The following is a 56,673-nucleotide window of genomic DNA, read 5'->3' as shown; positions in this document are numbered from 1 at the left end:
CGAGACCTCCTGGGTGCTGTCCGCCGTGCCGCCGCCCTCGCGCAGCCACTGCACCAGCGACCTCGCGCCCGCCTGGGCCACCAGCATCACCCAGGAACGCTGGTCGGCCGGCAACGCCCGGAACCAGGGCAGCGTCTCGTCCATCCGGGCCACGCTGGAGGTGGCCAACGCCCCCGCCGATCGTTCGATCCGACGCAGCGTGGCCGACAGTTCCCCACCGCCCGGCGTGCTCACCGCCCTAGCCTGACACGTCGTGAGCAGGCCAACCACGCCGGCACCGGTCAGCGGGCCGCCGCAAGGACGGTTCGACCGGCGCCCTTGACCGACGCGTTGAGCACCCGATCGGTGCTGTGGAGGAAACACCACACGCTGAGCGTGCCCGCCTGCCACTCCGGCTCGCCCTCGGGCGCGAGCGCCAACGGCTCGAAACGGCGCCCCAGAGTCCTCTCCGACAGTCCGACATGACTGGCGATGGTCGACAGGCACCCCGCGTCCACGATCTCGTCGGTCACCTTCTCGACGTCCGGCCCGGCCCGCCAGATGCCGACGAACTCGGTGGTGTGCGGTCCGACGCACGAGGCTGGCGGCAGATTGACAAGGCCATCGGAGGTTTCCTCCGGCTCGGTGAAGCAGCTCAGCCGCAGCGGCGAGTCACCGGTCAGGGCGCCGCTCAGGCTGTTTGCCCGGGGATTCGGGAACCACCGGTCCACCGCATGCATCTCCAGCAGGTCGCAGCGGTACCACCGTTCGCCCGCCTCCCAGCGCGCCGTCGACGGGATCAGCACCCGCATCGCCAGCCGTGACTCGCGCCATTCGCCACCCAGGAAGAAGTCGGCCTCGGCGTCGCACGACTCGTACACCCGCCCGCTGCCCTCGGTGCCGGCCGCCGGTGGCGCCGACGCGGCGGCGTCCGCGCCGCCGAACCGGCCGACCAGGAAGGTCTCCGTCTCGTGCTTCGAAGAGCAGGGGATCGGCGTGTACGCCTCAGGGCTGCGCTCGTCGGAGGCGGCGGCGTGACAAACCCCTGCCTCAGGTGTGAACAACGGTGCCGACTCGTCGGCGAGGATGACGTCACAACCGCCCGTCCCGACGATCAGCGCCGTCAGGATCGTCGTCCCCCACCACCGTCGCACGGTTTCCCCATTCTGAGCGGCCGGCATCGACGCCGGTGGCGCGCAGCGTACGGCAGCGGGGCGGCACCCTCCTGTCCGGAGTGGACTGAAACCGGTTCACGGTTGTGGGGGAGCGGGCAGCCCCAGCTCCTGGGCCAGGATCGCGGCCTGCACCCGGCTACGCAGGCTCAGCTTCGCCAGGATCCGGCTCACATGTGTCTTGGTGGTGCTCTCCGCCAGCACCAGCCGATCGGCGATCTGCTGGTTGGACAGGCCCAGGCCGAGGCAGGCCAGCACGTCGCGCTCGCGTGGGGTGAGGGTGTCCAGCGCGGCCCGGGTGGCCGCGGACGCGCCCGGCGTGGTGGCCGCGAAGGCGGTGATCAACCGGCGGGTCACCGCGGGGGCGATGAAGCCGTCGCCACGCGCCACCGTCCGCACCGCCGCCACCAGGCCGTCGGCGTCGGTGTCCTTCAGCAGGAAACCGGCCGCACCGGCACGCAACGCGCCGAAGACGTACTCGTCGAGGTCGAAGGTGGTGAGCACCAGCACGTCGGCGAGCCCGTCGGCGACGATGGCCCGGGTCGCGGAGATCCCGTCCCGGCGGGGCATCCGGACGTCCAGGACCGCCACGTCCGGGCGCGACTCCCGACACAACCGCACCGCCTCGTCGCCGTCGGCCGCCTCGCCGACCACCTCGATGCCCGGCGAGCCACCCAGGATCAGGGCCAGCCCCGCCCGTACCGCTGGCTGGTCGTCCGCGAGCACCACCCGTACCGTCGCCGTGCCCGCGTGGCCTGACGGCCCGGTCACCCGACCTCCCCGGTGGGCAGGGCGGCCCGGACCAGCCACCGACCATCCTGCGGCCCCGCGGTGATCCGACCGGCCAGCAGCGTGGTCCGCTCCCGCATGCCGATCAGCCCGGCCCCGGCGCCCGGCAGACCGACCCCGTGCCGACGCACCGGGTTCTCCACAGTCAGCACCACCTCCGCCGACCCGTACGCGATCGTCAGGTCGGCCTCACCCGTGCCGTGCTTGAGCGCGTTGGTCAACGACTCCTGCACGATCCGGTACGCGGCCAGGTCCACCGCCACCGGCAGCGGCCCCGGCGTGCCGTCGGTGCGGACCCGCACCGCCAAGCCGGCGGCCCGGATCCGGTCGACCAGCCCGTCCGCCTCGGCCAGCCGGGCGCTGATCACCTCCGGCACGGTCGGGTCGTCACCCGATGGCGCCGATCCACCGGTGGCGCCCGGCTCGCGCAGCACCTCGATCATCTGACGCATCTCCGCCAGCCCCTGCACGCTGCTCTCCCGGATCACCCGCAACGCCGACTCGACCTGGCCGCGATCCAACCCGGGCACGGACAGCACGGCGGTGGCGTGGATGGCCACCGCGCTGAGGTGGTTCGCGACCACGTCGTGCAGCTCCCGGGCCATCCTGGCCCGTTCGGCGCTGACCGCCTGCCGACGGTCCAACTCGACCAACCGGGCGGTCTGCTCGGCCCGCGCCCGCTCGGCGGCGGCCTGGTCGCGGTACTGCCGCACACTGATGCCGGTCAGGACCGGCAGCACCCCGGCGAGCACCACCAGCACCCCGAGCGCCGCTCCGCGCCACTGGCCGTACCCGAGCACGCCGACGACCACCCCGACCAGGCTCAGCGCCACGGTGATCCGCAGCAACCACCGCCACAGCCGGGGCGGGCCGTACACGCAGGCGTCGTAGAGCACCTGCGTGTAGACCAGGACCGTGCCCAGCGAACTGCCCAGCGCCGTGTCGACCACCAGCGCGCCGGTCCCCACGGCCAGGCTGGCGCGTGGTGCGACCCGCCGTAGGCCGACGGCGACGCAGACCGCCACCAGCGGCGGCAGGAACAGCGCCGACGGCACGTTCCCGTCCGGACGGACCTGCGGTTGCCAACCCAGGGCGTGCAGCACCAGGCCACCGGCCAGTGACGCTCCGGCCAGCACGAGGTCGCGGCCGAGGGTGCCGGAGTCGAGCCACGGTGGCGCACGCATGCCCCGATCCCACCACAGCCGTCGTCCGCCGAACTCCCACCGGGGGAGGACCTCGACCGCACCGCCATGCGCCGAAAGGGGTACGCGGACCCTTACCGACCGCCGGTGGGCCCTCGACCGTGACTCGCCGGGTGAACTGCGCGAAAAGAAGGTGTGAACTGCGTAACCGGCCCCCGCGCTCAGCGGCCTCTTCGAGGACCGACCGGTCCGGACCCCGGGTACGCTGCGCGCGGCCCGTCGGTCCCGGCCAGTACGGTGACAGGGCACCTCGGGGAGAGCACCCGGGGGCGAGGCGAGCGTGAGGAGACCGGGGATGGCGCACGGGGAGGCCGAACACGGCTGCGCCCAGGGCGAGCCCTGCCGGCCGGGGCACCACGACCCGCAGGCGGCTGGCAAGCACCGCCGGCCGGTCGGCGGCGCACCAGCGCACCCGGTCGAGCCACTGCACGGGCGCGTCGATGACGAACCCGTGCTGCCGCGTCAGCGCTCTGCCGAGCCCGCCGGTCTCGCCGAGCCCGACGCGGACGTTCCCGCTGGTTGCCTCAGCGAACTTCCCGGCTGGGCCGGGGCGCACCGGCACGGCGCGGTCCGACCGCGGCCGCGGGCCACCCGCCGGGAGCGCCCACCGCGCCGCTGGTGCTGAGCACCACCGACGCACCCGCTGATCAGCGAGTGCGTCGGCTCAGCGCGTGCGTCGGCTCAGCGACTGCGTCGGCTCAGCGACTGCGTGGGCTCAGCGCGTGCGTGGGCTCAGCGCGTGCGTGGGCTCAGCGCGTGCGCCGACGGATCAGCAGGGCGATCCCGGCGAGGCCGACCGTGATGGTCAGCATCACGCCGACGTTGAGCAGCAGCAGGTGTTGCAGGTCGCCGAGCGCCTCGTCGAGGTCCTTCGCCGGGTCGAGCGTGTCCTCCGGGAGAACTCGCTCGCCGCCGCCCGCGCCGCCACTGACCGTGTCGAACTGCCGCTCCAGCGGCACACCGGCGGCGCGCAGGGTCTCGGACATGCTGAGCCGACCCAGGAACCAGCCGGCGCTGGTCTTGCGGCCGTCCGGCTGCTTCGCCGGCCGGAAGACGCGAGGGCCGCCGATCGCCTTGGGATAGAGGTCGTAGGTCTGCTTCGGCGTCTCGCCGGCGAGCACCACGACAGTGTATTTCGGACCGAGGTTGGCTGCCTTCGGACCGGTCGGCATGCCGGTGCGAGCGAGGAAGTTGACCTGGTCGATGACCGCGCCCACGAGGGCGGGCTCCGTGTCCGCGTGCAACCGCAGCGGCGCGGACAGCCCCGTGCCGGTGATGTCCACTCCGGCGGGTGCCGGCTTCGGCGCCGCCGAGGCCGAGCTGGCGGTGCCTAGCGACAGCAGTGCCACCGCCAGCGTGCCCGCCAACACGGCGGCTAACCGCCTCATGTGTCGGACCATCCCGCCTCCTCGCCCCGTTCGATGGATGGCTTCGTCGTGACGTCTGGACCGATCTGCCGGTGCGGCATCGACCGGATGGTCGCGTCCACTCCTACAGACTCCGCAGAACGTCGATGAGTTGCAGCTTTCGGAACAGTAATTGGAACTATCTGCGATCTCTGCTCGACTAATGAGGAGCCGTTTGATCAGCGGGCGGATCGTACCCTTACGGAGGGGTTCATGGGGGGCAGGGTTACACGTACGGTGCGGGTCATGCCAGTGGTGCTCGGCGTGGCGTTCGGTGTGTCGTTTCTGGTGCCGGCGACTCCGGCCGCCGCCCACAACCAGCTGACCGGCAGCAACCCGCGCGACGGCGCCCGCGTGGCGTCGGCGCCCGCCCGGGTCGAGCTGCGGTTCCTCGCCAAGCCGTCACCAACTACGACGAAGATCACAATAACCGGACCGGACAATGTGGTCGCTGGCGGGACTCCCGCCTTCGACGGCAGTCGAGTGCGGGTGCCGTTCAAGCCGGCCGCCGCCGGGCTCTACATCGTCGGCTACCAGCTCGCCTCGTCCGACGGGCACCCGGTGAAGGGCGAGGTGCGGTTCACCCTCACCACCGGTACCGCCGCCGATCCGTCCGCCTCGCCGTCGGCCGCCGCCAGCACCAACCCGGCCGGCTCGCCCTCGGCCGCCGCGTCGGCTGTCGGCGTACCCTCCGCCGGGCCCGCGTCGGCGACCCCCGGCGGTTCGACGGCCTCCACGGTGCCGGCGGCGTCGGAGCGGTCCGACTCCGGCGGTCGCTGGTGGATCTGGGCGCTCGGTGGCCTGTTGCTGCTCGCCGCACTCGGGGCCGGCCTCGTGTTCCGCCGCCAGCGACGAGCTCGGTAACCCTCTGATCCTCGCCGCTCCCGGTGGGCAGCGTGCGCATCATCCTTTGCTCTGCACCCGCGGATGCGACGGCGGCGGTCGGCGACGAACGGCGGCGGTCGGCGGCGGTCGGCGACCGGTGCAAATTGGGGTGCAGAGCAAAGGCAGGGCGAAGCGGAGCTAGGCCGGCGACGTCTTCTTGACGAGCTGACGAGCTGACGAGCTGACGGGCGACAGTCAGACCAGGCGCAGGCGGGCGGCGCGCATCCGGGTCAGGGTGCGCTCGCGACCGAGCACCTCCAGCGACTCGAACAGCGGCAGACCGACGGTGCGGCCGGTGACAGCGACCCGTACCGGTGCCTGCGTCTTGCCGAGCTTGAGGCCCCGCTCGGCGCCGACCGCCTCCAGCGTCGACTTCAACGACTCGGCGTCCCAGGACTCCAGCGCCTCGAACGCCGCGACGGCGTCGTCCAGCAGCTCGGCGGAACCGTCCTTCATCGTCTTGGTCCAGGCGGCCTCGTCGATCAGCGGCGAGGCCAGGAAGAGGAAGTCGACGTTCGGCACGATCTCGCTGAGAACCGCGATCCGCGTCTGGGCCAGCGGCGCCACGGCGGCGAACGCGTCGGCGTCGAACTCCTCCGGCTGCCAGGGCGGCGGCGCGATGGTTCCGGTACCGGTCAGCCACGGCTGGCAGGCGTCGACGAACTCGGCCACCGGCAGCGCGCGAATGTACTCGCCGTTGAACGCCCGCAGCTTCTTCTCGTCGAAGAACGCCGAGGAGAGGTTGACCTCGTCCAGCCGGAACTCGTCCTCGATGACCGACCAGGGAACGATCTCCCGGTCGCCGGAGGGGGCCCAGCCGAGCAGCATGAGGTAGTTGCGCATCGCGCCGGCGAGGTAACCCTCGTCGCGGTACGCCTCCAGGGCGACCTTGTCCCGGCGCTTGGAGAGCTTCTGCCGCTTCTCGTTGACCACCACCGGCACGTGCGCCCAGATCGGCGGCTTGACCCCGAGGGCTTCCCAGAGCAACTGCTGCTTGGGGGTGTTGGGCAGGTGCTCCTCGGCCCGAATCACGTGAGTGATGCCCATCGTCATGTCGTCGACGACGTTGGCCAGCAGGAAGACCGGCGAGCCGTCGCCCCGGGCGATGACGAAGTCCTCGATGAGCTTGTTCTCGAAGGTGGGCTCACCACGGATCAGGTCGACCACAACCGTCGCGCCCTCGTCGGGCGTACGGAAGCGCAGGGCGTGTCCGGGGCCGGGGCCGAGGCCACGGTCGCGGTGGTAGCCGTCGTAGCCCTGGTACTGCGAGCCGGTGCGGGCCTGCACGTCCTCGCGGGTGCAGTCGCAGTAGTAGGCGCGGCCCGACTCGTGCAGGCGCGCTGCGGCGGCCCGGTGCTCGCCGGCGTTCGCCGACTGGAAGTACGGGCCCTCGTAGCTGCCCCGGGAAATCCCGATCCAGTCCAGCGCGGAGAGGATGCCCTCGGTCCACTCGGGCTTGTTGCGCGCCGCGTCGGTGTCCTCGATGCGCAGCACGAACACGCCGCCCTGCTGCTTGGCGTAGATCCAGTTCTGCAGCGCCGAGCGGGCGCCGCCGACGTGGAACATACCGGTCGGGGAAGGGGCGAAGCGCACACGTACTGTCACGTCCCCCAGCCTACGGCGGTACGCGACTGCTTTCCGCCACCGCCCCCTTGCTCAGGGGACGGAGCGGATCTTGACGACCAGCGCGCTGCCGAGCAGGGTGACCACTGCGGTGACCGCGTAGAGCGTGGGATAGCCGCCCAGGTACACCACGAGCGGGGCGGAGAGCGCCGGGCCGAGCACCTGGGGTGCCGAGTTGGCGATGTTGATGACCCCCAGGTCCTTGGCCCGGTCGGTGGCCCGGGGCAGCACCTGGGTGATCAACGCGGCGTCCACCGAGAGGTAGACGCCGTAGCCGGCGCCGAGCAGCAGCGCGGCGACGATCGCCATCGGCCAGACCGGCGCGACAGCGAGCAGCAGCGCCGCCACCGCCATGATCAGCCCGGAGACGATCACGTAGATCTTGCGGCGGCCGGAACGGTCGGACATCCGGCCGGCGATCACAGCGGTCAGCATCATGCCGAGCGTGTAGAGCAGGATCAGGATCAGCAGGCCGCCCTCGGGGTCGGGGTGGCGCACCCCGTCGCTGAGGAAGTACAGCAGGTAGAGGGTGCCCAGGGCGTTTCCCAGCTGGACCAGGAACCGGGTGATCCAGGCCCAGGCGAAATCCGGGTGTCGGCGGGGGCTGATCCACATCGAGGCGAGCAGCGCCCGCGTCCGGATCGCCGGGCGATGGGTACGCGGCAGTGGTTCGTCGGGGGTGAACAGCGCGAACGGCAGTGACAGCAGCAGGATGGCCACGGCGATGGCCAGGTAGCCGGCGGCGTTGCCGGTGACCACGGCGGTGACCAGCACCGCGCCGAGCACCAACCCGAGCGCCTGCGGGATGCCCACCCACCCCGAGACGCCACCGCGCTGCCGCACCGGGACCCGGTCCGGGATGGCGGCGGTGAGGCTGGCCAGCATCGCGTTGAAGCAGACCTGCGCGGCGACCCAGCCGAGGGCGACGCCGAGGATGGTCCGTTGCTGGGCCAGCAGCACCAGGGCGGCCGCGCCGAGCACGGCCCCGCCCGCCGTCCAGACGTGCCGACGGCCGAACTCGCGGCCGGCGATCCGCAGGCAGGTCCGGTCGGAGAACGCGCCGGCCAGGGGGTTGGCCAGCACCGCTGCCAGCGCACCGAGGCCGGTGACCACTGCCAGCATGTTCTCCTTGTCGCCGGGCGCGATCTGCTCGATCTGCTGCGGCAGCAGCACCTGGATGGGCGTGAAGAACGCCATCCACACGCCGAGGTTGGCCGCGAAGATCAGACCGATCCAGCCGCGCCGCACCGGCACCGTCGGCTCGGCGAGCGCCGCCGGCAGCGACGCCGGCGTCGGGTCGAGGGTGGTCACCGCGCCGACCCCGGCCGGCTGGCCGCGATCACGTCGCGCAACCAGGTGTACGACGACTTCGGCGTACGGGTCTGGGTGGCGTAGTCGACGTGCACCAGACCGAAGCGCTTGGTGAAGCCCTCGGCCCACTCCCAGTTGTCCAGCAGCGACCAGACGAAGTACCCGCGGACGTCCACCCCGTCGTCGACGGCGGCCCGGACCGCCCGCAGGTGCCCGTCGAGGTAGGCGATCCGCTCCGGGTCGGCCACCTGCCCGTCGGCGTCGGGCGCGTCGTCGTACGCGCAGCCGCTCTCGGTGATCTCGATGGGTGGCAGCGCGTCGCCGTAGGTGTCGCGCAGCCAGCCGAGCAGCTCGCGTAGCCCGTCGGGGGCCACCGGCCAGTCGAAGGCGGTGCGTGGGTAGCCGTCCAGCGGCACGAGGTCGAACGGCAGTGGTGAACCCTCCTCGGCAGCCCGTACCCCGGTGGGGTTGTAGTAGTTGACTCCGAGCACGTCGATCGGCGCGCCGATCGTGTCGAGGTCGCCGGGGTGGATGACGCTCGGGTCGAATCCGGGCAGATCCGGGTAGCCGCGGCCGAGCAGCGGGTCGGTGAAGAGCCGGTTGTGCAGCGCCTCGTACGTCGCCCCGGCGGCCCGGTCGGCGTCGCGGTCACCGAGCACCCGCACCGGCGAGTAGTTGTTGGCGATCGCCACCGGGCTGGCGCTGTGGGCCCGCAGCGCGGCGACCGCGAGCCCGTGCCCGAGCAGTTGGTGGTGGGCGACCGGGAAGGCGTCGAACAGCAGCGCCCGGCCGGGGGCGTGTTCGCCCATGCCGTAGCCGAGGCTCATGTGGATGAACGGCTCGTTGAGGGTGATCCAGAGCCGGACCCGGTCGCCGAGCCGGGCGGCGGTCTTCTCGGCGTACTCGGCGAAGCGGGCGGCGGTGTCGCGGTGCAGCCAGCCGCCGGCGTCTTCGAGGGGTTGCGGCAGGTCCCAGTGATAGAGGGTGGCCACCGGGTCGACGCCGGCGGCCAACAACTCGTCCACCAGGCGGTCGTAGAAGTCCAGGCCGACCGGGTTGGCCGGACCGGATCCGGTGGGCTGGACCCGGGGCCAGGCGATGGAGAACCGGTACGCGGAGACGCCCAGGCCGGCCAGCAACGCGACGTCCTCGGTATGCCGGTGGTAGTGGTCGCAGGCCACCTCGCCGCTGCTGCCGTCGCTGATCCGCCCGGGGGAGTGCGCGAACGTGTCCCAGATGGACGGACCGCGCCCGTCGGCGGTGGTGGCGCCCTCGATCTGGTGGGCCGATGTGGAGACGCCCCAGCGGAAGCCGGTGGGGAACTGGGGCATCGGTGCTGTCGACATGCGCCCTCCCGGTCAACGTGAAACGTGTTCGGGACTTTAGAGCGCTCTCGATGAATGCGCCATAGGCCGGCCTGACGCATTCCGCAATGGTTGATCGGCGTGTCTTTTTCCGAACCCGTCCAGGTAAGTCCGATTTAGCGCATAGAGTGCCGATATCGTGGGATGTCCTCACCGGAGGAAAGACGGAAATGATCCTCGTGGAACGCAGTGCGCACGTGGCGGCGCCAATTGAAGTGGTCTGGGATGTCGTGCAGCGGGCCGAGCAGTTGCCGGCCTGGCTGGCCGGGGTCCGAGCGGCCGAAGTGCTCTCGGGAGAGGGCTTCGGGCGGCGACAACTCGTCCAGGCAGGGCGCGGCTCGGCGCATGAGGCCGAGGTGATCGCCTACCAGGAGCCGACGCTGATCGGCTGGCGGGAACGGGCCAAGGGTGCTGGATCTCGGGCGGAGGCGCGCACCGAGATCTACGTCCAGCTCACCGGAGACGAGGAGGAGGGCGGGACGATCGTGCGCCTCATCGTGGTCCGCTGGCCGGCCGGCCCGGTCAAGGCGGCCATGCTGCGCCTCGGACTGCGTCGGGTCGGCGCCGACCTGGAGGACTCGCTGGCCCGGCTCACCGACCTGGCCGCCGTCGGCTGACGAGCGCCCATCCTCCCGGCGTCACCCGCGACGGCGGTGGTCCGGATCCCCGCCAGGGCTCCCGGACCACCGCCGCTCCGTACACCGAAAAGGGCCCGGCGCGGATGCGCCGGGCCCTGCTCAGTGGTGCTGGATCAGCTGTCGCCGCCGGTCTCGCCGACCGGTGCGGCGTTGACATCGTCGATCGCGTACTTCTTGGCGGCCTCGGCCGGCACCGTGGTCGCCACCGCGCCGCTGCGGGCGAGCTGCCGCAGCGTGGCCACCACGATCGACTCCGCGTCGACGTGGAAGTGCCGGCGCAGCGCGTGCCGGGTGTCCGACATGCCGAAACCGTCGGTGCCGAGCGACGTGTAGTCGCCGGGTACCCAGCGGGCGATCAGATCCGGTACCGCGCGCATGAAGTCGCTGACCGCGATCTTCGGCCCGTCCGCCTCGGCCAGCTTCTGCTGGATGTACGGAACCTTCGCCTCGGCGCCCGGGTTGAGGAGGTTGTACTCCTCGGTCTCCACCGCGTCGCGGCGCAGCTCGGTCCAGGAGGTCACCGACCAGACATCGGCGCCCACCCCCCAGTCCTGGGCGAGGAGCTGCTGGGCCTTGAGCGCCCACTGCATCCCGGTGCCCGAGGCGAGCAGGTTGGCCTTCGGACCGTCGACCTGCGGTGCCGGCGAGTAGCGGTAGATGCCCTTGAGCAGGCCCTCCACGTCCACGTCGGCCGGCTCGGCCGGCTGCAGCGTCGGCTCGTTGTAGACCGTCAGGTAGTAGAAGACGTTCTCCTGCGCGTCCCCGTACATCCGGTGCAGACCCTGCTCCAGGATGTGCGCGATCTCGTACGCGAACGCCGGGTCGTACGCCACCACGGCCGGGTTGGTGGCGGCGATCAGCAGCGAGTGCCCGTCTTCGTGCTGAAGGCCCTCACCGTTGAGCGTGGTCCGACCCGCCGTGGCGCCGAGCAGGAAGCCCCTGGCCATCTGGTCGGCCGCTGCCCACAGCCCGTCGGCGGTCCGCTGGAACCCGAACATCGAGTAGAAGATGTACATCGGGATCATCGGCTCGTCGTGCGTGGCGTACGCCGAGCCGGCCGCGGTGAACGAGGCCACCGAACCGGCCTCGTTGATCCCCTCGTGCAGGATCTGCCCGGAGGTCGACTCCTTGTACGACAGGAACAGCTCGCGGTCGACCGAGGTGTAGCGCTGGCCGTGCGGCGAGTAGATCTTCGCGGTCGGGAAGATCGAGTCGAGACCGAAGGTGCGGGCCTCGTCCGGGATGATCGGCACCCAACGCTTGCCGAACTCCTTGTCCTTCATCACGTCCTTGAGCAGACGGACGAAGGCCTGCGTGGTGGCCACCTTCTGCTTGCCCGAGCCGCGCTTGATGTCGGCGAACCGCTCCGGGCCGGGGATGGCCAGCCGCTTCGTGCTGGTGCGCCGGGACGGCAGGTACCCGCCGAGCTGCTCGCGCCGCTCCTTGAGGTACGCCAGCTCCTCGGACTTCTCGCCCGGGTGGAAGTACGGCGGCAGGTAGGGGTTGTCCTCCAGCGCCGAGTCCGGGATGTCCAGGTAGAGCCGGTCGCGGAAGGTCTTCAGGTCCTCCAGCGTCAGCTTCTTCATCTGGTGGGTCGCGTTGCGGCCCTCGAAGTGCGAACCGAGGGTCCAACCCTTGATCGTCTTCGCCAGGATGACAGTGGGCTGACCGGTGTGCTCGGTGGCCGCCTTGTAGGCCGCGTAGAGCTTGCGGTAGTCGTGCCCACCCCGCTTGAGGTTCCAGATCTCGTCGTCGCTGAGCGGCTCGACCATCTTGCGGGTCCGTGCGTCACGGCCGAAGAAGTGCTCCCGCACGTACGCGCCGGACTCCGCCTTGTAGGTCTGGTAGTCGCCGTCGGTCGTGGTGTTCATCAGGTTGACCAACGCGCCGTCGGTGTCCGCGGCGAGCAGCGGGTCCCACTCACGGCCCCAGACGACCTTGATCACGTTCCAGCCGGCACCCCGGAAGAACGCCTCCAGCTCCTGCATGACCTTGCCGTTGCCCCGGACCGGGCCGTCCAGCCGCTGCAGGTTGCAGTTGATCACGAAGGTGAGGTTGTCCAGTTCCTCGCGGGCGGCGACGCCGATCGCGCCGAGCGTCTCCGGCTCGTCCATCTCGCCGTCGCCGAGGAACGCCCAGACGTGCTGCTGGGAGGTGTCCTTGATGCCGCGGTGCTGCAGGTACCTGTTGAAGCGGGCCTGGTAGATCGCGTTCAGACCGCCGAGGCCCATCGAGACGGTGGGGAACTCCCAGAAGTCCGGCATCAGCCGAGGGTGCGGGTACGAGGGCAGCCCACCACCGGGGTGCGACAGCTCCTGGCGGAACCCGTCGAGCTGGTGCTCGCTGAGCCGCCCCTCCAGGAACGCCCTCGCGTACATGCCGGGGGAGGCGTGGCCCTGGTAGAAGATCTGGTCGCCACCGCCCGGGTGGTTCTTGCCCCGGAAGAAGTGGTTGAAGCCCACCTCGTAGAGCGAGGCCGAGCTGGCGAAGGTGGAGATGTGCCCGCCGACGCCGATCTCCGGGCGTTGCGCCCGGTGCACCAGCATGGCGGCGTTCCACCGGACGTACGCCCGGATTCGCCGCTCGACGTGCTCGTCACCCGGGAACCAGGGCTCGCGCTCCGACGGGATGGTGTTGATGTAATCGGTGGTGGTCAGGGGCGGAACCCCGACCTGGCGCTCACGGGCCCGCTCCAGCAGGCGCAGCATGACGTAGCGGGCGCGTTTGGCCCCGCGTTCGTCGATGACACCGTCAAGCGACTCGACCCATTCGCTGGTCTCTTCAGGGTCGATGTCCGGAAGCTGGCTCGGTAGGCCGTCGCTGATCACCGGGCGCTTGCGTTCCGTAGCCACAGGCGTTCCCTCGGTTGTGTGTGGGATAGGTCTCTAGCGCCATCCTGCCCCCTGGTGGCACCCGTCGTCACGTCTAGGTGCCCCCGACGCGATGCTGAACACAGGTACTCGCCGGTAACTTAGCGCGACGACCGTGTGGAACCTGAGCGGTTTGACCGCCGGTCCTACCGTTACCGCCATGAACGGACGCCGTGTCGCGGTCGCCGCGATCATGATCGTTGTCGGGGTGGTCGGCCTGGTCATCGGCGCGGTCGCCCTCGCCTCCGGCAACCTGCCGATGGTCGGACTGGTGGCCCTCGGCGCCCTGGTGGCGGTGCTCGGCGCGGGCCTGCTGCGGGACGCGATCCGCGCTGCCCGCCGGAGCGGCCAGTCCGGACGTCGTCGCCCTCGTTCGGACTCGGACGGCGGCGGGTACGGCTTCTACCCGATGCCCGCCGGGGATGCCGGCAGCGGGCACGTCGGCCGTCAGCGTGACGGTGACCACGACAGCTCCGACGGTACGGAGCCGGCCGGCGGCAGCGGCGACTCCGGGGGAGGCTGGTCCGGATGGGGCTGGTCCGGCGGTGACTCCGGTGGCGGCTGGTCCGGTGGCGGCGACTCGGGTGGCGGTGGCGGCAGTTCCTGACCGCGCACTGCGGCAGAATGCGACGTATGCGCAGCGACGTGATCACCGTCCAGACCGGGTCCCGGCCGACCGTCCGGGACATCACCGCCGAGGCCCAGCAGTTCGTCTCGGGCGAGGGCGACGGCCTGCTGCACGTCTTCGTGCCGCACGCCACCGCCGGCCTGGCGATCATCGAGACCGGGTCGGGGTCCGACGACGACCTGCTCAGCGCCGTGGACGACCTGCTCCCCACCGAGGACCGCTGGCGGCACCGACATGGCTCGCCCGGCCACGGCCGCGACCACGTGCTGCCGGCGTTCATCCCGCCGTACGCCACGCTGCCGGTGCTCGGCGGTCGACTGGCGCTGGGCACCTGGCAGTCGATCTGCCTCGTCGACACCAACGGCGACAACCCGACCCGCCAAGTCCGCTTCTCCTTCCTCCCCGCCTAACCCCGCCCCTGTCCCGGCGATCTTGCACTTACTGTCCCGACACAAGGGACATCCCACTCATCTGGACAACCGAAACTGCAAGATCGGCGCAGCGGGTGCGCGGGTTGGCCCGTCCTGGCCTGATCGGTGAGCTGGCAGTGACGGGCTGTTGCGTACGATGTGGTCGTGACGCGGCAGGTGGGTTCAGCGGTGGGCGGTCCGGTGGATCGGGCCGGTCTCGCCGTCGATGTGGTGCGGCGGATGGCGCACGTCACCGCCGCGTTGCGACACCGGCAGGATTCCGCGTTCGCCGATGTGGGGCTCACCCCGGCGGCGGCCCGGGCGCTGCGGGAGTTGGACCCGGACCACCCGCTGCCGGCCCGGGATCTCGCCGGTCAGTTGGGTTGTGACCGGTCGAACGTGACGGTGTTGGTCGACAAGTTGGAGCAGGCCGGGCTGGTCGAGCGCCGCACCGACCCGACGGACCGGCGGCAGAAGACGCTGGTGGTGACCGAGGAGGGTCGCGTCGTGCGAGCCCGGGTGATCGAGGTGATGTCCGACTCCCGACTCCTGTCCGGGCTGAGCGACCAGGAGCTGAGCACCCTTCGTGACCTGGTCTGGAAGGTGTCCGACGGCGGCTGTCCGGAGTCCCTCGGGCCGGAGTGAGCGCACCCCTGCCGGCCGTGTCCCACTGGGCGAGCAGGCCTTCCGTCGGTAATGCTGTCCGACGTGACCACCCCGCAAGATCTCGACGACCGGTTCCGGGAGACGCTGGCGGCGCTGCCTGCCGCCGAGCGGCGGCGTGACCCCGCCGACCCGGTCACCGACGACGCCCCGCTGACCGGCGCGCAGGTGCTCGACCTGTTCGACGCCCAGGTGACCAGCCGGCAGCTCGACCTGGCCGGCCGCTGGTTGCGCAGCTTCGGGGAGGGTTTCTACACCATCGGCTCGGCCGGGCACGAGGGCAACGCCGCTGTCGCTGCCGCGCTGCGTCCCACCGATCCGGCTCTGCTGCACTACCGCTCGGGCGCCTTCTACTGTCTGCGCGCCGCCCAGGTCGCCGCCGACCCGACGCTGGCCACCGACACCCAGCCGTCCGCCGATCCGACGCGGACCGCCGAGCCCGACCAGGACGCCGGCCGGACGCGGACCGCCGACCCCGACCAGGACGCCGGCCGGACGCGGACCGCCGACCCCGACCAGGACGCCGAGCGAGCGCGGACCGTTGGCTCCGAGCGGTCCTCCGACAGTGAGTCGACAGACGGCGACGCATCGACCCGCGAACCCGAGCCGACCGCCGCTCCGCAGGGGTCCGAATCGGAGTCAGCCGGTACCGAACCGAACGGGGTCGTCAACGGGTTCGCGGCGTACGCCGACGCGGCCCGGGACGTGCTGCGCGGGATGGTCGCGTCCAGCCTCGAACCGATCGCCGGGGGGCGGCACAAGGTGTTCGGCCGGGCCGACCTGGCCATCGTGCCGACCACCTCCACCATCGCCTCGCACCTGCCCCGCGCGGTCGGAATGGGACTGGCAGTGGAGCGGCTGCGCCGGCTGGACAGCGCCGGACGGCGTACCGGGGCCGGGGTGCGGGTCGGTAGCGGAGCGGGGGCCACGCACGCCCCCTGGCCACCCGACGCCATAGTGGTCTGCTCCTTCGGCGACGCCTCGGTCAACCACGCCAGCGCCACAGCAGCCTTCAACACCGCCGGGTGGTACGACCACGCGGGTCTGCGGATCCCGGTGCTCTTCGTCTGCGAGGACAACGGGCTGGGCATCAGCGTCCGCTCGCCGGAGGGCTGGGTCGAGGCGACCCTGCGGGCCAAGCCGGGCATCCGCTACTTCAGCGCGGACGGAGCCGACCCGGTGCGGACGTACGAGGTGGCGGCGGAGGCCGCGGCCTGGGTACGCCGCAACCGCCGGCCGGCGGCGCTGCACCTGCGCACCGTACGGCTGATGGGGCACGCCGGGGCGGACGCGGAGTCGGCGTACCGGAGTTCGGCCGAGCTGGCCGAGGACCTGGACCGGGACCCGGTCGCCGCCACCGCGCGGCTGCTTGTCGACGCGGGCGTGGCGACCGGCGAGGAGTTGCTGGCCCGGTACGACGAGACCGGCTGGCAGGTGCGCCGACTGGCCGAGGAGGTGCTGGGCGAGCCGAAGCTGACCTCCGCTGCCGACGTGGTGTCGGCGCTGGCCCCACGTCGTCCGGTGCGGGTGGCGCGGGCGGTGGCCGACGCCGCGGCGCGGGCCAGCGGGCCGGGCGCGGGCGCCCGGGCGGAGGCGTTCGGCGGCAAGCCGCCGGAGCTGGCCGGGCCGATGACCCTGGCGCAGAGCATCAACGCCGCGCTCGCCGACGGGATGCTCGACCATCCGCAGATGGCGCTCTTCGGTGAGGACGTGGCCGCCAAGGGCGGCGTGTACGGGGTGACGAAGGGGCTGCGCGACCGGTTCGGGGCGGCCCGGGTCTTCGACACCCTGCTCGACGAGACGTCGGTGCTCGGGCTGGGCCTCGGCGCCGGGCTGGCCGGGATGCTGCCGGTGCCGGAGATCCAGTACCTGGCGTACCTGCACAACGCCGAGGACCAGCTGCGCGGTGAGGCGGCCACCATGCGGTTCTTCTCGCAGGGGGCGTTCCGCAACCCGATGGTGGTGCGGGTGGCGGGCCTGGCGTACCAGGAGGGGTTCGGCGGGCACTTCCACAACGACAACTCGGTGGCCGTACTCCGGGATGTGCCCGGTCTGGTGGTCGCGGTGCCGGCGCGGCCGGACGATGCCGCGCCCATGCTGCGGACCTGTCTGGCCAGCGCGGCGGTGGACGGCAGTGTCTGCGTGTTCCTGGAACCGATCGCGCTCTATCACACCCGCGACCTGTACACGGAGGGTGACGGGGAGTGGTTGGCCGGATATCCGGAGCCGGGCGGCTGGGTGGCCGGGCACGTGCCGATCGGGCGGGCCCGGGTCTACCGGGTCGGCTCGGCGGACGACCTCACCATCATCACCTTCGGTAACGGGGTACGAATGTCGCTGCGGGCCGCCGCAGTCCTCGCCGAGGAGGGCGTGGGTACCCGCGTGGTGGATCTGCGGTGGCTGGCTCCGCTGCCGGTGGCCGACATCATCAGGGAGTCCTCGGCGACCGGTCGGGTGCTGGTGGTGGACGAGACGCGCCGCTCCGGCGGGGTCGGCGAGGGCGTGATCGCCGCCCTGGTCGACGCCGGATATGTCGGTGCCGCACGTCGAGTGGCGGGAGTTGACTCGTTTGTACCATTAGGTCCGGCAGCGCGTCACGTACTGGTCTCCGCTGAAGCCATTACCGACGGTGCCCGTACGCTGCTGGCACGGTAAATTCCGTTCCACCCGGTGCGCCACTTGCGCGAAGACCAACAACTGTGTGGACTTTGCCTGACGGCGTCGCACCGACGCCGCGAGCAGGGACGAGATGAGGAGGCACGCGACAGTGAGCGCGACCGCTGGTCAGGCCGCCGACGGGGTACGCAGCCTGGCGGACCGGTTCGGAATCGAACCGGGGATGGTCGTCATGGAGATGGGGTACGACGACGACGTCGACCAGGATCTCCGAGACGCCCTGACCGACCGCTGTGGAGATCTGGTCGACGAGGACACCGACGAGGTGGTCGACGCGGTGCTGGTCTGGTACCGGGACGGCGACGGTGACCTTTTCGAGCTGCTCGTCGATGCCCTCGGCCCGCTGGCCGACAACGGCGTCGTGTGGCTGCTCACCCCGAAGGCGGGGCGTGAGGGGCACGTCGAGCCGAGCGAGGTCGCGGAGTCCGCGCCCACCGCCGGCCTCCAGCAGACCTCGACCGTCAACGCCGGCCGGGACTGGAGCGGCGCCCGTCTGGTGCTGCGTCGAGGGGCCAAGGCCAAGAAGTAGCCAGCGCCGCTCCGCTCGCCCGACGGTCCGCCCACCGCCGGGTAGCAGGCTGACGCCGTCACCCGACTCGACGCGAGGGGAGTTCGCATGCCCATCGAGGTTGGTGCCGAAGCACCCGACTTCGTGCTCAAGGACCAGAACAACCAGGAGGTCCGCCTCTCGGACTTCCGGGGCAGGCGCGCCGTGCTGCTGGTCTTCTACCCGCTCGCCTTCACCGGCACCTGCCAGGGCGAGTTGGGCGAGGTGCGCGACAACCTCGGCGAGTACGTGAACGACGACGTCCAGGTGCTGACCGTCAGCGTCGACTCGGCCTACAGCCACAAGATCTGGGCCGACCGTGAGGGCTACCAGTTCCCGATGCTCGCCGACTTCTGGCCGCACGGTGCCGTCGCCCAGGCGTACGGGGTCTTCAACGACGTGGCCGGCTTCGCCAACCGGGGCACCTTCGTCATCGACAAGACCGGCGTGGTCCGCTTCGCCGAGATGAACGGCCCGGGCGAGGCCCGCGACCAGCAGGGCTGGCGCAAGGCCATCGCCGAAGCGACAAACTGACCGGGTACGCCGTGCGCCCGGGTCGGTGGCGGGCAGGTAAGCTTGCCAGCCACCGGCCCGCCACGGGCGATCCGGGCGCGTAGCTCAGTGGGAGAGCACTCGCCTTACAAGCGAGGGGTCGCAGGTTCGAAACCTGCCGCGCCCACCCTTCAGCACGACGTCGCCGCCCACGAGGACCCGCCCCGGCACGAGCAGCCAGGCGAGGGTCGACGGGTCAGCTGGTGAAGCCGCCGTCCACGTTTACCACCGCACCGGTCACGTAGCCGGCTTCGGGGCTGGCCAGGTGCGCGACGGTGGCCGCGATATCCGCGGGGCGCGCGTACCGGCCGACGGCGGTGAACCCGGTGATCGCCGCCGCGTTCGGTCCGTCCGCCGGGTTGGCGTCGGTGTCCGTCGGCCCGGGGTTGACCAGGTTGACGGTGATGGCCCGTGGGCCCAGTTCACGGGCCAGGCCCCGGGTCAGCCCGACCAGAGCGGTCTTGCTCATCGCGTACAGCGTCAGCCCGGGAAAGACCGCCCGTTCACCGACGTTGCTGCCGATGCTGATGATCCGTCCGCCGTCGCCCAGGTGCCGCAGTGCCGCCCGCGCGGCGACATACGGTGCCCGGATGTTGACCGCGATGGTCTGTTCCACCTCTGCCGAGCCGAGCTCGTCCAGGGCGCCGACCAGGAACACCGCGGCGTTGTTCACCAGGATGTCCAACCGGCCCAGTTCGGCGGCCACCCGGTCGACCGCACCCCGCACGGCGGCCGGGTCGGCGCCGTCCGCCTGGATCGCCAGCGCTCTGCGGCCCAGCGCCTCGATCTGCTTCACCACTATCGCGGCCCGCGCGGCGTCCTGCCGGTAGGTCAGCGCCACGTCGGCCCCGTCCTGTGCCAGGCGCAGCGCGATGCCGGCACCGATGCCCCGGGAACCCCCGGTCACCAGGGCGACCTTCTCGTTGAGTGTCGTCGTCATGCGAACGATCATCTGTCCGCGCCGCCCTCCCGTCTGGCGGCCATCGGACGTCTCGCTCCGACCTCAAGGTCCGATTCCCGCGATCCTCGACGGCCTGCCGACCCGGCGGGCCGCCATGATCCGCGCAACGTCACCGCTCCTGCTGCCTCCCGAGGCGACGAGACAGCAGGATCACCGAAGTTGCGCGGATCTTGCGAGGTGGGGGAGGGTGGGGCGAGCGATTCGGGGAGCGTGTGTGGTGGAACTGGCGGGCATTGGCGCGGTGCTGTTCGACATGGACGGCACCCTTGTCGACTCCGACGCCGCAGTGGAGCGGGCCTGGGAACGGTGGGCCGCCGAGTACGCCGTCGACCCTGCTGCGGCGCTGGCGATCGCGCACGGCAGCCCGGCCGAGCGGACCATCCGCCGGCTGCTGCCCACGCTCGACGACAGCGCGGTAGCCGTGGCTGCGGCGCGACAGCTCGCGTTGCAGTACGACGACCTGTCCGACGTGACGGCCACCCCCGGGGCGCACGAGCTGCTGAACACGCTGGCCCGGCTGGGGTTGCCCTGGGCGGTGGTGACCAGCGCCGACGCACGGCTCGCCGAGGCCCGGCTCGGTGCCGCCGGCATCAAGGCGCCGGTGCTCGTCACTGTGGAGGACGTCAGCGTCGGCAAGCCGGACCCGGAGGGCTACCTGCGGGGCGCGGCGCTGCTGGGCGTACCCGTGGGGCGGTGCCTGGTCGTCGAGGACGCCGAGGTCGGCCTGCGGGCCGGTCGGGCGGCCGGGGCGATGACCGCCGCGCTGAAGGGCCTCGACGGCGACCTGCGTCTACGCGACCTGGCCCAACTGGCGCACCACCTGGAGTCGACGCCGTCGGCACCCTGACCACTGTCAACCAGTGCGCCCTTGAGTCAGGCGAACCGCGGTCAGGGCGATCAGCAGCAGTGTGACGCCGAAGAGCAGGGCGTTGAGGGCGACGGTGGGGTATCCGAGTCGGGGTACGTCGAGGAACGGGTAGAGGTAGCGGCCCTCGGCCCCGCCGACGGCGCCCCGAACCAGGATCACCGTCAGCCACAGCAGCGGGTAGCCGAGCAGGCTGACCGCGTACGCCGGGCGCAGCGCGGCCCGAGGTCGGTGGTTGAGCCACTCGACGGCGGCCAGCGGCGGCACCACGGCGTGCAGCAGCAGGTTGGCGGCGTCGGAGACCAGCCCCCTAGCCTCGGGGGTCGCCACCATGGCGTAGCCGCTCCACGGGTTGGCCAGTACGAGGACGAAGACCACCGCGGTGCCGACGAGGTAGACGGTGAGCGCGGTGCGTACCCGGTCACCGCACCCGACCAGCAGCACCACCAGGTAGGCCAGGTCGACCTGCACAGTGAAGTAGAAGAGCAGCTCGACGGGCTCCTCGCGGGCGGCGATTCCGGCGAGCACCAGCCCGACGGCGAGCACGAGCGCGGTGCTCACCCGCAGGACCCGGTCGCCACCGGCGGACGCTATCACCGCCGCATCGATGGACGCCACGACGAGAAGCGACGCGCAATTCACGGCGCCGGGTCGACTGGTCGTTCCGGCCTGGCCCCCGCCTCACCTCGCCGTGCCTTGGGGATGGCACCTCCCGCCGGGCCGACGGGGGGCAGCGAGGCGTACAGCTTGACCAACTCGGCCAGGTAGCGCTCCGCGGACCAGTCCGTCGCCGCCGCCCGGCCGTCCCGGATCACGGCCCCGCGCAACTCCCGTTCGGTCAGCAGCCGGCTGAGCAGCGCCCCGAACGCTGCCGGACTGGGATCGGCGACCGGTCGGGTGGTGCCGGTGCCGGGCCGTTCGGCGAGCAGAGTGTCCACCATGGCCACCGGCAGTCCGTACGCCTCGGCCTCGGCGAGCACCAGGCCCTGCGTGTCGGTGGTGGAGGTGAACGCGAGCACATCCGCCGCCCGGTAGTGGGCGCCGACCCGGTGGCGTGGCACCGGACGGAGCAGGTGCAGCGCGCCGCTGACGCCGTACCGGCGGGCCATCCGGCGGACCGTGAGCCGGTGCCGCCGGGCCCCGAGCAGCACCAGTCGGGCGGCCGGCAGCTCGCGGCGGACCTGGGCGAACGCGGCCAGCAACAACTCCGGGTTCTTCTCCGGTGTGGCCCGTCCCACAGCGAGCAGCACCGGCGCGTCCGCCGGGATGCCGAGCCGGGCCCGCAGCCGCCGCCGATCGTCGGCGTCGGCGTGCGGTGCGGCGGCCGGGGTCGGCAGGACCACGATCGGGGTACGCCCCGCCATCGTCGCCATCATCGCCGCGGTCTTCGCCGACGGAGCGATCAGGACAGTGGTGTGGGCCAGGAGGGTTCGCCCGAGCGCCGCCAGCCGGGCCTGTCGACCCGGTCCGGGATGGGCGAGCGCCCACAGGTCGAACGCCCGCCAGCGCAGACCCAACCGCAGGCCGGCGTACGCGGCCCCGATCGGGATCTCCGGGTAGTGCGCGGCGTACGCGACGAGGTCGGTGTGCCAGGTCAGTACGGTCGGTACGCCCCGGGTGGCGGCCCAGCGCAGCCCGGCGACGCCGAGTGGGCCGGTGGTGTGCACGTGCACCACGTCGACCGGTGTGCTGGGCGGCCGGGGCAGCGCCAACCGGTACGGCCGGGTCGGCACCGACAGCGAGGGCACCTCACCCGGTCGGCGGCGACACCGGGACAGTGGGCCGGGGCAGTGCAGCACGACCCGGTGCCCGGCGGCGCGCAGCAGCGCCACTGTGGTGCCGACCGAGGTGGCCACCCCCTCCGGGTTGGTGAGGTGGCTGTCGCTGACGTGGGCGATCCGCACGCTGCCATCGTCGCCCGCCCGCGCACCCCCGGCCGTCGCGTCCGCCCCGGGCCGGGCCGGGAAACAGTTGGCGTGGCCGGACGGGTTCTGCTGCACTACCCGCTCGCGACGATGAACGGGGAGACGCTGTGGAGTTGACGTTGACGCCGATGACGGCACAGGAGTTGGCCCGCCTGCTCGAATCACTGGAGCAGGGGTACGCCGAGGACCTGGTGGCGCATCGGGGGCTGACCCCGGAGGCGGCCCTCGACCGGTCGGTCACCCAGATCCGGGAGTCTCTGCCGGCGGGCGCGGCCACCGAGGGCGCCCTGCTGCGGGTGGGCCGGGTCGGTGACACCGAGGTCGGCTGGATCTGGGTGACACTGCCGACGGCCGCCGCCCCGAACCAGGCCTGGATCCACAACATCGAGGTGCACGAGGAGCACCGGGGACACGGGCACGCGCGGCGGATGATCCAGCTCATCGAGGCGGAACTCGCCCACCTCGGCGTGGCCGAGCTGGGTCTGAACGTCTTCGGCACGAACACCGTGGCGATCGGCCTCTACCGCAGTCTGGGCTTCGAGGTCACCTCGCAGCAGATGGCGAAGCGCCTCACCCCGGCGGGCTGAGCTGCCGGCGGCCCCGGGGACGGGTCCCTTCGGCAGGACTGTTCACCTGCCCAGCGGGAACCCGGCGCGGACCGCACCTGGGGAGGAGCGACGGATGACGCACGGCGCCGGACTGACCATCGGTGTGCTCGGCTCGTACGGTGGGCGAAACCTCGGCGACGAGGCGATCCTCACCGGCCTGCTCACCGATCTGCGTACGCAGGAACCGAACGCCCGGATCATCGTCTTCTCTCGGAATCCGGAGCACACCCGGGCCGCCCATCCGGACGTCGAAGCGGTGCCCTGGGAGGGCGTGAGCCGTACCGACTCGGCCCTGGTCCTGGCCCAGCTCGACCTGCTCATCCTGGGCGGCGGCGGCATCCTGTACGACAGGGAGGCCCGCCGTTACCTGCGGGTGGTCCGGGTGGCCCAGGAACGCGGCCTGCCGCTGATCACGTACGCGGTGGGGGTCGGGCCGCTCAGCGACGGGGTGGACACCGGCATGGTCCGGGAGACGCTCTCCAGCGCGACCCAGGTGACCGTCCGGGACCAGGAGTCCCGGATGGTGCTGGAGGAGGCCGGCCTGCTCAATCCGATCACTGTCACCGCGGATCCGGCGTTCCTTCTGCAACCGGAGGAGTTTCCGGCCCACCTGCTGGCCGAGGAGGGTGTGCCGGTCGGCAAGCGCCTCGTCGGGATCAGCGTGCGGGAGCCGGGCCGGGCCGCCGAACGCCTCGACGTGGACGGCTACCACCGGCTGCTGGCCCAGATCGGTGACTTTCTGGTACACCGGATCGACGCGTACGTGCTGTTCGTGCCGATGGAGCGCGACGACATCCGGCACTCCCACGGGGTGCTGTCGCACATGGTCGCCGCCGAGCGAGGTCGCATCCTGCACGGCACCTACTCTCCGCAGCAGGTGCTGGGGCTGATGCGCCACTTCGACCTGGCCGTCGGCATGCGCCTGCACTTCCTGATCTTCGCGGCGATGGTCGGTACGCCGTTCCTGCCCCTGCCGTACGCCGGCAAGGTCTTCGACCTGGCCCAACGGCTCGGCGTGCCGGCGCTACGCGGCGTGGAGCGGGAGGTCGAGGGCCCGCTGCTGGCCGAGGTCGACCGACTCTGGGACGAGCGGGAGCAACGCGCCGAGGCCACCGCACGACGGGTGGCGGAGGTGTGCGACCAGGCGCGGGGCACCTCGGAGGTCACCCGCGGCGTGTTGGAGAGCCTGCGAAGCCAGGCGCTCACCCGCGTCTGAGCGGGCGGTCACACCGCCGGGCCGGTCCACCGGTAGCACCACTCGCGGGCCTCCTCGCGGGCGGTCTCCAACTCGTAGATCTGCGCGTCGGCCAGCCCACCGGAGCCGAGGTGATGGTGGGTCAGCGGCGGACGGCCGTTGCTGTCCAGTTCGACGGTGATGGTCTGCCCGTCCGCCGTGCCGCCGACGAGAAGGATCTGCACGGATGAAGCCATGCGCCCATCCTGCCCGGCCCAGCGCCAGCCCGCAGCGGATAGCGGGGCAGCGGGGCGCCCGGCCCGTGGCTAGGGTCGGCGGATGGAGCAGACGATCGATCCCACGCTCGGTCCGGTGCTCGCCCGCACCGGCGACGAACGCGCCGTCCTGACCTCGTTCCTCGACTTCCACAGGGCCGTTGTGCTGCGCAAACTGCGCGGTCTCTCCGACGCCGACGCCCGACGCCGGCTGGTGCCGTCGGCGACCACGCTCGCCGGGCTGGTCAAGCACCTGACGCTGGTCGAGCGGAACTGGTTCCCGACCCTGTTGGCTCCCGAGCCCGACGACGTCTACCTGACCTCCGAGGAGGACGCGGTCGCCAGCTTCACGCTGGGCGACCAGGAAAGCACCGTCATGCTCACCGAGGCATACGAGCGCGCCTGTGCCCGCTCCCGGGCGGTCGCCGCGAGCATCGACCTCGACCACGTGGTGCCGCACCCGCAGCTCGGTGAGGTGTCGCTGCGCTGGATTCTGGTGCACATGATCGAGGAGACGGCCCGGCACGCGGGCCACGCCGACATCCTGCGCGAGCTGACCGACGGCGAGGCCGGCGCGCTCTGAGCCCCCTGGTCGCCGCACGCCGCCGGTCGTCAACCGGTGGGCAACAGGCCCGGCGGGTACTCCATCCCGTCGTGCGTACAGGCCGCGGCGGCAACCCGCGCCGCGTACCGGGCGGCACGCGTCAGTGGCTCAGCGCGTAACCGGGCGGCGATCAGGCCGGCCGCGAAGGCGTCGCCCGCCCCGTTGCTGTCGACCACCGGCTTTTCCGGGGCGGCGGGTGGCACGGGCACCGCGGTGCCGTCACCCGGGTACAGCTCGGCGCCGTCCGCGCCGCGGGTCACCACCACCGTCCGGGGCGCCAGCCTGCCGGCGAGCGACGGGGCCCGGCCGCCCAACCGCACCCCGCTCAGCAGAACCAGGTCGGCGACCTGCGCGAACGGCTGGTGGTAGGTGTTCTCGCCGTCCCAGTCGTGCAGGTCGGTGGAGAGCACCACGCCCGCCGGAACGGCAGCCCGCACGGCGGACAGCAACGGCACTGTCCAGTCCATGATCGAGAGGTGGACGTGCCGGGCGTCACGGACCAGTGCGGCCAACTCGGCGGCGGAAAATGGTGGACCACCCTGCCACGGGCGCGGGTCGTACAGCGACGTGCGCCGCCCGCCCGGATCCACCAGGTTCACCGACCGGCGGGTGCCGCCCGGGTGCTCGGCCAGCAGCGCCGGCACCTCGGCCCGGGTCAACGCCGCCCGGACCAGCTCACCGGCCGGATCGGCACCGATGGTGTCGACAACCAGTACGCGCAGGCCGAGCGCCCGGGCGGCCAAGGCCACCCCGGCACCGGTGTTGCCGATCCGCAGCTCGATCGGCTCGACGGTGTGGGAATCGGCAGCCGGGAGGGGCAGCGCGGGCACCCGAACCCGTACGTCCACCCCAAGCCCGCCAAGAACCAGCAGATCGATCACGAAGCCGACGCTAGCCCGTCACCCCTCCCACCTCCAGCCCTCCGCGATCTTGCGTTTTCTGTGGCGACAAAAGGTGCACAGTTCGCAGAACGACGACACAAACTGCAAGATCGCGCAGGTGGGCCGGTGGGTGCGGACGCCTGGTCGGGCGGGCCGCCTATTCTGGGGGCGGGCGGCGACTAGGGGGAGCAGGTGCTGGTCATCCACGGGCTGTGGTTGCCCGGCGGCAGCTCGACCGGCGGCCTCGCCGTCTGGGCCGAGGACAGCGCCGCACCGATTCCCGCTGCGCGTTCGGGCCGGCCAGCCCGGGAACGCCCGCATCCGTTCGCCGCCGGGCACACCGACCTGGCCGCCGTCCTCGCCGACGCCGCCGAGCCGAGCCGGCCGGACACCGCGCTCATCACCCTGCCCACGCTGGCGGGCGCGCCGACCGACTCACCCGAGCTGATCAGGACCACCGTCGCACCTGCGGCCCGTGGTCGGCTCACGCTGGCCGGGTGGCGGGTGCCCACACTGGTGTACGCCCCGGACGACGCCCTGTCGCTGCTGCGAGCCCTGGACGACATCCCGGCGGTGTCCGGGGCCACAGTGCGGCACCTCGCCGAGCTGGCCGACTTCGCCGCCGACCTGGTGAGCCGTGGCCGCGTCCTCCCCGGCGTGCGCACGACGACGGTCGACCAGACGCGCGTTGCTGGCGCGACGGCGGGTGACTGGATGCCCGGCGCTGGCGCGACGGCGGCGTCGGGCGGTGCCGGGCAGGTGCCAGCGCAGGCGGTCTGGCGTCCGCTGCTGACCGGCACCGACGCCGCCTGGGCGCGCTCGCTGGCGCTGGCCCTGCCACCCGCCGCCCGAGCCGCCGTCCTGCCGCAGCCCGCTGCCGCGCTGCCGTCCACCGCCGCCGCGCTGCCGTCCTCCGCCGCCGCTGCTCAGGGGTCTACCGGGAGCGCCGTCACCTCCGCTGCGGGGACCGTCGGCTCGGGCGGGCCTGAGCTGACCGCTGCCGCCCTGGTCGCGGATGCGCTGGACGCGTTGACCGACGCCGCCGCGCGGGCCGCGCTGGCGACCACCACGCTGGCCCGGGGGCTGCGCCCGGGTGGTCCGGCGCCGGCCTGGCTGGCCGCCCTCGCCGGCCCGCAGCGGGACTTCACCATCGACCCGGCCGGGCTGTCCACTCTCTCCGCCGAACTGGACGCCTGGCAGCGCGACGCCGCCGGTGGCCCGGTGCGGGCCAGTTTCCGCCTTGTGGAACCGGCCCCCGACGAGGTCACCGAACCGATCCTGGCCACCCGAGCGGTGCCCGCCGACGGCGCGCCGGTGCCGGTGTCCGCCGATGGTGCGTCGGTGCCCGCCGATGGTGCGTCGGTGTCCGCCGATGGTGCGTCGGTGTCCGCCGACGGTGCGTCCGTGCCGGTGCTCGCCGACAGCGCGCCGGTGTCGGTCGGGTCGATCGGTGCCGGGCGCTGGCGGTTGGAGTTCGGGTTGCAGGCCGCGGACGAACCCGGCCTGCACGTCGACGCCGGGGACATCTGGCGAGCGCCGCAGACCCTCGGCGGCCTGGTCGGTCGGACGACCAGCCCGCAGGAGACGCTCCTCGCCGAGCTGGGCCGGGCCAGCCGGCTCTGGCCGGACCTGGACGCCGCGCTGCGCACCGCCGCCCCGGAGGCGATGGAACTCGACGTCGAGGGGGCGCACCGTTTCCTCAGTGCGGGCGCACCGGTGCTGCACGCAGCGGGTTTCGGAGTGCTGCTGCCGTCCTGGTGGCAGCGGCCGTCGGCGCGACTGGGCGCCCGGTTGCGAGCGCGCAGCCGCACCGCGCCGGGCACTGTGGGTGGCGCCGACGCCGGTGTCGGCCTGGACGCCCTGGTCGACTACCGCTGGGAGATCGCGCTCGGTGACCACCCGCTCTCCGCCGAGGAGTTGGCGGCGCTGGCCGAGACGAAGACCCCGCTGGTGCGGCTCCGCGGCCGGTGGGTGGAACTGGACCCGGGGCGGCTCGCGGCCGGGCTGCGTCTGCTCCGCTCCGCGGGTGAGCTGACCGTCGCCGACCTGCTCCGCCTCGGGCTGGCCGACGGCGAGGCCACCGGCGAGCTGCCGGTGCTGGAGGTGATCGCCGACGGGGCGCTGGGCGACCTGCTCGCCGGCGCGGTCGAGCGGCGGCTCACCCCGCTGGACCCGCCACCGGGCTTTCGGGGGACGCTGCGGCCGTACCAGCAGCGAGGGCTGGCCTGGCTGGCCTTCCTGCGCTCACTCGGTCTGGGTGGTGTGCTCGCCGACGACATGGGGCTGGGCAAGACTGTGCAACTGCTCGCGCTGCTCGCCGGGGACCCACCGGAGGCCGGGCCGACGCTGCTGGTCTGTCCGATGTCGCTGGTCGGCAACTGGCAGCGGGAGGCGGCCCGGTTCACCCCGGAGTTGCGGGTCCACGTACACCATGGCGCCGAGCGGGCGCGGGGGGCGGAGTTCATAGCGGCCGCGCACGGCGCGGACCTGGTCCTCACCACCTACTCGGTGGCTGCCCGCGACGCCGCCGACCTGGCCGGCATCGACTGGCACCGGGTGGTGGTGGACGAGGCGCAGGCGATCAAGAACGCGTCGACCCGGCAGGCCGAGGCGGTTCGCGCCCTGCCCGCCCGGCAGCGGGTGGCGGTGACCGGTACACCGGTGGAGAACCGCCTCGCCGACCTCTGGTCGATCATGCAGTTCGCCAATCCGGGTCTGCTCGGGCCGGCCGCGACGTTCCGCAAACGGTTCGCCGAGCCGATCGAGCGGCACGGCGACGCCGAGGCCGCCGAGCGGCTCCGCCGGATCACCGGCCCGTTCGTGTTGCGCCGGCTCAAGACCGACTCGTCGATCATCTCCGACCTGCCGGAGAAGCTGGAGATGGAGGTGCTCTGCAACCTCACCGCTGAGCAGGCAGCCCTGTACCAGGTGGTGGTCGACGACATGCTCGCCCGGATCGAGACCAGCGACGGCATCGAACGACGCGGCCTGGTGCTGGCCACCATGACCCGACTCAAGCAGGTGTGCAACCACCCCGCCCAGTTGCTGCGTGACGGCTCACCGCTGGAGGGCCGCTCCGGCAAGCTGGCTCGGCTCACCGAGATCCTGGAGGAGGTGCTGGCGGCGGGGGAGCGGGCACTGCTCTTCACCCAGTACGCCGAGTTCGGTGCGATGTTGCGGGGTCACCTGTCGGCACGGTTCGGCCGGGAGGTGCTGTTCCTGCACGGTGGCCTCGGCAAGGCCGAGCGGGACGCCCTGGTGCAGCGTTTCCAGTCGGCGGAGGGCCCGCCGCTGTTCGTCCTCTCCCTCAAGGCCGGCGGCACCGGGCTGACCCTGACCGCGGCGAACCACGTGGTGCATGTGGACCGGTGGTGGAACCCGGCGGTCGAGGACCAGGCCACCGACCGGGCGTTCCGGATCGGGCAGCGCCGACGGGTGCAGGTGCGCAAGTTCGTGTGCGCCGGCACTGTCGAGGAGAAGGTGGCCGCGATGATCGCCGACAAGCGGAGCCTCGCCCAACGGGTGGTCGGCACCGGCGAGCAGTGGATCACCGAGTTGTCCACCGGCCAGTTGCGGGACCTGTTCGCCCTGGAAGCCGGCGCGGTGGTCGAGTGACGGATTTCGCCGACTACGGGCGCCCACGTCGGGTCGACGGGGGCCTGCGGGCACGCAGTGCCCGGGGCGCGATCGGCCGGTCCTGGTGGTCGCGGCGTTTCCTGGAGGTGCTGGAGTCGTTCGCGCTCGGCACCCGGCTGACCCGGGGCCGGTCGTACGCGCGGGCCGGTCAGGTGCTCACGCTCGACATCACACCCGGGCGGGTCAACGCGGTGGTGCAGGGCTCCCGGCCGCAGCCTTACCAGGTGTCGATCGCGCTGAAGCCGTTCCCGGCGGCGCTCTGGTCCCGAATCGAGGACGAGCTGGCCGGGCAGGCGTTCTTCAGCGCCCGGCTGCTCGCCGGGGACCTCCCCGAGGAGTTGGAGGAGCTGTTCACCGCCGCCGGCGCGCCGCTCTTCCCGGCGGCCGTGGACGAGTTGACCCAGCGCTGCAACTGCCCCGACTTCGCGGTGCCGTGCAAGCACCTCGCGGCGACGTTCTACCTGCTGGCCGAGGCGTTCGACGCGGACCCGTTCGAGCTGCTGCACTGGCGAGGTCGGTCCCGGGCGGAGTTGCTCGACGCGCTCCGTGCCCGGCGGGCCGCGACCACCGGTGTCACCCCACCGTCCGCACCGGTCGGCTCACCGTCCGGACCGGACGGTGCGGTGTCGACAGTGGACGTCGTCGCCCCGGTCGGTGCCGCTCGGGCGCTCGCCGGGCTGTCGGCGACGCCGCTGGCGGATACGGCGGACCGGTTCTGGTCAGCGCCGGTGCCGCTGCCGGATCGTCCGCCCCGACTGGTGACCGGCACCGACCTGCTGCTGCGCCAGCTCGGAGCGCCGGCCCCGGCCATCGGTGGGCCGGGACTGCTCGAACGGTTGCGCCGCGCGTACCGGGCGTTCGGTCCGGCCGACAGGTGAGCTGTCACGTCCACCGGTGGGGCCGTCCCGTTGAGCGGTTGGACAGTCACGTCCAGCGGCGGCGGAACCGCCACATGATCGCGGCGTTGGCCACCAGCACCACCGCGCAGATCGCGCCGGTGAGTCGACCGGCGAACACGGCTATCGCCGGCAGCGACGCCCACAGCACGATGGTCAACAACATCAGGTAGCGGCCCCTGCGGGCTCGGGCCCTGTGGTCCAGTCGGTTGAAGAAGGCCGGGTCACTTTCCCGGAGCTGACGGGTGATCTGGTCGAATCTGCGCTGATCCTCTTTGCTGAGCATGGCGCTGCCTTCCCCTCACGCGTTCAGCGGTTCGGCGGCATACCCGCTGCGGTGGCGGCTCACGCTCACCCGCTGCTGCTACTTTTCCTCCACGCGAGCGCGCTTCATGTCCGGCTTACCTGAACCTTAAGTTTGCCTTTGGTGGTGAACGACGCCGAAACTGTCGCGTACGGCGGCGTGGTCCGATCCGTGCTCGGCTGCCGCGCGTACGCCCTGCTGGGAAGGTCTGCGGGCAGGTCCATCCCATCGCCCACCGCCGAGGTCGCGCTGAGCGCTGTCTTAAGTGCCCCCACGAGTGGGTTCCGGCCACCTTGAAGGGCCCTGGGGCCTTGGTTACCTTGCCGTAGCAACCCCCTCAGGCAACAGTCGCCGCACCTGCCGCACCTGCCCGGTAGCAGCTTCCGGCGCTCATCAGAAATCGGGATTGGTACATGGCCGACCAGAATGTGCCACCACGTCGACCGCGGGACGACCGCGGTTGGGACGGACATCAGCACCCCAGCGCTGACGGCTACGGCGACCCCCACACGCCCGCGCCCTACGGCTACGACTCGCCCCACCCCTACCAGGGCGGCTACGCCGCGCCGGCCGACCCGCGTGAGCAGTACGCCGGGCAGCCCGCGCCCGCCCCGCGCGGTCCGCAGTGGGTCGGACCGGAGGGCCTCGGCCGTCCGGCCCCGGCACGACCGGCCGGCACCGGACTGCCCACCCTCGACGATGACAACGAGCCGGGTCGCAAGGTCGGCCGACGGAAGGCGATGGTGGCCCTCGGCGGCACCGCCGCCGTCGTCGCCGGTGGCGCGGCACTCGCCATGACCCCGCAGATCCGTGGCCTCTTCGGCGACGAGGCGGCGGCCGGCGACGCGACCGGCAGCACGGTGACCGACGGCACCGCGGCGCGGCCCAGCGGCCAGCAGCCCAGCACCGTGCGTACCTACACCGAGCAGAACGAAAGCTACATGGGTTCGCGGGCCGGTGAGGCGCTGAAGAAGAACGCGCCGGCCGGTGGTCGCACCTTCTCCGGCCCGGCAGCGGCCGCGGCGGCGACCAAGGTGACAGTGAAGACCGTGCTGGCCAAGGACCCGATCCTGCACCTGGCCCGGCGCGCCACCTTCGGCGCGACGCCGGCTGTGGTCGCCGACATCAAGCGCGACGGCATGGACGCCTGGATCCGCGCCCAGCTGGACCCGGAGAAGTTGGAGCCGAGCAAGGGTGAGCTGAAGCTCGCCGAGCTGCCGACCCAGAAGCTCTCCGTGCAGCAGCTGCGTGACCAGCGGGACAAGCTCAACGAGCAGGACGCGCACCCGGAGCGGGAGATGGTCGACGCCACCATCGCCCGGCAGATCTGGTCCAAGCGCCAACTGTTCGAGGTGATGGTCGACTTCTGGAACGACTTCCTGCACGTCGCCGCGGACTTCGACGGCGGCGAGGTGTACCGCAGCTCGTTCGACCAGGACGTCGTGCGCAAGCACGCGCTGGGCAGCTACCCGGAGATGCTGGTCGCCGCGAACAAGCACCCGGCGCTGCTGATCTACCTGAACCAGAAGGACTCCCGCAAGGACGCGATCAACGAGAACCTCGCCCGGGAGAACCTCGAGCTCTACTCGGTCGGCGTCGACGGCGGCTACAAGGAGCCGGACGTCCGGCAGGCCGCCATGTTGCAGACCGGCCGCGGTGTGGACGACAAGGGCAAGTACGTCTTCCGCCCCGAACAGCACTACGTCGGCAAGGTGAAGATCCTCGGCTTCACCCACGCGAACAACTCGGCCGACCCGAAGAAGGCCGAAGCGGCGATCGACGCGTACATCACCTACATCGCGACGCACCCGTCGACAGCGAAGTACGTGGCGCAGAGCCTGGCCACCCGGTTCGTCTCGGACACCCCGCCGAAGTCCCTCGTGGACCGGCTGGCCAAGACGTACACCACGAACAAGGGCATGATCAAGCCGGTCCTGATGACGCTGTTCTGCTCGTCGGAGTTCTGGGCCGGCGTGGGTCAGAAGGTGCGCCGGCCGATGGAGTACCTGGTCGCCACGTACCGCACGCTGGGTGTCTCGCCGGAGGCGTCGCCGAAGCACAACAACGGCGACAGCAAGCGCACCGCGTACGCCCGCGGGCTGCGCCAGATCCACGACAAGATGCGCGAGTTGGGTCAGTCCCCGATGGGTCATCCGACCCCGGACGGCTACCCGGACGTCTACGTCGCGTGGACCTCGGCCGGCACGATGGTCAACGGCTGGAACGAGGCGGGCGAGATCCTCGGCGGCTACCGCACCACCTTCACGTACACGGCGCCGGAGAAGCTGGTCGCCAAGCCACCGGCGACGGCCGGGGCGTACGTGGACGCGCTCTCCCTGCGGCTGGTGGGCCAGAAGTTGAGCACGCGGGAGAAGAACCTCATCCTCGGCGTGGCCGGTGTGGCGGCGACCACCAAGGTCGACGCCACGTTCAACGGGGCCATCACCGCCGTCGCGCGGGCGATCCTCGCTTCCCCCCAGCACCACCTCCGGTGAGGCACCCGATGGAGAAGACTGTGTACAACTCTTTCCCCCTGCACCCCGAATGCCCCGACGTGCGACGGCTGGCCGACAACCCGGCCGAGGCGTTGCTGCGCGCCGAGGCGGACATCGTCGCCGCCGAGAACGCCGCCGAGTTCGACAGGTACCGCACCCTGGAGGACCTGGAGGAGGCCCAGCAGGACGGTCGCGGCGTGACCCGGCGGACCTTCGTCGCCGGTGCCGCCGCCACCGCCACCGCGCTGGCCACCGCCCAGTTCGTCACCACCTCGGCGTCGTTCGCGGCGACCAAGACCGGCACCCTGATCCACGTCTTCCTCTACGGCGGGCTGGACGGCCTGAGCCTGATCGCGCCGGACAACGACGCGGTGCTCAACAAGGCCCGGCCCGACCTGCTGCTCGGCAACGACTCGCTGTCCCTGGGCCGCGGCTTCAAGCTGACCAGCGCGTTCAAGCCGTTGGAGAAGTGGCTCACGGCCGGTCAGTTGGGCTTCATCCCGGCGGTCTCCGACGAGCGGCTGTCCCGCAGCCACTTCCAGGCCGCCGACGCCTGCAACCTGGGTGGGCTGCCCAACGAGACCGGCGGCCGGGGTTGGCTCGACGGTCTGGTCGACAACCTGGGCAAGGGCACCGCGTTCCGCAGCGTCGGCATCGGCAGCACGCTGCCGCGTTCGCTGGTCGGCAACAACGGCGCGCTCTCGCTGAACAACGTCGGCTCCCTGCGGCTCAACGGTGACGAGCGGTTCCGGGCCGCCACCGAGAAGGCCATCAAGGGCCTCTTCACCGGGATCAACCACCCGGTCGAGGAAGCCGTGCAGGAGGGCATGGGAGCGCTGGCCACCGCCCAGAAGCTCGCCGCCAAGCCGTACCAGCCCGCCGAGGGCGTCAAGTACGAGGGCGTCGGCAACGCGTTCCAGCAGCTCGCCCAGTTGATCAAGGGCGGCGCCAACGTCCGGGTCGCCACCGTCGGCATGGGCGGCTACGACACCCACGAGAACCAGGGCACCCGCGAGGGTGGCCAACTGCACCGCCGGCTCAACGAGCTGGCCAGCGCGATGGCCGCCTTCTTCACCGACCTCGGCCCGAAGGCCGCCGACGTGACGATCATGGTGTCCAGCGAGTTCGGCCGTCGGGTCGGCTCCAACAACAACGGCACCGACCACGGACACGGCGGTGTGGTCACCCTGCTGTCCGGCAAGAAGCTGGCCGGTTCGCTGCTGGGCACCTGGAACGGTCTGGACAAGCTGGACTCCGGTGACGTGCCCGAGTACAACAACATGTTCAACGTCTACGGCGCCGTGGCGCAGGGCCGGTTCGGGCTCACCAACGCGGAGGTCGACAAGGTCTTCCCCCGCCAGAAGTACGCCCCGATGAAGCTGTACGCGTGACGCATTCGCACACCCACGCCGCCGGCCGTCGTACCGGGACCTCGTCCCGGCACGGCGGCCGGTCGGCTGCACCCGTACCCCCGCAGATCCCGGACCGGCGCGGACCCGGCGGCCGACGGCTGCTGGGTGTGCTGCTCCTGGTCGGCCTGCTCGCCAGCGTGCTGCCCTGGTGGCTGGGCACCCCGGCCGGATCGCTGCGGACCACCGCGGCAACAGTCACCTCGGCCGGCCGGATCACCGGCCTGGTCGCCGGCTACCTGCTGTTGGTGCAGGTGCTGATGATGAGCCGACTGCCGGTGCTGGAACGGTGGATCGGCGGCGAGCACATGGCCCGCTGGCACCGGGACATCGGCGCCACCCTGCTGGTCACCGTGCTGGCACACATGTCGCTGATCCTGGTCGGCTACGCCGACCTGCGTAAGCAGTCGATCCTCGCCGAGGTCGGCACGTTGCTCGGCGACTACGAGGACATGGTCTCGGCGTTCGTCGCCACCGGCATCATGATGCTCGTCGGGTTCAGCAGCATCCGGGCGATCCGGCGGGCGTTGCCCTACGAGATGTGGCACCTGCTGCACCTGTCCAGCTACCTGATCCTGCTGCTCGGCTTCGGCCACCAGTTCGCCCACGGCGCGCAGCTCTACCGGCCCGGCCCGGTGCGCACCGGCTGGATCGCGCTCTACGTGCTGGTGGTCGCCGCCCTGCTCTGGGGCCGCGTGATCGCGCCGCTGGCGTTCAACCTGCGCTACAAGCTGCGGGTCGCCGACGTGGTCGCCGAGAGCCCCGACACCATCTCCATCTACCTCACCGGGGAGCGGCTCGGCCGGCTGGCGATGCTCGGCGGCCAACACTTCCGCTGGCGGTTCCTCACCCGGGGCTGCTGGTGGCAGTCGCACCCGTTCTCCGTCTCCGCCGCCGCCAACGGCCGCTGGCTGCGGGTCACCGTCAAGGTGGTCGGCACCCACACCGCCGACCTGCGCGACCTGGAACCGGGCACCCGGGTCTGGGCCGAAGGCCCGTCGGGCACCTTCACCGCCGCGCACCGGCTCGGTGAGCGGGCGCTGCTGATCGCCGGCGGCAGCGGCATCACCCCGATCCGGGCCATGCTGGAAGAGCTGCCGCCGGGCGCCGCGCTGATCTACCGCGCCCGCACACCGGCCGACGTGCTGCTCAGCCGCGAGTTGGACTGGCTGGCCCAGGAACGCCACACCTCCGTCTGGTACGTCATCGGCTCCCGCGACGACCCCGGCCCCCGCCAGTTGATGAGCCCGGACGGGCTGCGGCAACTGGTGCCCGACGTGGCCCGCCGCGACGTCTACCTGTGCGGGCCACCCGGTCTGGTGGAACAGTCGGTGCGGGCGCTGCGGCGGGCCGGCGTGCCCCGACGGCAGATCCACCTGGCCACGTTCGAGCTGTAGGAAGGGCATCCCCATGCGTCGCGCGCTCCTCGCGATCACCGGCCTGGCCGCCAGCACCACCGCGCTCGTGGTGTTCAAGGGCTCGCCAGGCACCAGCCAGGTCGCCCAGAACCTGCCGACAGCGCAGCCGGTCAACCCCTCCGGGGCGGGCACCGACCCCGGTGCCCTCGCGGATGCGCCGGGCACCGACCCGGCCGGCGGCACGCCGACGTCATCGGCAAGCGCCAAGCCGTCGACGTCGCCCAAGCCCGGCAAGACCACCGCGCGCCCGTCGGGCACCAAGACGACGAAGGCACCCAGCGCTCCGCGGACCACCACCAAGGCACCCCAGTCGACCACCCGGCGGATCGACGGAAACGGCTTCGACGCGGTTGAGGGCAGCCAGAAGTACGGGTACGTGCTGGTGCAGATCGTCGTCTCGGGTAACCGGATCGTCGACGCCGTCGCGCTGTCGCTGCCCAGCGGGGGTGAATCCGACATCCACAGTGGCGACGTTCGTACCGCCTACGACGGCAGCGGCGCCGAGGTGGTGCAGAAGCAGAGCGCCAACCTCAACACCGTCTCCGGTGCCACAGCCACCAGCGACGCCTACAAGCAGTCGCTGCGGTCCGCCATCGAGCAGGCCTTCTGACGTGCGGGCCACGCTGACCCGACCCGGGCTGTGCCGGGTCGAACAGATCATGGGTACGACGATCACCCTGGACCTCGCCGACGATCTGCCACCGGCGACAGCGCGCGAGCTGGCGGACGAGGTCTTCGCCTGGATGCACGAGGTGGACACGCGGTTCAGCACCTACAAGCCGGACAGCGAGGTGTGCCGCTTCGACAGGGGTGAGGTGCTGCTCTCCGAGGCGTCAGCGGACCTGCGGTACGTGCTGGAGACCTGCGCCGACCTGTGGGGCGCCACCGACGGGTTCTTCGACGCGTACGCCACCGGTCGGCTCGACCCGTCCGGCTACGTCAAGGGCTGGGCCGCTCAGGTCGCCTCGGACCGCCTCGTCGCGGCCGGGGCCGTCAACCACTGCGTGAACGCCGGCGGCGACGTACGGGTGCGGGGCCTGTCGCCGTCCGGGGAGCCGTGGCGTATCGGCATCCGGCACCCGTGGGACGCGATGGCGGCCTGCCTGGTGCTCAGCGGGACCGACCTGGCAGTGGCCACGTCCGGCGTGTACGAGCGGGGCCGGCACGTGCTGGACCCGCGCCGGGGCGCACCGGCCAGTGGGCTGCGCTCGGTGACGGTGGTCGGCACCGACCTCGGGGTGGCCGACGCGTACGCCACCGCAGCCCTCGCCATGGGCACCCCCGGCCTCAACTGGCTGGCCCGCCTGGACGACCACACCCACGCGGCGATAACCGACAACGCCCGCCAATACCACTCCGCCAACCTCCCCCTAATCGACTAGCCCCCGCACCCCCCGCCCCCCGCGCGCCCCCCGCGCGCCCCTCCGCTCCCCGCGATCTTGCAGTTTCGGTTGCTGGCTTGTCCCGTTATGTAGAGATTGTCGGGACAGAAAGTGCAAGATCGACGGGAGTTTGGGGTGGGGGTCGCGGTGACCGACTAGCGGAGGGGGCGGTGGGTGCCGGCTGGGCGGGAGCCGGTGGGGCGTGGGCGGCCGGGGCGGGACCCGGACGGGCGGGTGCCGGCCCAGCGGCGCCCCGGGTGGCTGCGCCGGGGCGGCTCGGTGCCGCCGGGATGAGGCGCTCTGTCGTTTGTGGACATCGTTCCCCCGTTCGTGGCGCGCGTTCGCACCGTCCCCCTGTCAACGAGGACCGACGCCTCGGCGACGCTGTCGGGCACCGGATCGAATCGTCGACCGGGCCGGTTCACATGCCTCGTCGGGGCAGCGGCAGGTGACCGGGGAGCAGGTCGGGGGCGAGCGTCACCCCGGCGGCGCGTAGCGCCCCGATCAACGTGTTCTGCACGAGGTACGAATCCGGAAGCTGCCAGCGTGCCTGCTCCGGGGCGACCGCCCAGCGGACAGTGCCCTCCGGCAGCCGGGTGGGCGGCGCGGGGATCCACGAGCCCGGCCCGTGCCGGACCACGTGGAAGCAGTGCTCCAACTCCGGCCGGAGCGGGTCGCCGGGGCGGACCAGGAACATCCACCGCCCGGTGGGCGTGACCAGCACCGGTCCGCGTACGCCGGTGCCGGCCGGGTGGATCTGGACCGCGTCGAGCACGTGTCGGCCGAGGTGGGCGGGCACCTCCAGCACGTCGAAGGCTCGGCCGGTGGGCAGCAGCACCCCGTGTGGTCGGCTCCGCCACCAGGTCGCCACCCGGGCCGGGTCGGCGCTGGCGGCCAGTTCCCAGTTCTCCAGGGCGGGGTGGCAGCCCACTGTGGGACAGCCGGCCCGCCCGCAGACGAAGCGGCTGCGGGCCAGACAGGCGCCCGGCGTGACTTCCCAGCCGTGTACCGCGTACCGGATGGCGACCCGGCGCAGCCGGACCCGTTCCAGCGGCGACAGTTCGGCAACGCGCGGTACGACATTCCCCCACATGTGTGCCAACTCCTCTCGTCGGGCCCGGCGTTCGCCAGGTCGCATGTCGAGCACCGTCACTGCCGTAACCCACGATCGTTGAGGTTGACGAACGGCTCGTGCAACTTGCACGAAAAGTACGAGGACCAGCTGTACGGCTGACGTACATCCTGTGCGACCAGCGAAAACCTGAAAATGAACGGCAGTCGCCGCACCCGCGGACATCGCCCCGATTCGATTGATCGTCGGTGGCAGGGGAGGATGGGGAGATGGACGAGCTACCCATAGGACGGCGAGTGGCCTACTGGCGGGGGCGACGCAAGATGTCGCAGCAGGTCTTCGCGGACCGGCTGGGCAAGTCCAAGAGCTGGGTGGACAAGGTCGAACGCGGCGTCCGACGGCTGGACAAGTTCTCCGTCCTCTACGAGATCGCCGACATCCTCCAGATGGACGTGCAGCTGCTCATGGGCAAGGACCCGGAGCGGCGCGCCGACGCCCTCAACTGCATCGACCAGGTCGAGGTGCAGGAGATCCGGGCGGCGCTGGAACGCTACGACTCGATGAGCGCGTACTTCGACGCGGCGCCGTACCCGCCGCCGATGGACGACATGCGCAAGGCCGTCAACCACGCCTGGCTCACCTACCAGTACGGCCGCTACGGAATGCTCACCCGGGCGCTGCCGAAGCTGCTGCGCGACGCCCAGGCGGCCGACGCCGCCTACGGCGGTGAGCAGGCCGCCGAGGCGGCCCACCTGCTCGGCCAGGTCTACCAGATCGCCTCCTCGGTGCTGCGCAAGCTCGGCGAGTGTGAGCTCGCCTGGTTGGCCGCGGACCGGTCGATGGCGGTGGCCCAGCGGGCCGACGATCCGCTGCTCGCCGGGATCGCCACCACCCGGGTGTGCAACGCCCTGGTCGCGATGGGCCGGGCCCGCCCCGCGCTGGAGCTGAACGTCCAGATCGCCAACCGGTTGGCACCGGGTGGCAGCAACGAGGTCTCGCCGGCCCGCCTCTCCGTCTACGGGATGCTGCTGCTCCAGGGGGCGATGGCCGCGTCCCGCATCGGTGACTCGGCCAGCGTCGACGACCTGATCAACTGCGCGCAGGAGGCCGCCACCCTGCTCGGCGGCGACCACAACCACTACTGGACGTCGTTCGGCCCGACGAACGTCGAACTGCACCGGGCCGCCGCCGCTGTGGAGCTGGGCGACGGGGGGCGGGCCGTGGAGGTGCACCAGCTGCGCATCGCGGAGCCCTCCTTCAACGCGCTGCTGCCCGAGCGTCGCGCCCACCACCTGCTCGACATCGCCCGCGGGTACGCCCAGATAGGTGACGTGGCGAACGCGGGCGAGATGCTGCTGCTCGGTGATCGGCTCGCCCCGTCGGAGATCCGCTGCCGGCCGATCGCGCACGAGGTGATGTCCGACATCCTCCGTCGCACACGTGGTGCGCCGCCTTCTCCGGTAGCGGAGTTGGCTGAGCACATGGGAGTAGGGGTATGAGCGCGGAGCCGGTCTGATGGCCGGCGCAGCGCACAACAACGGGCACCGCGAGGTGCTCTACGTCATCGCCTGCGGTTCGCCGCTGGCCCGGCACGTCGGCCGTCTGGTCGACCTCGCCCAACAGGACGGTTGGGACGTCTGCGTGGTCACCACGCCGGACGGCGCGAAGTTCGTCGACCAGTCGGCCCTGATTCGGCAGACCGGCCACCCGGTGCGGACGCACTACAAGAACCCCGGTGACCCGGACGTGCTGCCACCCGCCGACGCCATGATCGTCTGCCCGGCCACCGTCAACACCGTCAACAAGTGGGCGGCCGGGATCACCGACACGCTGGCGCTCGGGCTGTTGGTCGAGGCGCAGGGCAAGGGCGTCCCCATCGTGGCGGTGCCGTACACCAACGCGGCGATGGCCTGCCACCCGGCGTTTCGTGCCGGGGTGGCCCGGTTGGCCGAGTGGGGTGTCACAGTGCTGTTCGGCGACGATGTGATCGCTCTGCATCCGCCCGGAACGGGGGAACAGCACCTGCACGCCTTCCCCTGGGCGATGCCGCTGGCCGCGTTGCAGACCGTTTCCTGGAGCGCCGCCTAGCGCATCCGGCAGATCTTCCACACGACGCGGCCGGGCCAGGTGTCACCGCCCGGCGGCCCCGACGCCGGTAAGCTGGCCCGCCGTGAGCACAAGCGGATCCGCCCCCACAGTCAGCGACGTGGTGGCCGCGCTGGAACGGCGCTTTCCGCCGGTCTGGGCGGAGGAGTGGGATCGGGTGGGCCTGGTGCTCGGTGAGCCGGCAACCCCGGTCCGCCGGGTGCTCTGCGTGGTCGACGTGGTGCCCGAGACTGTCGACGAAGCCCTCGCCGCCGACGCGGACATGATCGTCGCGCATCACCCGCTGCTGCTGCGCGGGGTGTCGTCGGTCGCCGCGACCACCTTCAAGGGGCGGATCATCCACCGGTTGATCCGGGCCGGGGTGGCGCTCTACGCGGCGCACACCAACGCCGACGTGGCCTCCCCGGGCGTCTCCGACGCCCTCGCCGCCCGCTTCGGGCTCACCGGTCTGCGCCCACTTCAACGACCCGCGCCCGGCTCGCCCGCCCACGGCGACGACAGGGGTTTCGGCCGGATCGGCGAACTGCCCGAGCCGATGACCCTCGCCGAGCTGACCCGGCACGCGGCAGCGGTGCTCCCCGTCACGTCCTGGGGAGTTCGCGCGGCGGGGGATCCCGGGCGTATGGTTCGTACCCTCGCCGTCAGCGGCGGGTCGGGGGACAGCTTCCTCGGCGCCGCGACCGCCGCCGGGGTGGACGCGTTCCTCACCGCCGACCTGCGGCACCACCCGGCCGGCGAGCACCTCGCCGCCGATGGTCCCGCCCTGATCGACGCCGCCCACTGGGCGACCGAACGACCGTGGCTGGACGACCTGGCCGCCTTCCTCCGGGAGGCGCTGGACGTCGAGACGCTGGTGTCCGACCTGGACACCGACCCGTGGACCGTGCACGCCGCCGCACCCGCTGTGGACGACAAGGAGCCCGACCGTGAAGGCTGACCCCAAGGTGCAGCGCCGCCTGCTCGACCTCCAGGCGATCGACACCAACCTCGCCCAGCTCGCCCACCGCAGGCGAACGCTTGCCGAGCGGGCCGAGCTGGAGTCGCTGGCTCGGGAGCTGTCGTCGATGGAGGACGAGCGGGTTCGCGCCCAGGTGGCCGTGGACGACCTGGACCGGGACATCGCCCGCTTGGAGAAGGACGTCGAGCAGGTCCGGGCCCGCAAGGAGAAGGACGAGAACCGGCTTGCCGCCGGCACCGGCCCGGCCCGCGAGCTGGAGGCGCTCCAGCACGAGCTGGTCTCGCTCAAGCGCCGCCAGGGCGACCTGGAGGACGCCGAGCTGGAGCTGATGGAGCAGCGGGAGACCGCGCAGGGCGTCCTGGACGGCGTGGAGCAGCGGCTGGCCGAGACCCGGGACAAGCGGGCCGCTACCGAGCAGCGCCGCGACGAGGCGCTGGCCGAGATCGCCAAGGAGGAGGAGTTCAAGCGGGGCGCCCGTCAGCCGCTCGCCGCCGACCTCCCCAGCGACCTGGTCAACCTGTACGACAAGATCCGCGAGGACACCGGGTTGGGCGCCGCGCTGCTCACCGGGGGCCGCTGCGGCGGGTGCCGCCTGGACCTGTCCGGCGCCGACCTGGCCCGGATCCGCAAGGCCGCCCCCGACGACGTGGTCCGCTGCGAGGACTGCCGACGGATCATGGTCCGCACCAACGAGTCGGGCCTGTAGGTCGTGGCGCCGCGCGTGGTCTCCATGGAGGCCGACGGTGGGTCCCGGGGCAATCCCGGCCCCGCCGGTTACGGCGCTGTGGTCCGCGACCCGGAGACCGGCGAGGTGCTCGCCGAGCGCTCCGAGTCGCTCGGCACCGCCACCAACAACGTCGCCGAGTACCAGGGCCTGATCGCCGGGTTGACCGCCGCCGCCGAGTTGGGCGCCGCCGAGGTGGACGTCCGGATGGACTCCAAGCTGGTGGTCGAGCAGATGTGCGGCCGGTGGCAGATCAAGCACCCCGGCCTGCGGCCTCTCGCCGCCCAGGCCGCCGCGCTGGTGGGCCGGTTCGCAGCGGTCCGGTTCAGCTGGATTCCGCGCGAGCAGAACCGGCACGCCGACGCCCTCGCCAACGCCGCCATGGACGCCGCAGCGGGTCGTCCCCCGGCGACCGCGGCCCCCGCCCGTCCCGCGACGACTGCGGCCCCCGGCCAGCCCTCGACCCCGATCATCGGCAGCGACCCGGCGACCGCGCCGGCCTCCTGGGAGCCACGGCCGACCTTCACCGCCACCCGGCTCATCCTGGTCCGGCACGGCGAGACCGCCTACACCGAGCAGCGGCGCTACTCCGGGCGCGGCGACGTGCCGCTCTCCGAGCGTGGCCGGGCCCAGGCCCGCGCCACCGGCACTCGGGTCGCCGAGTTGGCCCCGTCCGTCGCGGCCGTGCTCAGCTCACCGTTGTCCCGGTGTACGGCCACCGCGGCGTCGATCGCCGAAGCGCTCGGCGGGGACGTGCCGGTCCGCACCGAGGACGACCTGATCGAGTGCGACTTCGGCCAGTGGGAGGGGCGCACCTTCGCCGAGGTGCGCCAGCAGTGGCCGGGGGAGATGGACGCCTGGCTCGCGTCACCCCGGATCGCGCCGCCGGACGGGGAGTCGTTCACCCAGGTCGCCGAACGCGCGCACCGGGTCATCTCGGGGCTGCTCACCGCGTACCCCGGTGAGACAGTGGTGGTCGTCTCGCACGTCTCGCCGATCAAGCTGATGCTGCGCGACGCCCTCGCGGCCGGCGACGGTTTCCTGCACCGGCTCTTCCTGGACGCGGCCGGCATCTCGGTGCTCGACATGTGGCCCGACGGCGGCGTGGCAGTGCGCACTGTCAACGACACCGCCCACCTCGCCACCCTCGACTGAGCCGCCACACCCTTCGTTGGTAACGGCCGGTCGGCCGCGCCGTTCGGCGCAGCCGGCCGGCCGTTCGGCGCAGCACCCTTCGAACGGGTCAGGTGACCGCCATCACAGAGTCGTAGCCTCCGGCCGTTACATCGAGAGCCACGACTCCCCGGAGGTGTGTCAGATGGCTGCACCCGAACCGGAGGCGCCGCCCACGGCGCCGACCAGGGCGAAGGACCACAGCCCCTGGAACTGGTTGCTCTTCATCCCCATCGTGGTGCCGCTGATCCCGGCGTTCTTCAATGGCGACTCGCCCCGGGTCTTCGGCTTCCCGCGCTTCTACTGGCTGCAACTGGCCTTCATCCTGCTCGGCGTCGGCACCACCACGTTGGTCTACCAGATGACGAAGAAGCGGGGAGGCCGCTGATGTGGCGCGACCATCTCACCGAGATCATCGTCTTCTCCCTGCTGTTCCTCCTGGTCAGCGTGATGGGCTTCGTGGCCGCCCGCTGGCGGGCACCGAAGGACATGGCGCACCTGGACGAGTGGGGGCTGGGCGGGCGCAGCTTCGGCGGCTGGATCACCTGGTTCCTGGTCGGCGGTGACCTCTACACCGCGTACACCTTCGTGGCGGTGCCGGCGTTGATGTTCGGTGCCGGCGCGGCCGGGTTCTTCGCCGTGCCGTACACCATCGTCATCTACCCGCTGGTCTTCCTGGTGCTGGTGCGGCTCTGGTCGGTGTCGCACCGGCACGGGTTCGTCACGCCTGCCGACTTCGTCCGCAACCGGTTCGACTCGCCGGTGCTGGCGCTGCTGATCGCCATCACCGGCATCGTCGCCACCATGCCGTACATCGCGTTGCAGCTGATCGGCATCGAGGCGGTGCTCAAGACGATGGGCGTCACCGGCGACAACGCGCTGGCCCGGCACCTGCCGATCATCATCGCGTTCGCCATCCTGGCCGCCTACACGTACCAGTCGGGGCTGCGCGCGCCAGCGCTGATCGCGTTCGTCAAGGACAGCCTGATCTACATCGTGATCCTGGTGGCGGTCATCTACCTGCCGTACAAGCTGGGCGGCTGGGGTGACATCTTCGCCGCCGCGGACGCGAAGTTCGACGCCTCACCCAACCCGAACGACGGCATCCTGCTCAACGGCAACAACCAGCTCCAGTACGTGACACTGGCGCTCGGCTCGGCGTTGGCGCTCTTCCTCTACCCGCACAGCATCACCGGCGTGCTGGCCAGCAGGAACCGCGACGTGATCAAGCGGAACATGTCGGCGCTGCCCGCGTACAGCCTGCTGCTCGGGTTGATCGCGCTGCTCGGCTACATGGCCATCGCGGCCGGCGTGAAGCCGCTGCCCGGCAACTCGGCCGGCTCGGTGGACAACAACACCATCGTCCCGCTGCTGTTCGACCAGCAGTTCCCGGACTGGTTCGCCGGTGTCGCGTACGCGGCGATCGGCATCGGCGCGCTGGTGCCCGCGGCGATCATGTCGATCGCGGCGGCGAACCTGTTCACCCGCAACATCTACAAGGAGTACCTGAAGCGCGACGCCTCCCCGGCCCAGGAGGCGAACGTCTCGAAGATCACCTCACTGGTGGTGAAGGTCGGCGCGGTGGCCTGCATCGTCTTCCTCGACCCGCAGTTCTCCATCGACCTCCAGCTGATCGGTGGCGTGATCATCCTGCAGACGCTGCCGGCGGTGGCGCTGGGCCTCTACACCCGGTGGTTCCACCGCACCGGCCTGATCGTCGGCTGGGTGGCCGGCATGGGGTTGGGCATGTGGATGCTCTACCAGGTGGCCAGCCCGACCCGGAAGCACTTCGGCGGCTCGGCGTTCCCGCTGTCGGAGTTCGGGTTCGACACCACCCGGACGATCTACGTCGGCATCGTGGCGGTGGCGGTCAACCTGGCCGTGGCGGCGCTGGTGACGCTCGCGCTGCGGGCCGCGAAGGTCGAGGAAGGAGTCGACGGCACCGAGCCGGACGACTACTTCGCCGACGAGGGCGACCCACGGGTCACCCCGGGCACCGACCGCGACGCCGACTCGGCCCGCGAGCCGGTCGCGTGACCTGAGGTACGCCCGGGCGCCGACGTCGGTCGGTGCCCGGGCGTACCTGTTCCGCCGTGGCGGCCGTGTGGTGTCTCCGCCGGCAGCCGCTTGCTCAGGTTGCGCGGGATCGGCTGTCGAGCTGATGTCGTAGACGATTCAGGCGCCGCCTGGCCTCGCCGATGGCCGTGGCGGGGCCTGGTGGCCGTGGCGGGTCCTGGTGGGCTGTGGCGGGGCTTGATGGCCGTGGCGGGGCCTGGTGGGCTGGCGGCTCCGGCGGGCCGGGCGGTTTTGCCGGCTTCGCCGCCAAGATCATGCTCGATCATCGTTGTAGTGGTGTCGGACCGCGCGGGATGCCACTACAACAAGGATCTTGCGCGATCTTGGCGGTGGAGGGGGCTGTCGCGACCTGGTTCGCCGCGCAGCGTGGTGGTGGCCGGCGGATGCGCATTCGGCGACGGGAGCCACGCCACTGGCTGGGTTAGCGGGGGCGGTTGCGGTTTATCAGGGCCTGGTTGAGGCGGCCCAGTAGGGCGGCCAGGGTGGCGCGGTCCTCGGTGGTCCAGTCGGCCAGCATGTCGCCGTAGAGCCGGGTGCGGGCGGCCTGGACGGCGGCCATCCGTTGCAGACCGGCCGGGGTGGGGGAGATGACGGTGCCGCGGCCGTCGGACGGGTCCGGGGTGCGGGTGATGAGGCCATCGCGCTGAAGCGCTGACACCTGTCGGGTGACTGTCGAGCCGTCCAGGTTGAGTCGGGCGGCGAGCGCGGAGACGTTCTGCGGGCCGGCGTCGGCCAGGTGGCGCAGGATGACGTACGCCGCGCGGTCCAGCACCCGGTGCTCGGCGGTGCCGGTGGCCCGCCGGGTGGCCTCGCCGAAGCGCATCAGCAGGGCCACCTCGGTCTCGATCCGCCCGAGGGTGCTCTCGTCATGGTCGTCGCTCATAGCTGTATGATACAGAATAAGTACCTGTACGATACAGCTATCTGAGGAGTCGGAGTGGATCGGCGTTCCGAACCGAACCGCAGTGCCATCTACGCCACCACGCTGGTGGCCTTCCTCGCCATCGCCGGCATCGCCGTCGTCGACCCGATCCTGCCGGCCATCGGCGAGGCGATCGGCGTCACCGCCTGGCAGGTCGAGCTGCTGTTTACCGCGTACATCGCGGTCATGGCCCTTGGGATGATCCCGGCGACGCTGGCCAGCGGCCGGTTCGGCTTCAAGCCGGTGCTCATCACCGGCGTCTCAGTGGTCGGCCTCGCCGCGATCCTCGCCTCGTTCAGCGACACCATCGTGCAGCTGTCAGTGCTGCGCGGCGTCTGGGGGCTGGGCAACGCGATGTTCTTCGCCACCGCCATGGTGGTGCTGGTCAACCTGGCCGTCGACCGAGAATGGGTGGTGGGCCTCTTCGAGACCGCCCTCGGCCTCGGCTTCGCCGTCGGACCGCTGATCGGTGGCCTGCTCGGCGAGGTCAGCTGGCGGCTGCCGTTCTTCGTCTGCGGCGTCTTCATGGTCCTCGCCCTCGGCGTGGCCTCCCGCAAACTCCGCGAGCCCACCAACCGGCAGGCCCCGGTACGCGTCGGCCAGATCTTCGCCACCTACCGCCGGCCGGCGTTCATCGCCCTCTGCGTGGTCACCGCCGCGTACAACTTCGTGTTCTTCGTGGTGCTCGGCTACACGCCGCTCTTCCTCGGCCTGGACGTCATCCCGCTGGGGCTCGCCTTCACCGGCTGGGGGCTCGGCCTGGCCGCCGGCATCATGGTGATCGGCCACCGGCTGGCCCACCGCATCGGCGCGGTACAGACCGTCGGCGTGGCCATCGTCGGGCTGCTGGTCTGCATGGTCCTCTTCGCCACCTCCACCAGCACCGCCGAGGCGCTCGTGGTGCTGGTCCTCGCCGGACTCTGCATGGGGCTGGCCAACGCCAACCTCACCGACTTGGCGCTCGGCCTCGGGTCCAACGACCGGCGCGTCGCCACCGGCGCGTTCAACCTGGTCCGCTGGGGCGCCGCCGCGCCGGCACCGATCATCTCCGGCAAGCTCGCCGAGCAGTCGCTGTCGCTGCCGTTCTGGGTCGGCTTCGGAGTGCTCGCCGTCGGCGTGCTCGTCTACCTGGCCTTCGCCCACGTGATGGCCGCCGACTACGGCGAACGGGTCCTCTGGTCCCGCTGGAACCGCGCCGCCGCCGACACGGAACACGAGCCCGTCGGCGAGACCTACTGAGCGGCGGCAGGCGGGGTCAGTTCAGGGCGCGCCAGAGCAGGTAGAGGCCGATCGTCGTACCGAACACCACGATCACCGTCTTGAGCACCACCGCCGGCAGCCGGCGGACGAGCCTGGCGCCCGCGTACCCCCCAACGAGGGTGGCGGGCGCGACCACCGCGACGGCCGCCCAGTTCAAGGGGCCGAACAGGGCGAACACCACGAGCGTCGTCAACCCCACCACCGCGGAGAGCAGGTTCTTGATCGCGCTCACCCGGGCAAGGGTCGCGTCCAGCACCAGGGCCAGCCCGGCCACCAGCATCACCCCGAGCGCCGCGCCGAAGTAACCGCCGTACACCGCGCCGAGCGCGACCATCGTCTGCACCGCGACCGTCCGCCGACGCGGCGACAGGTCCCGGGGGTGACCGACCAGGCGGCGCAGCGGGTCCTGGAAGGCCAGGACCGCTGTCGCGCCGAGGACCAGAAAGGGTACGACCAACTCGAACGCGCGGGCCGGAGTGGCCAGCAGCAGTAACGCCCCGAGAATCGTGCCGACGATGGTGGTGGGCACCAGCGTGGCCAGCGCGCGGGGGCGCGGCAGGTCCTGTCGGCTGCCCGCCACGCTGGCCAGATACCCGGGGAAGACGGCGACGGAGTTGCTGACGTTCGCCGGCACGGGGGGCAACCCGATCGCGATCATCGCCGGAAAGGTGATCAGCGAACCGCCACCGGCCACCGCGTTGACAGTGCCAGCGGCGAGACCGGCGGCGAGCAGCAGCGCGGCGTGGGAGAGATCCATGACGACCCGAGGCTAGTACGCCGCCCGTGCGCTCAACCTTTCGGGACGCCGTCGCGTCATTGCGGGTGACGGACGACGAGAGGAATGACACGTGCCTGGTCACGACGGGGGGTCGGCTGGTGGATGACGCGGACTTCCGCGAGTTCGTCGAGCTTCGCTATCCCGACCTGCTGCGCACCGCGTACCTGCTCACCGGCAGCAGGGACGCGGCGCAGGATCTCGTGCACGAGGCGCTGCTGAAGGTGATGCGGCACTGGCGTCGCGTCGACGAGCCGATGGCGTACGTCCGCCGGGCGATGGTCAACGAACGCAACAGCCGGTGGCGGCGGCTCGGACTGCGCGAACTGCTGATCTCGGTCATCCCGGACCGAGCGGCCGCGGATGCCACCGAGGCGGTCGTCGTCCGTGACGAACTGCTCGCCGCACTGGACCGGCTGCCGATCCGGATGCGCACCGTGCTTGTGCTGCGGTACTGGGAGGACCTGTCGGAGGCGACGGTGGCCGAGGCGATGGGCTGTTCGGTGGGGACGGTGAAGAGTCAGTCCGCGCGAGGGCTGGCCCGGCTGCGGAACGTGCTCAGCAGCCCGGGCCACGGCTCCGCAACGGTGTCGAACAAGCTGGTGGGGGAGCGGGCATGAGCGTCGACGAGCTGCGCGTACGGCTGGCGGCGATCGCCGAGACGGTGGTACCCGACGCCGACCCGTACACCCGATTGGTGCGGCAGGCCCGACGGCGCCGGTGGCACCGCGTCGTTGGCCGTGGCGGTGCGGTGGCCGCGCTCCTGGCGACGGCGCTGGTCGGCCCGACGGTGCTCGGCGTCGGCGGGCACTCCGACGGACCTCACGACCCGTCGCTCGTCCTGCACGGCTCCCCGGTCGACTCACCGTGGACCTGGCGACTGATCAACTCACCGACCCGGGGGAGCCTCGCGGACGACCGGGATTTCGCCGCCCAGGTGACCCGCCTCTTCGACCGTGAGCGGGACAGCCTCCATGTCTCTGCGGACCTGCCCGACGTGAAGCTGCTCTACGCGGACGACTCCGCCGGCTACCGGCGGGTGGTGCTCGCCTTCCATTCCGACACCCACGCGGCGCTGGTGACCCGGCAGGCCCCCGTCGGGGCGTCACCGCGCAGTCTGCTGGCCGCCGATGGCGAGGCCAATGACCGCATCAACCCGTTCACCGTGCTCACCGGCAGGTCGGGCCTGCCCGGCGACCAGGAGCAGTGGGTGCTAGGTCTCGGACCGACCGGTTGCGACGTGTCGTACAGCCGCTCCGCGTCGGTCTCCGGGGGCGAGGTGCGCCGAAACTGGGAGCCGTCCTCCGACGGCGACTGGCTGTTGCTCGACCAGCGGTCCACCCGAACCGGTGCGCAGCCCGGCTGGTGGCGGGTCCGATGCGACGGACAGGTACGCGAGCAGCGGCCGATCGCCCCCTTGCTCGCAGCGACCGGCGAGACTCCTGCCGACCCCGACCTGCCGCCGGACGCCCGACCATCACCGGCCCCGACGATCGCGGATTGGCGGGTGCCCCGGGACGCCGGCCGGGCGTACCGGACGTTGACCCAGATCAGCGATCTCACTGCGCCCCAGCCGGTGATCAGGTGGGCCGGGCGGCTCGACCCCGACGACGAGACCGAATCGGTGCTCGTCGGCCGGCCGGGCGCCGGACCGCTGCTGTTGCAGATCGGAGTGGGCGAAAGACTCTCCCTGCCGCTGACGGCCGTCGACCGGGAGGAGGCCCACGATGACACGGAGACGCCGACGACCGGCGGACAGCAGGCCGAACTGGTCGCCACCGGAATTGCTTCTACCGACGACCTGGCGGCGGTGCGGGTGACCGCCCGCTCCGGGAGCCGCACCGTGCCGACCGACCGCCTGCTGGTCGTGCCGGTGGGAAAGGCCGCCCGGGTCGAGGCGGTCGCGGGCGGCCAGGTGCGTGCGGGCGCCCCGGTACGCGGCGGCGCCGCGCTGCTGACCCTGCCGGTCGGAAGCACCGTCACCCTGCGGGTGCTCGACGGCACCGGTGGCCTGCTCACCTCCACGCAATTAAGCGAACCTGCCGGCGGTGAGCGGATCTTCGGGGAGCTGCTGGTGTCGGACTGGTAACGGGGCACGCCGCAGCCGGGGCGGAAATGGAGGTAGGCCCGGGCTCGTTAGGATGAGAGCGCGACGGACGAGTCGACCGGGCGGCCGCGTCGGCGGGCTTCGGCCCGCCGCCGAGGAACGTCCGGACTCCACAGGGCAGGGTGGTTGTTAACGGCAACCCGGGGCGACCCGCGGGACAGTGCCACAGAAAACAGACCGCCGACCCCAACGGGGACGGTAAGGGTGAAACGGTGGGGTAAGAGCCCACCAGCACCCCGGGTGACCGGGGTGGCTCGGTAAACCCCACCCGGAGCAAGGCCAAGCAAGGGCCGTCACCGCAAGATGACGACCCGGCGCAGACGCTTGAGGGCTGCCCGCCCGATGTCTGCGGGTAGGCCGCTAGAGCCTGCCGGCAACGGCAGGCCGAGATGGATGGCCGCCGCCGGCGCAAACCCCTCGGGGTACGCGCCGCGCACAGAATCCGGCGTACAGGTCGACTCGTCCGTCGCCCACCAGCTCAGAGCCGTGATCATGGCTCTGAGCTGTTCGTTCATCTGGTGGCGTTGATTCACCTTTGTCGTCGTTGGGTGACCTTTGACGGCCTGGCCACGGCCTGAGTCTTCGGTCAGCAGCCCTCCAGTTCGACGCGGCGCAATCGCCTCATCCTGCCGGCCGTTCGGTGGCGTGGCGCGGCTTTTGCGCTGCGCCACCCGCTGTCGAGGATGCTTCGCATGTCTTGGCGGTGTTGCTCCTGGCGCGACTCGGAGACGCGGTGGCAAGCCAGTCCCGGGGTTGGACTCGCGTGGCAGCCAGAAGCCCTCCGCGCCCAGGCCTCCCCGTCGGCTTCCGTCAGGGACTCACTGGAACTGGTCCCTCGGATTGGTGGGGCGGTGCCTTGATCCAAAAAGGGGAAATTGGGCAGCAGAGACCGATCCGCGACCGATCCGCGAGCGGAAGGCCGTGACCGGCGGCTCGTTTACCTGAGCGGTTCATCCGGCGAGGTTCGCTCGCGCCCGAGATCTCGGGCGGCTGTCCGTGTTCCGGATCTTCCGAATCCATCTGGCTACTCGCTTACACGCTCTGTGCGGTACGTCGGCCTCCGACTGGAGTGGCCGTCTCATGAAGGGCACGTCGCATCTGTGATGGAGCTCCTGCTGCGACTCCACCGACTCTCCCGCCTCAGCAAGGCCGTGCGCGCGGCCCGCCATGATCGAAGCTGGCACCTCTAGCGGAGGGAAATCGCCGTTGCGCCACCCGTGTTAACCCCCACGGCCGCTCCCGCCCGACCGAAACGCCCACTATGATCAGGTATTACGCCTTTATGCTCCCGACGATCCACGGCACGACCTGCAATACTGGCACCCATGGACCTCTCTGCTCTTCGGCTACCGGATCGCTTCGAGCGCCTACGCGGCGAAAACCGAGGAACCTTGCAAACAATCATCGTTCCGGTCGAAGAAAGCCTCCATCAGATTGATGAGAGGTTCGCGGACATGCGTGCAGCGCAACGAGGATCCTTTATGGTTCTGCACGGCTCCTCCGGTGCAGGGAAATCAACCTTTCTCGATACCATTCGCCTGTTCCGTGAGAACGTGGAGACCGTTCGAATTCCCCGCACCTCCGATCTAGAACAAGCATTAAATGAGCTGCCGGCCAGCTCCGCACCCCGCGTCATTGTCCTAGAGAATCGTGAGGCGCTAGGGATCGTTTCTAGTTCTGCACTCGAAGCAGCGATGCACGCAGTTAACATGTTCGTTCGTTCCGAGGAGGGCCAGGATGCGTTAGTTGTATGGCCCGTGAACACCGAGGCCCTTGCGAACTTGCTCGCAGAACTTGCTCAGACGCTCGGCGGAGAGGCGTTGCTTGGCCCGGCAGCGCCGATCAACCGATTTCGCGGCCCAGCTCGAGACGACTTCGTCAAAATCGCAGAACGTACCGTCGCCGCCCTAAACGAGGGAGCTTCATTAGCGGCCATCGGGATCTCGGAGGACCATGCGAGGTCACTGCTTAAGTCAGCGGATACAATCGGAAAATATCTCTCCCTGATTCGCGACTCAGCTCGTCGTGCGGGGGCTCGTGTGAAAAGCCTAATGGTCGTCGAATCATACAAAGTATGGACCGTTGTAATCGCGGGGACCGACACCGAAGGTGACGTCGCCGCGCTGACTAGAGGTGGGCAGTCTTACGTCGACACAGACCGGCTCCTTACTTCCACGGGAGCCAACGTGGTTGCGGAACTGAAGAAGCAGCCAGACGCCCTCGGCGTCCTTGCTACAGTACTCGACGCAAGAATTGTCCACATGGATCTATTCACGGCTTTGGCTGCGGCCCGCACCTACGGGTCGCAGAAGCTACACGCCATGATGGATGAAAAAGGCATGTCGACCAGCGCTGATCGTAACGCCAGAGAACGGCTCGAATCAAGCCAACTTGGCGTACTGATATCCGGCGCTTCTCTGGGGACTCGTAGGCGAGGCATCAAGCCGCGCGGAAATACAATGGATGCGTTCCTCAAGCTTGCAGAGATTGCCCAGACGAGTGACGGGTTGCTAAATGATTCGATCGGGCGGGGCCTCTTGAGTTGTGATCTAGTCTCGACATATCAAACCGAGAAGACACTAGGAACAAGTTTGCGATACCAGAGCGACGTCTATTGTCTCGCTGAACACGGCCCAGTCCGTCTTGAAATGATGTGGCGGAAGGCGACAAGCCGGGCCGAAATTGCAAACTATGTTCTGCAAAAGTTAAGCAACTACGGGAAAGCAATTGGGCTGCTGGCGTAGCACCGCTAATCTCCCGCCGCCCCGTGCTCCTGCGGATGCCAATGGCCGCAGGGGCGCGCCCCGCAGGCGGAGATGACCCCTCGTCCCGTAGGAGCCACGAGCCACCGATGAGTGGGCCAGCAGCCCAGCGTTGCTTTGTGGGTGGCCACCCGAAGGATCTTCCTGCTCGGACGCCGCTCACTCAGACCGCTTGGAGGTCCTCACTGTCGGCCGATGAATTGCAGGACAGGCAGGTGTGTAATGACCAGATTCAGCATTGGGCGTTTCGGCCGGTCAGCTTTTACTTCCGCACGAAGTGGAATGCAGCTAAGCCGATTTATCCGAGATGCCCTCGATAGTCATAACTCCTGGCAACGGGGCAATTGAAAAGCCGTTGCCAAGCGGCTTGGGCTTCTGTCCTCCGAGCTAGGTGACGGGCGCTTAGCGTGGCTGGCTTAGAACGTTGGCGGGGTATCGGACTCACACCTGCATGCGGTACCTTGCTTGCCTACCTCGACCGCAACTCATCTCTTTGGTGGCAGTATGTCATTTAACGTGCAAGTACGAGAAGTGCGCTTTACGGATGGCAGTTCAGTGGTTGTCCCTCTCGGTGGTGCGCTCGTCGTCGTCGGCGCAAACAATAGCGGAAAGTCTCTCCTGCTGCGGAGTATTGCTAACCGCCTGGTGAATGAGCCGGCGGCCGATGATCGCGCACTCCTAGATGATATTGACATAATCAAGGAGGGGGATGCAGAAGATGCGCTTAATTGGTTTCGCCAGAACATATCGGAAGAGAGGCGCAGGCCCAATGAATATTACGACACCTGGTTCAAGAATTCGTTTGGGGAGGTGCCGCGTCACCTGGTAGAGACTTTTCAGGAGCGGCCGCGTCTGCATGAACTCGCAAACTTCCTCGTCGCCACACAGTTTGCTGACAGTCGTCTGGCGCTAATATCCGAAAGCTCACTTTATGATATGCTTACAGATATACCCGGGGATCCCATCCAAGCACTTTATGCTAACCCTGAAAAGTTGCATCGCCTGTCGGGCTGGACTCAAGAAACCTTTGGATTTAAGGTATGCATCAATCGGTATGGCACGGCGCTCAAGATACTAATCGGCGAAGATCCTGCAGGTTTGCCGCCCCCGCCTCCTCCGATCGAGGTCCTAGAGCATTACGCGGCATTGCAGCCAGTCGGTTCGCAGGGAGACGGTATCCGCTCATTCGTAGGCCTTCTGCTGCAAACGATGCTGTCGCCGCGCCCAGTCGTAATCGTCGATGAGCCTGAAGCATTCCTGCATCCTCCACAAGCTCGCCGGCTAGGGAAGTTGCTGCTGGACGAATTGCCGACTTCTTCCCAGCTTATTGTTGCTACTCACAGCGAAGACTTCTTGCAGGGAATTCTTGACTCTCGTGATCGGCCCGTGCAGATCCTGCGAATGAGTAATAAGGGCTCTGTTTTCACGCCACGCGCCGTGGCCCCAGAACGCATTCGGGAGACCTGGTCCGACCCGTTAATGCGTTACTCGGACTTGCTGGATGGCCTTTTCCACGCTGGGGTCGTGCTTTGTGAAGGGGACAGCGATTGTCGGTTTTATCAAGCGGTAATGGACGAGCATCTGTCGAATTTGCCCGAAGCAAGGGATCTCCTCTTTACTCATGTAAACGGCAAAGCTCGTCTTGGTAAGGGGATTCGCCAACTTCGAGAGTTTCACGTCGAGTGTGCGGCGATAGTTGATATCGACCTGCTAAATAGTCAACAACTGTTTAAGTCGATCATCGCAGACGCCGGTGGTGACTGGGCTGATTTCGAAGAGGACTTCGAGGTGGTCAAGCTTGCGGTGGAGAGCATGGGTCTTACCGTACCGACGGCTGAGGCTACTCGGAGCAAAATTGCTGAGCTATTTAAGGGGTTGCCCGGAAAGGAGGGGGTGCCCGACAAAATCACAGAAGCAATCAAAGATGCTCTGGCGCCGAAATCGGCCTGGCATCTTTTGAAGAAGGGGGGAGTGGGCATTCTTCCTGAGGCAGCGGCGGAATCAGCGCCCCGGCTCTTTGCTCAGCTACAATCGATCGGAATCTTCGTCGTCCCGGTGGGCGAGCTCGAGCGCTGGATCCCGTTGAACGCGAACAAACAAAATTGGCTAACACAGGTTCTTGAAGACAACCATTACCATCGGTCGCCCCGATCGCTGATCGATTTCTTGTCGTCCGTGGCAGGCTATCTCAACAAAACGCTATAGGTCGTAACCGACCTCACTGCTGCCGCAAAGCAGTGAGCCTGTTAACACAGTCCGCGGTCGAGGCGCTCGCCCGACCCAGGCCGGCTGCCGGCAGGATGGCGACCGCAAGCACACGGCCCAGCTCCCCGGTTCCTGGCGATATAATCTTCGTCCTAGCCGGAGCCGGCCTCCGATCAGCCTTCATAACCGCAATCCCGCGCTCATCATCCAGCTTTCCCGACGCCGCGGACATGCGGTTACCTACGCTGCGCGAGTTCTTGGTCGCGCGGCCTGGCCGTTTGGAAAGCGCGCGCGTCGCGTCAGTTACCGCCGCTCGACGGCCTGGGCGACGAAGGCGGCCCAAGCAGCAGGGGCGAAGTTCAGTGCCGGTCCGGTGGCGTCCTTCGAGTCGCGCACGGCCACAACACCGGGCAGGTTGCTTGCCACCTCAACGCAGTTCCCACCGCTTGCGCCGCTACGGGTGGACTTGCGCCACCGGGCGTTACTGAGGTCCATGATGGCTCTCAACTTCCTTCAGCAGGTCGATGGACTGCCGGCGCGGTAGAGCCTCGTTTCGGACGCTCTCCCACCTTGCCTGAAGCGTAGCCACCTCATCGTCCTTGTCGATGACGTCCCCGCCAAGCTGGTTTTCGAGGTGGCCAACCCACACGCCCTCGCTGGACCGGGCCAGGGCGAACGGTCCGGACAGTCCGATGTGCAGGCCGCTGCCGATCGGGATGACGTGGACGTGAACGTGCGGAAGCTCGGCCATCGCGACCAGGTGAGCCACCTGCTGGGCCATGATGCCGCCCAGCCCATCGCCCGTGCGCCGTATCGCGGCTTCGTCCAGCACGGCGACGAACTGTGGCCGGCGCTCGCCGGTCAAGATCGCCTGCCGGCTCATGCGAGCCTGCACCCGCTGCTCAACCTCGTCGTCGGTGAGGCTTTCGACTGTTCGCAGGACGGTGCGGGCGTAGTGCTCCACCTGGAGCAGGCCGGGGATGAG

General features: G+C 70.5%; 52 protein-coding genes, 1 tRNA gene and 1 other RNA gene (2 of these 54 running past the window's edge). 34 read left to right on the top strand and 20 right to left on the bottom strand.

All coding sequences use genetic code 11. The annotated features are described in order from the left end of the window. The 4 genes from OHB44_RS26200 to OHB44_RS26185 form a co-directional block, all read right to left on the bottom strand. Nucleotides 1-390, bottom strand: the start of a protein-coding gene (locus tag OHB44_RS26200) for a PucR family transcriptional regulator (protein ID WP_442932627.1). The gene continues 1,032 nt to the left of window position 1, outside the view; only the first 390 of its 1,422 coding nucleotides appear in the window; it begins with the start codon at nt 388-390; its stop codon lies beyond the left edge, outside the window. Continuing rightward, nucleotides 282-1,133, bottom strand: a complete 852-nt coding sequence (locus tag OHB44_RS26195; protein WP_330438523.1) for a septum formation family protein — start codon at nt 1,131-1,133, stop codon at nt 282-284. Before OHB44_RS26195 ends, OHB44_RS26200 begins: the two co-directional genes overlap by 109 nt. A gap of 96 nt (nt 1,134-1,229) precedes the next feature. After that, nucleotides 1,230-1,922 carry a response regulator transcription factor gene (locus OHB44_RS26190; RefSeq protein WP_330438522.1) on the bottom strand — a complete coding sequence of 231 codons (693 nt, stop codon included), beginning with the start codon at nt 1,920-1,922 and terminating at the stop codon, nt 1,230-1,232. Then, a complete protein-coding gene (locus OHB44_RS26185; RefSeq protein WP_266304775.1) occupies nt 1,919-3,124 on the bottom strand; it encodes a sensor histidine kinase in 1,206 nt (401 codons plus the stop codon). The genes OHB44_RS26190 and OHB44_RS26185 overlap by 4 nt, the downstream gene beginning before the upstream one ends. Before the next feature lie 313 nt (nt 3,125-3,437). On the opposite strand from OHB44_RS26185, the gene OHB44_RS26180 reads away from it, so the two are divergent. After that, nucleotides 3,438-3,767, top strand: coding sequence for a hypothetical protein (locus tag OHB44_RS26180; protein ID WP_238687219.1), 330 nt, complete (start codon nt 3,438-3,440; stop codon nt 3,765-3,767). A 124-nt stretch (nt 3,768-3,891) separates the two neighbouring features. On the opposite strand, the gene OHB44_RS26175 is transcribed toward OHB44_RS26180, so the two are convergent. Continuing rightward, nucleotides 3,892-4,542: a hypothetical protein gene (locus OHB44_RS26175; protein WP_238687220.1), complete on the bottom strand. Its 651-nt coding sequence runs from the start codon at nt 4,540-4,542 to the stop codon at nt 3,892-3,894. 252 nt (nt 4,543-4,794) lie between these two features. On the opposite strand from OHB44_RS26175, the gene OHB44_RS26170 reads away from it, so the two are divergent. Next, nucleotides 4,795-5,412 carry a copper resistance CopC family protein gene (locus OHB44_RS26170; RefSeq protein WP_238687221.1) on the top strand — a complete coding sequence of 206 codons (618 nt, stop codon included), beginning with the start codon at nt 4,795-4,797 and terminating at the stop codon, nt 5,410-5,412. Between the two features lie 216 nt (nt 5,413-5,628). On the opposite strand, the gene gltX is transcribed toward OHB44_RS26170, so the two are convergent. Genes gltX through OHB44_RS26155 form a run of 3 tightly spaced genes read right to left on the bottom strand, consistent with a single transcriptional unit; the run spans nt 5,629 to nt 9,713 of the window. Beyond that, nucleotides 5,629-7,038 carry a glutamate--tRNA ligase gene (gltX, locus tag OHB44_RS26165; RefSeq protein WP_330438521.1) on the bottom strand — a complete coding sequence of 470 codons (1,410 nt, stop codon included), beginning with the start codon at nt 7,036-7,038 and terminating at the stop codon, nt 5,629-5,631. A 51-nt stretch (nt 7,039-7,089) separates the two neighbouring features. Continuing rightward, the gene (locus tag OHB44_RS26160) at nt 7,090-8,367 is read right to left on the bottom strand and encodes an MFS transporter (protein WP_238687222.1); all 1,278 of its coding nucleotides are present in this window, start codon (nt 8,365-8,367) and stop codon (nt 7,090-7,092) included. Continuing rightward, nucleotides 8,364-9,713 carry a GH1 family beta-glucosidase gene (locus tag OHB44_RS26155; RefSeq protein WP_330438520.1) on the bottom strand — a complete coding sequence of 450 codons (1,350 nt, stop codon included), beginning with the start codon at nt 9,711-9,713 and terminating at the stop codon, nt 8,364-8,366. Before OHB44_RS26155 ends, OHB44_RS26160 begins: the two co-directional genes overlap by 4 nt. Nucleotides 9,714-9,901: 188 nt before the next feature. Between OHB44_RS26155 and OHB44_RS26150 the strand changes: the two genes are divergently transcribed. Next, on the top strand, nt 9,902-10,348 hold the full coding sequence (locus OHB44_RS26150; RefSeq protein WP_210783445.1) for an SRPBCC family protein: 447 nt from the start codon (nt 9,902-9,904) through the stop codon (nt 10,346-10,348). Nucleotides 10,349-10,482: 134 nt separating this feature from the next. Here the strand turns inward: OHB44_RS26150 and aceE are convergent, their stop codons facing one another. Further along, nucleotides 10,483-13,221, bottom strand: coding sequence for a pyruvate dehydrogenase (acetyl-transferring), homodimeric type (gene aceE, locus OHB44_RS26145; RefSeq protein WP_210783447.1), 2,739 nt, complete (start codon nt 13,219-13,221; stop codon nt 10,483-10,485). Between the two features lie 178 nt (nt 13,222-13,399). Between aceE and OHB44_RS26140 the strand changes: the two genes are divergently transcribed. The 7 genes from OHB44_RS26140 (at nt 13,400) to OHB44_RS26110 (ending at nt 18,842) form a co-directional block, all read left to right on the top strand. Beyond that, nucleotides 13,400-13,846 (top strand): hypothetical protein, encoded by a 447-nt coding sequence (locus tag OHB44_RS26140; RefSeq protein ID WP_238687224.1) that lies wholly within the window; start codon nt 13,400-13,402, stop codon nt 13,844-13,846. Nucleotides 13,847-13,872: 26 nt separating this feature from the next. Then, nucleotides 13,873-14,277: a YjbQ family protein gene (locus OHB44_RS26135; RefSeq protein WP_167457620.1), complete on the top strand. Its 405-nt coding sequence runs from the start codon at nt 13,873-13,875 to the stop codon at nt 14,275-14,277. A 240-nt stretch (nt 14,278-14,517) separates the two neighbouring features. Continuing rightward, a complete protein-coding gene (locus tag OHB44_RS26130) occupies nt 14,518-14,922 on the top strand; it encodes a MarR family winged helix-turn-helix transcriptional regulator (RefSeq protein WP_330441281.1) in 405 nt (134 codons plus the stop codon). A 186-nt stretch (nt 14,923-15,108) separates the two neighbouring features. Next, on the top strand, nt 15,109-17,595 hold the full coding sequence (locus OHB44_RS26125; protein WP_442932713.1) for a thiamine pyrophosphate-dependent enzyme: 2,487 nt from the start codon (nt 15,109-15,111) through the stop codon (nt 17,593-17,595). A gap of 112 nt (nt 17,596-17,707) precedes the next feature. Further along, complete coding sequence (locus OHB44_RS26120) at nt 17,708-18,145, top strand: DUF3052 domain-containing protein (protein WP_030330240.1); 438 nt, start codon at nt 17,708-17,710, stop codon at nt 18,143-18,145. A gap of 87 nt (nt 18,146-18,232) precedes the next feature. After that, nucleotides 18,233-18,697: a peroxiredoxin gene (locus OHB44_RS26115; protein ID WP_266304779.1), complete on the top strand. Its 465-nt coding sequence runs from the start codon at nt 18,233-18,235 to the stop codon at nt 18,695-18,697. A gap of 73 nt (nt 18,698-18,770) precedes the next feature. Then, nucleotides 18,771-18,842: transfer RNA gene (locus OHB44_RS26110), tRNA-Val, on the top strand. Nucleotides 18,843-18,911: 69 nt separating this feature from the next. Here the strand turns inward: OHB44_RS26110 and OHB44_RS26105 are convergent. Then, a complete protein-coding gene (locus OHB44_RS26105; protein ID WP_330438518.1) occupies nt 18,912-19,655 on the bottom strand; it encodes an SDR family NAD(P)-dependent oxidoreductase in 744 nt (247 codons plus the stop codon). A 235-nt stretch (nt 19,656-19,890) separates the two neighbouring features. Between OHB44_RS26105 and OHB44_RS26100 the strand changes: the two genes are divergently transcribed. Then, the gene (locus tag OHB44_RS26100) at nt 19,891-20,523 is read left to right on the top strand and encodes an HAD-IA family hydrolase (RefSeq protein WP_330438517.1); all 633 of its coding nucleotides are present in this window, start codon (nt 19,891-19,893) and stop codon (nt 20,521-20,523) included. Between the two features lie 6 nt (nt 20,524-20,529). Here OHB44_RS26100 and OHB44_RS26095 read toward each other — a convergent pair whose 3' ends face one another. Both OHB44_RS26095 and OHB44_RS26090 read right to left on the bottom strand, forming a co-directional pair. Beyond that, the gene (locus OHB44_RS26095; RefSeq protein WP_266304782.1) at nt 20,530-21,159 is read right to left on the bottom strand and encodes a Pr6Pr family membrane protein; all 630 of its coding nucleotides are present in this window, start codon (nt 21,157-21,159) and stop codon (nt 20,530-20,532) included. A gap of 20 nt (nt 21,160-21,179) precedes the next feature. Continuing rightward, a complete protein-coding gene (locus OHB44_RS26090; RefSeq protein ID WP_266304783.1) occupies nt 21,180-22,541 on the bottom strand; it encodes a glycosyltransferase in 1,362 nt (453 codons plus the stop codon). 32 nt (nt 22,542-22,573) lie between these two features. On the opposite strand from OHB44_RS26090, the gene OHB44_RS26085 reads away from it, so the two are divergent. Continuing rightward, entirely contained in the window at nt 22,574-23,053 is a 480-nt protein-coding gene (locus OHB44_RS26085) for a GNAT family N-acetyltransferase (protein ID WP_238687232.1), read from the top strand. 94 nt (nt 23,054-23,147) lie between these two features. Continuing rightward, a complete protein-coding gene (locus OHB44_RS26080; RefSeq protein ID WP_238687233.1) occupies nt 23,148-24,290 on the top strand; it encodes a polysaccharide pyruvyl transferase family protein in 1,143 nt (380 codons plus the stop codon). Nucleotides 24,291-24,298: 8 nt separating this feature from the next. Here the strand turns inward: OHB44_RS26080 and OHB44_RS26075 are convergent, their stop codons facing one another. Next, on the bottom strand, nt 24,299-24,505 hold the full coding sequence (locus tag OHB44_RS26075; RefSeq protein ID WP_238687234.1) for a hypothetical protein: 207 nt from the start codon (nt 24,503-24,505) through the stop codon (nt 24,299-24,301). A gap of 82 nt (nt 24,506-24,587) precedes the next feature. Between OHB44_RS26075 and OHB44_RS26070 the strand changes: the two genes are divergently transcribed. After that, the gene (locus OHB44_RS26070) at nt 24,588-25,106 is read left to right on the top strand and encodes a DinB family protein (RefSeq protein ID WP_266304784.1); all 519 of its coding nucleotides are present in this window, start codon (nt 24,588-24,590) and stop codon (nt 25,104-25,106) included. 29 nt (nt 25,107-25,135) lie between these two features. Here the strand turns inward: OHB44_RS26070 and OHB44_RS26065 are convergent, their stop codons facing one another. Then, nucleotides 25,136-26,008, bottom strand: a complete 873-nt coding sequence (locus OHB44_RS26065) for a carbohydrate kinase family protein (RefSeq protein WP_330438516.1) — start codon at nt 26,006-26,008, stop codon at nt 25,136-25,138. A 192-nt stretch (nt 26,009-26,200) separates the two neighbouring features. Between OHB44_RS26065 and OHB44_RS26060 the strand changes: the two genes are divergently transcribed. Together OHB44_RS26060 and OHB44_RS26055 are read left to right on the top strand one after the other, a co-directional pair. Further along, the gene (locus OHB44_RS26060) at nt 26,201-29,623 is read left to right on the top strand and encodes a DEAD/DEAH box helicase (protein WP_330438515.1); all 3,423 of its coding nucleotides are present in this window, start codon (nt 26,201-26,203) and stop codon (nt 29,621-29,623) included. Next, a complete protein-coding gene (locus OHB44_RS26055; protein ID WP_330438514.1) occupies nt 29,620-30,522 on the top strand; it encodes an SWIM zinc finger family protein in 903 nt (300 codons plus the stop codon). Before OHB44_RS26060 ends, OHB44_RS26055 begins: the two co-directional genes overlap by 4 nt. Nucleotides 30,523-30,568: 46 nt before the next feature. Here OHB44_RS26055 and OHB44_RS26050 read toward each other — a convergent pair whose 3' ends face one another. Beyond that, nucleotides 30,569-30,826 (bottom strand): DUF3040 domain-containing protein, encoded by a 258-nt coding sequence (locus tag OHB44_RS26050; RefSeq protein ID WP_091409372.1) that lies wholly within the window; start codon nt 30,824-30,826, stop codon nt 30,569-30,571. Nucleotides 30,827-31,257: 431 nt separating this feature from the next. Between OHB44_RS26050 and OHB44_RS26045 the strand changes: the two genes are divergently transcribed. From OHB44_RS26045 to OHB44_RS26025, 5 genes are read left to right on the top strand one after another with little or no spacing between them, the layout of a single operon-like run. Continuing rightward, a complete protein-coding gene (locus OHB44_RS26045; protein ID WP_238687239.1) occupies nt 31,258-33,339 on the top strand; it encodes a DUF1800 domain-containing protein in 2,082 nt (693 codons plus the stop codon). Between the two features lie 8 nt (nt 33,340-33,347). Next, the gene (locus OHB44_RS26040) at nt 33,348-34,730 is read left to right on the top strand and encodes a DUF1501 domain-containing protein (protein WP_238687240.1); all 1,383 of its coding nucleotides are present in this window, start codon (nt 33,348-33,350) and stop codon (nt 34,728-34,730) included. Next, nucleotides 34,727-36,145, top strand: a complete 1,419-nt coding sequence (locus tag OHB44_RS26035; RefSeq protein ID WP_238687241.1) for a ferredoxin reductase family protein — start codon at nt 34,727-34,729, stop codon at nt 36,143-36,145. The genes OHB44_RS26040 and OHB44_RS26035 overlap by 4 nt, the downstream gene beginning before the upstream one ends. A gap of 13 nt (nt 36,146-36,158) precedes the next feature. After that, nucleotides 36,159-36,776: an FMN-binding protein gene (locus OHB44_RS26030; protein WP_330438513.1), complete on the top strand. Its 618-nt coding sequence runs from the start codon at nt 36,159-36,161 to the stop codon at nt 36,774-36,776. 49 nt (nt 36,777-36,825) lie between these two features. Continuing rightward, a complete protein-coding gene (locus OHB44_RS26025; protein ID WP_330441280.1) occupies nt 36,826-37,548 on the top strand; it encodes an FAD:protein FMN transferase in 723 nt (240 codons plus the stop codon). A 421-nt stretch (nt 37,549-37,969) separates the two neighbouring features. Here OHB44_RS26025 and OHB44_RS26020 read toward each other — a convergent pair whose 3' ends face one another. Further along, nucleotides 37,970-38,641, bottom strand: coding sequence for a bifunctional DNA primase/polymerase (locus OHB44_RS26020; protein WP_091409390.1), 672 nt, complete (start codon nt 38,639-38,641; stop codon nt 37,970-37,972). A 248-nt stretch (nt 38,642-38,889) separates the two neighbouring features. On the opposite strand from OHB44_RS26020, the gene OHB44_RS26015 reads away from it, so the two are divergent. The 7 genes from OHB44_RS26015 to mctP all read left to right on the top strand — a co-directional run bounded on the left by OHB44_RS26015 (nt 38,890) and on the right by mctP (nt 45,618). Continuing rightward, on the top strand, nt 38,890-40,119 hold the full coding sequence (locus tag OHB44_RS26015) for a helix-turn-helix domain-containing protein (RefSeq protein WP_238680500.1): 1,230 nt from the start codon (nt 38,890-38,892) through the stop codon (nt 40,117-40,119). A 16-nt stretch (nt 40,120-40,135) separates the two neighbouring features. Beyond that, nucleotides 40,136-40,708 (top strand): flavoprotein, encoded by a 573-nt coding sequence (locus tag OHB44_RS26010; RefSeq protein WP_238687243.1) that lies wholly within the window; start codon nt 40,136-40,138, stop codon nt 40,706-40,708. 118 nt (nt 40,709-40,826) lie between these two features. Then, nucleotides 40,827-41,663 (top strand): Nif3-like dinuclear metal center hexameric protein, encoded by an 837-nt coding sequence (locus OHB44_RS26005; RefSeq protein WP_372488421.1) that lies wholly within the window; start codon nt 40,827-40,829, stop codon nt 41,661-41,663. Next, nucleotides 41,653-42,390, top strand: a complete 738-nt coding sequence (locus tag OHB44_RS26000) for a zinc ribbon domain-containing protein (RefSeq protein ID WP_238687245.1) — start codon at nt 41,653-41,655, stop codon at nt 42,388-42,390. Before OHB44_RS26005 ends, OHB44_RS26000 begins: the two co-directional genes overlap by 11 nt. A 3-nt stretch (nt 42,391-42,393) precedes the next feature. After that, nucleotides 42,394-43,563, top strand: coding sequence for a bifunctional RNase H/acid phosphatase (locus OHB44_RS25995; RefSeq protein ID WP_330438512.1), 1,170 nt, complete (start codon nt 42,394-42,396; stop codon nt 43,561-43,563). Nucleotides 43,564-43,726: 163 nt separating this feature from the next. Then, a complete protein-coding gene (locus OHB44_RS25990) occupies nt 43,727-43,969 on the top strand; it encodes a DUF3311 domain-containing protein (RefSeq protein ID WP_091409411.1) in 243 nt (80 codons plus the stop codon). Then, the gene (gene mctP / locus OHB44_RS25985; RefSeq protein WP_330438511.1) at nt 43,969-45,618 is read left to right on the top strand and encodes a monocarboxylate uptake permease MctP; all 1,650 of its coding nucleotides are present in this window, start codon (nt 43,969-43,971) and stop codon (nt 45,616-45,618) included. The genes OHB44_RS25990 and mctP overlap by 1 nt, the downstream gene beginning before the upstream one ends. Before the next feature lie 460 nt (nt 45,619-46,078). Here mctP and OHB44_RS25980 read toward each other — a convergent pair whose 3' ends face one another. After that, on the bottom strand, nt 46,079-46,540 hold the full coding sequence (locus OHB44_RS25980) for a MarR family winged helix-turn-helix transcriptional regulator (RefSeq protein WP_238687248.1): 462 nt from the start codon (nt 46,538-46,540) through the stop codon (nt 46,079-46,081). Between the two features lie 54 nt (nt 46,541-46,594). Here OHB44_RS25980 and OHB44_RS25975 point away from each other — a divergent pair, with 54 nt between their 5' ends. Then, the gene (locus OHB44_RS25975; RefSeq protein WP_330438510.1) at nt 46,595-47,818 is read left to right on the top strand and encodes an MFS transporter; all 1,224 of its coding nucleotides are present in this window, start codon (nt 46,595-46,597) and stop codon (nt 47,816-47,818) included. 16 nt (nt 47,819-47,834) lie between these two features. Here the strand turns inward: OHB44_RS25975 and OHB44_RS25970 are convergent, their stop codons facing one another. Further along, on the bottom strand, nt 47,835-48,596 hold the full coding sequence (locus OHB44_RS25970) for a sulfite exporter TauE/SafE family protein (protein WP_238687250.1): 762 nt from the start codon (nt 48,594-48,596) through the stop codon (nt 47,835-47,837). 119 nt (nt 48,597-48,715) lie between these two features. On the opposite strand from OHB44_RS25970, the gene OHB44_RS25965 reads away from it, so the two are divergent. From OHB44_RS25965 to OHB44_RS25945, 5 genes are all read left to right on the top strand, one after another. Beyond that, complete coding sequence (locus tag OHB44_RS25965) at nt 48,716-49,234, top strand: SigE family RNA polymerase sigma factor (RefSeq protein ID WP_330438509.1); 519 nt, start codon at nt 48,716-48,718, stop codon at nt 49,232-49,234. Next, nucleotides 49,231-50,703 (top strand): hypothetical protein, encoded by a 1,473-nt coding sequence (locus OHB44_RS25960; RefSeq protein WP_238687252.1) that lies wholly within the window; start codon nt 49,231-49,233, stop codon nt 50,701-50,703. Before OHB44_RS25965 ends, OHB44_RS25960 begins: the two co-directional genes overlap by 4 nt. 68 nt (nt 50,704-50,771) lie before the next feature. Then, nucleotides 50,772-51,187: RNase P RNA component class A (gene rnpB, locus OHB44_RS25955), an RNA gene on the top strand. Nucleotides 51,188-52,046: 859 nt separating this feature from the next. Continuing rightward, a complete protein-coding gene (locus OHB44_RS25950; protein ID WP_330438508.1) occupies nt 52,047-53,465 on the top strand; it encodes a hypothetical protein in 1,419 nt (472 codons plus the stop codon). A gap of 522 nt (nt 53,466-53,987) precedes the next feature. Beyond that, a complete protein-coding gene (locus tag OHB44_RS25945; RefSeq protein ID WP_330438507.1) occupies nt 53,988-55,688 on the top strand; it encodes an ATP-dependent nuclease in 1,701 nt (566 codons plus the stop codon). 303 nt (nt 55,689-55,991) lie between these two features. Here OHB44_RS25945 and OHB44_RS25940 read toward each other — a convergent pair whose 3' ends face one another. Next, the gene (locus tag OHB44_RS25940) at nt 55,992-56,183 is read right to left on the bottom strand and encodes a DUF397 domain-containing protein (protein ID WP_330438506.1); all 192 of its coding nucleotides are present in this window, start codon (nt 56,181-56,183) and stop codon (nt 55,992-55,994) included. Then, nucleotides 56,170-56,673: the 3' portion of a helix-turn-helix domain-containing protein gene (locus OHB44_RS25935; RefSeq protein ID WP_330438505.1), read on the bottom strand. It continues 303 nt past the right edge of the window; 504 of the gene's 807 nt are visible here — the last part of the coding sequence; its start codon lies off the right edge, out of view; the stop codon is at nt 56,170-56,172. The genes OHB44_RS25940 and OHB44_RS25935 overlap by 14 nt, the downstream gene beginning before the upstream one ends.

The organism is Micromonospora sp. NBC_00821, assembly GCF_036347035.1.
GTDB classification, from domain to species: Bacteria; Actinomycetota; Actinomycetes; order Mycobacteriales; family Micromonosporaceae; genus Micromonospora; species Micromonospora hortensis.
This window is presented reverse-complemented; position numbering and strand designations above follow the sequence as displayed.

What these genes read in the sequence shown, in the direction of transcription:
- OHB44_RS26045 (WP_238687239.1), top strand. Translation starts at nt 31,258, where the DNA reads ATGGCCGACCAGAATGTGCCACCACGTCGACCGCGGGACGACCGCGGT.
- OHB44_RS25960 (WP_238687252.1), top strand. Translation starts at nt 49,231, where the DNA reads ATGAGCGTCGACGAGCTGCGCGTACGGCTGGCGGCGATCGCCGAGACG.
- OHB44_RS26150 (WP_210783445.1), top strand. Translation starts at nt 9,902, where the DNA reads ATGATCCTCGTGGAACGCAGTGCGCACGTGGCGGCGCCAATTGAAGTG.
- OHB44_RS26175 (WP_238687220.1), bottom strand. Translation starts at nt 4,542, where the DNA reads ATGGTCCGACACATGAGGCGGTTAGCCGCCGTGTTGGCGGGCACGCTG.
- OHB44_RS25990 (WP_091409411.1), top strand. Translation starts at nt 43,727, where the DNA reads ATGGCTGCACCCGAACCGGAGGCGCCGCCCACGGCGCCGACCAGGGCG.
- OHB44_RS25970 (WP_238687250.1), bottom strand. Translation starts at nt 48,596, where the DNA reads ATGGATCTCTCCCACGCCGCGCTGCTGCTCGCCGCCGGTCTCGCCGCT.
- OHB44_RS26030 (WP_330438513.1), top strand. Translation starts at nt 36,159, where the DNA reads ATGCGTCGCGCGCTCCTCGCGATCACCGGCCTGGCCGCCAGCACCACC.
- OHB44_RS26010 (WP_238687243.1), top strand. Translation starts at nt 40,136, where the DNA reads ATGGCCGGCGCAGCGCACAACAACGGGCACCGCGAGGTGCTCTACGTC.
- OHB44_RS26020 (WP_091409390.1), bottom strand. Translation starts at nt 38,641, where the DNA reads ATGTGGGGGAATGTCGTACCGCGCGTTGCCGAACTGTCGCCGCTGGAA.
- OHB44_RS25945 (WP_330438507.1), top strand. Translation starts at nt 53,988, where the DNA reads ATGTCATTTAACGTGCAAGTACGAGAAGTGCGCTTTACGGATGGCAGT.
- OHB44_RS26080 (WP_238687233.1), top strand. Translation starts at nt 23,148, where the DNA reads ATGACGCACGGCGCCGGACTGACCATCGGTGTGCTCGGCTCGTACGGT.
- OHB44_RS26115 (WP_266304779.1), top strand. Translation starts at nt 18,233, where the DNA reads ATGCCCATCGAGGTTGGTGCCGAAGCACCCGACTTCGTGCTCAAGGAC.
- OHB44_RS26015 (WP_238680500.1), top strand. Translation starts at nt 38,890, where the DNA reads ATGGACGAGCTACCCATAGGACGGCGAGTGGCCTACTGGCGGGGGCGA.
- OHB44_RS26180 (WP_238687219.1), top strand. Translation starts at nt 3,438, where the DNA reads ATGGCGCACGGGGAGGCCGAACACGGCTGCGCCCAGGGCGAGCCCTGC.
- OHB44_RS25940 (WP_330438506.1), bottom strand. Translation starts at nt 56,183, where the DNA reads ATGGACCTCAGTAACGCCCGGTGGCGCAAGTCCACCCGTAGCGGCGCA.
- OHB44_RS26070 (WP_266304784.1), top strand. Translation starts at nt 24,588, where the DNA reads ATGGAGCAGACGATCGATCCCACGCTCGGTCCGGTGCTCGCCCGCACC.
- OHB44_RS25950 (WP_330438508.1), top strand. Translation starts at nt 52,047, where the DNA reads ATGGACCTCTCTGCTCTTCGGCTACCGGATCGCTTCGAGCGCCTACGC.
- OHB44_RS26155 (WP_330438520.1), bottom strand. Translation starts at nt 9,713, where the DNA reads ATGTCGACAGCACCGATGCCCCAGTTCCCCACCGGCTTCCGCTGGGGC.
- OHB44_RS26135 (WP_167457620.1), top strand. Translation starts at nt 13,873, where the DNA reads ATGCGCAGCGACGTGATCACCGTCCAGACCGGGTCCCGGCCGACCGTC.
- OHB44_RS26050 (WP_091409372.1), bottom strand. Translation starts at nt 30,826, where the DNA reads ATGCTCAGCAAAGAGGATCAGCGCAGATTCGACCAGATCACCCGTCAG.
- OHB44_RS26130 (WP_330441281.1), top strand. Translation starts at nt 14,518, where the DNA reads ATGGCGCACGTCACCGCCGCGTTGCGACACCGGCAGGATTCCGCGTTC.
- OHB44_RS26170 (WP_238687221.1), top strand. Translation starts at nt 4,795, where the DNA reads ATGCCAGTGGTGCTCGGCGTGGCGTTCGGTGTGTCGTTTCTGGTGCCG.
- mctP (WP_330438511.1), top strand. Translation starts at nt 43,969, where the DNA reads ATGTGGCGCGACCATCTCACCGAGATCATCGTCTTCTCCCTGCTGTTC.
- OHB44_RS26040 (WP_238687240.1), top strand. Translation starts at nt 33,348, where the DNA reads ATGGAGAAGACTGTGTACAACTCTTTCCCCCTGCACCCCGAATGCCCC.
- OHB44_RS26025 (WP_330441280.1), top strand. Translation starts at nt 36,826, where the DNA reads ATGGGTACGACGATCACCCTGGACCTCGCCGACGATCTGCCACCGGCG.
- OHB44_RS26105 (WP_330438518.1), bottom strand. Translation starts at nt 19,655, where the DNA reads ATGACGACGACACTCAACGAGAAGGTCGCCCTGGTGACCGGGGGTTCC.
- OHB44_RS26185 (WP_266304775.1), bottom strand. Translation starts at nt 3,124, where the DNA reads ATGCGTGCGCCACCGTGGCTCGACTCCGGCACCCTCGGCCGCGACCTC.
- OHB44_RS25980 (WP_238687248.1), bottom strand. Translation starts at nt 46,540, where the DNA reads ATGAGCGACGACCATGACGAGAGCACCCTCGGGCGGATCGAGACCGAG.
- OHB44_RS26075 (WP_238687234.1), bottom strand. Translation starts at nt 24,505, where the DNA reads ATGGCTTCATCCGTGCAGATCCTTCTCGTCGGCGGCACGGCGGACGGG.
- OHB44_RS26140 (WP_238687224.1), top strand. Translation starts at nt 13,400, where the DNA reads ATGAACGGACGCCGTGTCGCGGTCGCCGCGATCATGATCGTTGTCGGG.